The organism is Bacteroides sp. OM05-12, assembly GCF_003438995.1.
Taxonomy (GTDB): domain Bacteria; phylum Bacteroidota; class Bacteroidia; order Bacteroidales; family Bacteroidaceae; genus Bacteroides.
Map to the genome: position 1 here is coordinate 57,672 of NZ_QSUN01000009.1, position 57,671 is coordinate 115,342.

The 57,671-nt window shown below is 39.8% G+C and carries 45 protein-coding genes and 1 pseudogene (2 of these 46 cut by a window edge); 26 read left to right on the forward strand and 20 right to left on the reverse strand.

Annotated elements, in window-relative coordinates; translation table 11 throughout:
- The 7 genes from DXB63_RS09460 to menA all read left to right on the forward strand — a co-directional run.
- Positions 1-1,719 carry the 3' portion of an ATP-dependent DNA helicase RecQ gene (locus tag DXB63_RS09460; protein WP_122126166.1) on the forward strand. The gene continues 177 nt to the left of window position 1, outside the view, so 1,719 of the gene's 1,896 nt are visible here — the last part of the coding sequence; the start codon falls outside the window, past its left edge; the stop codon is at positions 1,717-1,719.
- A gap of 71 nt (positions 1,720-1,790) precedes the next feature.
- Entirely contained in the window at positions 1,791-2,747 is a 957-nt protein-coding gene (locus DXB63_RS09465) for a lipopolysaccharide assembly protein LapB (protein ID WP_122126167.1), read from the forward strand.
- Between the two features lie 355 nt (positions 2,748-3,102).
- Positions 3,103-3,954: a prephenate dehydratase gene (locus DXB63_RS09470; RefSeq protein WP_122126168.1), complete on the forward strand. Its 852-nt coding sequence runs from the start codon at positions 3,103-3,105 to the stop codon at positions 3,952-3,954.
- Between the two features lie 4 nt (positions 3,955-3,958).
- Positions 3,959-5,140, forward strand: coding sequence for a pyridoxal phosphate-dependent aminotransferase (locus DXB63_RS09475; protein ID WP_369869595.1), 1,182 nt, complete (start codon positions 3,959-3,961; stop codon positions 5,138-5,140).
- Between the two features lie 10 nt (positions 5,141-5,150).
- The gene (locus tag DXB63_RS09480) at positions 5,151-6,212 is read left to right on the forward strand and encodes a bifunctional 3-deoxy-7-phosphoheptulonate synthase/chorismate mutase type II (protein ID WP_122126170.1); all 1,062 of its coding nucleotides are present in this window, start codon (positions 5,151-5,153) and stop codon (positions 6,210-6,212) included.
- Positions 6,213-6,222: 10 nt separating this feature from the next.
- A complete protein-coding gene (locus DXB63_RS09485; protein WP_122126171.1) occupies positions 6,223-6,996 on the forward strand; it encodes a prephenate dehydrogenase/arogenate dehydrogenase family protein in 774 nt (257 codons plus the stop codon).
- A gap of 1 nt (position 6,997) precedes the next feature.
- Entirely contained in the window at positions 6,998-7,885 is an 888-nt protein-coding gene (gene menA, locus DXB63_RS09490; protein WP_122126172.1) for a 1,4-dihydroxy-2-naphthoate octaprenyltransferase, read from the forward strand.
- A 436-nt stretch (positions 7,886-8,321) separates the two neighbouring features.
- Here menA and DXB63_RS09495 read toward each other — a convergent pair whose 3' ends face one another.
- From DXB63_RS09495 to thrA, 4 genes are all read right to left on the reverse strand, one after another.
- The gene (locus DXB63_RS09495; RefSeq protein WP_122126173.1) at positions 8,322-10,841 is read right to left on the reverse strand and encodes a M6 family metalloprotease domain-containing protein; all 2,520 of its coding nucleotides are present in this window, start codon (positions 10,839-10,841) and stop codon (positions 8,322-8,324) included.
- A 297-nt stretch (positions 10,842-11,138) separates the two neighbouring features.
- Positions 11,139-12,440, reverse strand: a complete 1,302-nt coding sequence (gene thrC / locus DXB63_RS09500) for a threonine synthase (RefSeq protein WP_122126174.1) — start codon at positions 12,438-12,440, stop codon at positions 11,139-11,141.
- Positions 12,441-12,446: 6 nt separating this feature from the next.
- Positions 12,447-13,655, reverse strand: coding sequence for a cofactor-independent phosphoglycerate mutase (locus DXB63_RS09505; protein WP_122126175.1), 1,209 nt, complete (start codon positions 13,653-13,655; stop codon positions 12,447-12,449).
- 4 nt (positions 13,656-13,659) lie between these two features.
- The gene (thrA, locus tag DXB63_RS09510) at positions 13,660-16,092 is read right to left on the reverse strand and encodes a bifunctional aspartate kinase/homoserine dehydrogenase I (RefSeq protein WP_122126176.1); all 2,433 of its coding nucleotides are present in this window, start codon (positions 16,090-16,092) and stop codon (positions 13,660-13,662) included.
- 417 nt (positions 16,093-16,509) lie between these two features.
- Here thrA and DXB63_RS09515 point away from each other — a divergent pair, with 417 nt between their 5' ends.
- From DXB63_RS09515 to DXB63_RS09565, 11 genes are all read left to right on the forward strand, one after another.
- Positions 16,510-17,553, forward strand: coding sequence for an asparaginase (locus DXB63_RS09515; protein WP_122126177.1), 1,044 nt, complete (start codon positions 16,510-16,512; stop codon positions 17,551-17,553).
- Positions 17,554-17,713: 160 nt separating this feature from the next.
- A complete protein-coding gene (radA, locus tag DXB63_RS09520; protein ID WP_122126178.1) occupies positions 17,714-19,081 on the forward strand; it encodes a DNA repair protein RadA in 1,368 nt (455 codons plus the stop codon).
- A gap of 12 nt (positions 19,082-19,093) precedes the next feature.
- Positions 19,094-20,650 carry an NAD(P)/FAD-dependent oxidoreductase gene (locus DXB63_RS09525; protein ID WP_122126179.1) on the forward strand — a complete coding sequence of 519 codons (1,557 nt, stop codon included), beginning with the start codon at positions 19,094-19,096 and terminating at the stop codon, positions 20,648-20,650.
- Between the two features lie 7 nt (positions 20,651-20,657).
- Positions 20,658-21,236, forward strand: coding sequence for a response regulator transcription factor (locus tag DXB63_RS09530; RefSeq protein WP_122126180.1), 579 nt, complete (start codon positions 20,658-20,660; stop codon positions 21,234-21,236).
- Positions 21,237-21,319: 83 nt separating this feature from the next.
- Positions 21,320-23,713, forward strand: coding sequence for a TonB-dependent receptor (locus DXB63_RS09535; RefSeq protein ID WP_122126213.1), 2,394 nt, complete (start codon positions 21,320-21,322; stop codon positions 23,711-23,713).
- Between the two features lie 860 nt (positions 23,714-24,573).
- Positions 24,574-25,005 (forward strand): hypothetical protein, encoded by a 432-nt coding sequence (locus DXB63_RS09540; RefSeq protein ID WP_122126181.1) that lies wholly within the window; start codon positions 24,574-24,576, stop codon positions 25,003-25,005.
- A gap of 66 nt (positions 25,006-25,071) precedes the next feature.
- Positions 25,072-25,509, forward strand: coding sequence for a hypothetical protein (locus DXB63_RS09545; protein WP_122126182.1), 438 nt, complete (start codon positions 25,072-25,074; stop codon positions 25,507-25,509).
- Positions 25,510-25,755: 246 nt separating this feature from the next.
- Positions 25,756-26,283 (forward strand): hypothetical protein, encoded by a 528-nt coding sequence (locus tag DXB63_RS09550; protein WP_122348220.1) that lies wholly within the window; start codon positions 25,756-25,758, stop codon positions 26,281-26,283.
- Entirely contained in the window at positions 26,283-26,801 is a 519-nt protein-coding gene (locus tag DXB63_RS09555; RefSeq protein ID WP_122348221.1) for a hypothetical protein, read from the forward strand. The genes DXB63_RS09550 and DXB63_RS09555 overlap by 1 nt, the downstream gene beginning before the upstream one ends.
- A 2-nt stretch (positions 26,802-26,803) precedes the next feature.
- Positions 26,804-27,316, forward strand: coding sequence for a hypothetical protein (locus DXB63_RS09560; RefSeq protein ID WP_122126185.1), 513 nt, complete (start codon positions 26,804-26,806; stop codon positions 27,314-27,316).
- Between the two features lie 111 nt (positions 27,317-27,427).
- On the forward strand, positions 27,428-28,018 hold the full coding sequence (locus DXB63_RS09565; protein ID WP_122126186.1) for a hypothetical protein: 591 nt from the start codon (positions 27,428-27,430) through the stop codon (positions 28,016-28,018).
- A 275-nt stretch (positions 28,019-28,293) separates the two neighbouring features.
- Here DXB63_RS09565 and DXB63_RS09570 read toward each other — a convergent pair whose 3' ends face one another.
- The 8 genes from DXB63_RS09570 to DXB63_RS09605 all read right to left on the reverse strand — a co-directional run bounded on the left by DXB63_RS09570 (position 28,294) and on the right by DXB63_RS09605 (position 38,936).
- Entirely contained in the window at positions 28,294-29,271 is a 978-nt protein-coding gene (locus DXB63_RS09570) for a hypothetical protein (RefSeq protein ID WP_369869596.1), read from the reverse strand.
- A gap of 1 nt (position 29,272) precedes the next feature.
- Positions 29,273-31,102 (reverse strand): U32 family peptidase, encoded by a 1,830-nt coding sequence (locus DXB63_RS09575; protein WP_122126187.1) that lies wholly within the window; start codon positions 31,100-31,102, stop codon positions 29,273-29,275.
- On the reverse strand, positions 31,103-32,020 hold the full coding sequence (metA, locus tag DXB63_RS09580) for a homoserine O-succinyltransferase (protein ID WP_122126188.1): 918 nt from the start codon (positions 32,018-32,020) through the stop codon (positions 31,103-31,105). It abuts the gene before it with no gap.
- Positions 32,021-32,193: 173 nt separating this feature from the next.
- Positions 32,194-33,618, reverse strand: a complete 1,425-nt coding sequence (locus tag DXB63_RS09585; RefSeq protein WP_122126189.1) for a peptide-N-glycosidase F-related protein — start codon at positions 33,616-33,618, stop codon at positions 32,194-32,196.
- A gap of 385 nt (positions 33,619-34,003) precedes the next feature.
- Entirely contained in the window at positions 34,004-34,213 is a 210-nt protein-coding gene (locus DXB63_RS09590; RefSeq protein WP_178300815.1) for a hypothetical protein, read from the reverse strand.
- Between the two features lie 124 nt (positions 34,214-34,337).
- The gene (locus DXB63_RS09595) at positions 34,338-34,811 is read right to left on the reverse strand and encodes a cold-shock protein (RefSeq protein ID WP_122126190.1); all 474 of its coding nucleotides are present in this window, start codon (positions 34,809-34,811) and stop codon (positions 34,338-34,340) included.
- Between the two features lie 43 nt (positions 34,812-34,854).
- Positions 34,855-35,979 (reverse strand): DEAD/DEAH box helicase, encoded by a 1,125-nt coding sequence (locus tag DXB63_RS09600; RefSeq protein ID WP_122126191.1) that lies wholly within the window; start codon positions 35,977-35,979, stop codon positions 34,855-34,857.
- A 380-nt stretch (positions 35,980-36,359) separates the two neighbouring features.
- Entirely contained in the window at positions 36,360-38,936 is a 2,577-nt protein-coding gene (locus DXB63_RS09605) for a glycoside hydrolase family 2 protein (RefSeq protein WP_122126192.1), read from the reverse strand.
- Positions 38,937-39,162: 226 nt separating this feature from the next.
- On the opposite strand from DXB63_RS09605, the gene metF reads away from it, so the two are divergent.
- The 4 genes and pseudogenes from metF (at position 39,163) to DXB63_RS09625 (ending at position 42,971) form a co-directional block, all read left to right on the forward strand.
- On the forward strand, positions 39,163-40,116 hold the full coding sequence (metF, locus tag DXB63_RS09610; protein WP_122126193.1) for a methylenetetrahydrofolate reductase [NAD(P)H]: 954 nt from the start codon (positions 39,163-39,165) through the stop codon (positions 40,114-40,116).
- 1 nt (position 40,117) lies between these two features.
- Entirely contained in the window at positions 40,118-41,242 is a 1,125-nt protein-coding gene (gene holB, locus DXB63_RS09615) for a DNA polymerase III subunit delta' (protein ID WP_122126194.1), read from the forward strand.
- Between the two features lie 24 nt (positions 41,243-41,266).
- A pseudogene (locus DXB63_RS09620) lies at positions 41,267-42,514 on the forward strand (stage 0 sporulation family protein); the annotation flags it as partial.
- A 19-nt stretch (positions 42,515-42,533) separates the two neighbouring features.
- The gene (locus tag DXB63_RS09625) at positions 42,534-42,971 is read left to right on the forward strand and encodes a gliding motility lipoprotein GldH (RefSeq protein ID WP_369869598.1); all 438 of its coding nucleotides are present in this window, start codon (positions 42,534-42,536) and stop codon (positions 42,969-42,971) included.
- A 423-nt stretch (positions 42,972-43,394) separates the two neighbouring features.
- Here DXB63_RS09625 and rodA read toward each other — a convergent pair whose 3' ends face one another.
- The 7 genes from rodA to DXB63_RS09660 form a co-directional block, all read right to left on the reverse strand.
- A complete protein-coding gene (rodA, locus tag DXB63_RS09630) occupies positions 43,395-44,846 on the reverse strand; it encodes a rod shape-determining protein RodA (RefSeq protein ID WP_122126197.1) in 1,452 nt (483 codons plus the stop codon).
- Complete coding sequence (gene mrdA / locus DXB63_RS09635) at positions 44,827-46,674, reverse strand: penicillin-binding protein 2 (protein WP_122126198.1); 1,848 nt, start codon at positions 46,672-46,674, stop codon at positions 44,827-44,829. The genes rodA and mrdA overlap by 20 nt, the downstream gene beginning before the upstream one ends.
- A 3-nt stretch (positions 46,675-46,677) precedes the next feature.
- Positions 46,678-47,175 (reverse strand): rod shape-determining protein MreD, encoded by a 498-nt coding sequence (gene mreD, locus DXB63_RS09640; protein WP_122126199.1) that lies wholly within the window; start codon positions 47,173-47,175, stop codon positions 46,678-46,680.
- The gene (gene mreC / locus DXB63_RS09645) at positions 47,175-48,017 is read right to left on the reverse strand and encodes a rod shape-determining protein MreC (RefSeq protein WP_122126200.1); all 843 of its coding nucleotides are present in this window, start codon (positions 48,015-48,017) and stop codon (positions 47,175-47,177) included. Before mreC ends, mreD begins: the two co-directional genes overlap by 1 nt.
- Before the next feature lie 6 nt (positions 48,018-48,023).
- Positions 48,024-49,046: a rod shape-determining protein gene (locus DXB63_RS09650; RefSeq protein ID WP_122126201.1), complete on the reverse strand. Its 1,023-nt coding sequence runs from the start codon at positions 49,044-49,046 to the stop codon at positions 48,024-48,026.
- 94 nt (positions 49,047-49,140) lie between these two features.
- Complete coding sequence (purH, locus tag DXB63_RS09655) at positions 49,141-50,664, reverse strand: bifunctional phosphoribosylaminoimidazolecarboxamide formyltransferase/IMP cyclohydrolase (RefSeq protein WP_122126202.1); 1,524 nt, start codon at positions 50,662-50,664, stop codon at positions 49,141-49,143.
- Between the two features lie 321 nt (positions 50,665-50,985).
- Positions 50,986-52,002 carry a LacI family DNA-binding transcriptional regulator gene (locus DXB63_RS09660; RefSeq protein ID WP_122126216.1) on the reverse strand — a complete coding sequence of 339 codons (1,017 nt, stop codon included), beginning with the start codon at positions 52,000-52,002 and terminating at the stop codon, positions 50,986-50,988.
- Between the two features lie 151 nt (positions 52,003-52,153).
- Between DXB63_RS09660 and DXB63_RS09665 the strand changes: the two genes are divergently transcribed.
- Genes DXB63_RS09665 through DXB63_RS09680 form a run of 4 tightly spaced genes read left to right on the forward strand, consistent with a single transcriptional unit; the run spans position 52,154 to position 56,354 of the window.
- Positions 52,154-53,086, forward strand: coding sequence for an aldo/keto reductase (locus DXB63_RS09665; RefSeq protein WP_122126203.1), 933 nt, complete (start codon positions 52,154-52,156; stop codon positions 53,084-53,086).
- Positions 53,087-53,103: 17 nt separating this feature from the next.
- Complete coding sequence (locus tag DXB63_RS09670; protein ID WP_122126217.1) at positions 53,104-54,027, forward strand: amidohydrolase; 924 nt, start codon at positions 53,104-53,106, stop codon at positions 54,025-54,027.
- A gap of 23 nt (positions 54,028-54,050) precedes the next feature.
- Positions 54,051-55,310, forward strand: a complete 1,260-nt coding sequence (fucP, locus tag DXB63_RS09675) for an L-fucose:H+ symporter permease (protein WP_122126204.1) — start codon at positions 54,051-54,053, stop codon at positions 55,308-55,310.
- A gap of 24 nt (positions 55,311-55,334) precedes the next feature.
- Positions 55,335-56,354, forward strand: coding sequence for a zinc-binding alcohol dehydrogenase family protein (locus DXB63_RS09680; protein WP_122126205.1), 1,020 nt, complete (start codon positions 55,335-55,337; stop codon positions 56,352-56,354).
- A gap of 130 nt (positions 56,355-56,484) precedes the next feature.
- Here DXB63_RS09680 and DXB63_RS09685 read toward each other — a convergent pair whose 3' ends face one another.
- Positions 56,485-57,671: the 3' portion of an Omp28-related outer membrane protein gene (locus DXB63_RS09685; RefSeq protein WP_122126206.1), read on the reverse strand. It continues 709 nt past the right edge of the window; the window shows 1,187 of its 1,896 coding nt (coding positions 710-1,896); its start codon lies beyond the right edge, outside the window — the gene reads right to left on this strand; its stop codon occupies positions 56,485-56,487.

The window sequence follows — 57,671 nt, forward strand, 5'->3', positions numbered from 1 at the left end:
GTGATAACTCCGCTTATCGCCCTGATGAAAGACCAGGTACAAAACTTACGTAAACGAGGTATCAAAGCAGTAGCCGTCTACTCCGGCATGACAAGGCAGGAGATTATCGTAGCTTTGGAAAATTGTATTTTCGGAGACTATAAGTTCCTATATATATCACCGGAACGTTTGGATACGGAAATATTCCGTAGCAAACTACGTAGCATGAAAGTGAGCATGATTACGGTAGACGAATCACATTGCATCTCACAATGGGGGTATGATTTCCGTCCGGCATACCTGAAGATAGCAGAAATACGCGACCTGTTACCCGGTGTTCCGGTACTCGCACTTACCGCTACCGCCACTCCCGAAGTAGTAAAAGATATACAGGTACGTTTGCATTTCCATAAAGAGAATGTATTCCGCATGAGTTTCGAGCGTAAAAATCTCGCTTATATCGTAAGGAACACAGACAATAAGGTGAAAGAATTATTGGGCATCTTATCGAAAGTACCGGGATGTGCTATCATTTATGCCCGTAGCCGGAAACGTACCAAAGAAATAGCGGAACTACTCAACAAAGAAAATATCACTGCAGAATTCTACCACGCCGGACTAAACAATGAAGTCAAAGACCAACGGCAACAAAAATGGCAATCGGGCACCAGTCGGGTGATGGTAGCCACCAACGCTTTCGGTATGGGAATCGACAAACCGGATGTACGTCTTGTCATACATATAGATTTACCGGATTCTCTCGAAGCCTATTTTCAGGAAGCAGGACGTGCTGGGCGTGACGGCAACAAAGCCTATGCCGTCATACTCTACTCCAAATCCGATAAAGCAACTTTAAATAAACGTATTCCGGATACCTTTCCGGAGAAAGAGTATATAAATAAGGTATATGAACACCTGAATTATTATTATCAGATGGCGATGGGCGACGGTATGGGATGCATGTACGACTTCAACCTTGAAGAGTTTTGCCGTAAATTCAAGCATTTCCCCGTTCCGGCAGACAGTGCATTGAAAATACTTACCCAAGCCGGATATATTGAATATACAGACGAGCAAGACAATGCTTCCCGCATCATCTTTAAACTTCGTAAAGATGAACTATACAAACTTCACGAGATGGGCGAAGCCATAGAATCACTGATACAAGCAATACTCAGGGGATATACGGGAGTATTCACCGACTATACCTATATAAAAGAAGATTCTCTTTCCGTGCGTACAGGACTGAGTCGTCAGCAAGTATATGAATCACTCATTACCCTTTCACGGCGTAGAATTATCGATTATATCCCGCATAAGAAAACACCTTATATTATATATAAACGTGAACGGGTGGAGTTGCGCCATCTGCATATTCCACATTCCGTATACGAAGAACGAAAAGAACGGTACACAACCCGAATCAAAGCCATGCTGGAATACGCCACTTCTGATACGCATTGCCGTAGTCGTATGCTTCTTCGTTACTTTGGTGAACGGAACGAACACAACTGCCGTCAATGTGACGTTTGTCTAAGCAAGCATGATTCCGGTTTGAAACAAGGAGAATTTGAGGAAATAGAAACAAGCATTTATGAAGCCCTGAAAGAAAAGCCTTTCTCCGTGGAAGAACTCATACAAGCTATCGGATACAAAGAGAAAAAAGTACAAACCGTTCTTCAATACCTGCTTCGTGAAGAGGTTCTGACAATGCAAGAAGGAATAATAACAAGAGTTTAATGCTACTATAGTTCAAATAAAAGAATTATCTTTGCGGCAAAGACATTAAAAAATCTAATCATAACAAGAAAATGGCAAACTTTCTAAAATCCTTTTTTGGCGGTAAGACTGAAGATCCGCAGGCAGAAAAAGAGAAAAATGACAAGAAGAACTTCGAGATATTCAAATTTGACGGACTTCGTGCGCAACGAATGGGGCAATTAGAATATGCAATCAAATGCTTCAATGAAGCACTGGCTATTGAAGAAGAATTTGAAACGTTAAGTTATCTGGCAAATACGCAAATACAGCTCGGCAAATTGGAAGAAGCACGTACGGCACTGGAAAGAATGGTAATATTAGAACCTGAATTGCCATCCACTTATATCACGCTTGCCAATGTTTACTTCATGCTTGAGAACTATGACAGCATGAAAGCTAATGCAGAAAAAGCAATAGAGCTAGAGGAAGAAAATCCGGCTTCTTACCTTTTGCTAGCCAAAGCAGAACATGGTCAGAAAGATGAATTCAACGCCATTGCACACCTCACCAAAGCCATTCAGATAAAAGAAGATTATACGGAAGCCTATCTCATGAGAGCCGAAGTCTTACAGGGAATGCAACAATATGGCGAGGCAATGAATGATGTTGAGAAAATCCTTGAGCAAACGCCCGATGATGAAAATGCGCTTTTGCTGAGAGGCAAACTGAAAGAAGCCACCGGCGACCAAGAAGGGGCACGCCAGGACTATGCAGAAGTTACGGAAATAAATCCTTTTAACGAGCAAGCCTACTTAAATCTGGGACAGTTGCTTATTTCCGAAAAAGAATTCGACCAAGCTATCGAACGATTTGACGAAGCCATTGAAATCAATCCGAATTTTGCCCGCGCTTACCATGAACGCGGACGCGCCAAATTACTGAAAGGTGACAAAGACGGTTCGGTAGAAGATATGAAAAAGGCATTGGAACTCAACCCGGATGCAGAAAACGATATCAGCGGGCAATTCAATAATTTCAAGGACCTGTATGCCAACATTCCGTTATAAACGGGACGGATGTTCAATGTATACATATTCCAATTCGTTATTATGAATATCAAAATAATGAATATGCAGAATTATTACTCTTTATTTTGCAAATAAGTCTTTTACCTGAAAAAAAAGACTATTTATATTTGCATTTAAAATAAAAATATTACTTTTGCCCCTGAAAACAAAACAAAAAGAATAGAATGAAGTCTTTTTCTTATACATATTTCTTCTTTTTTTACTTTTACTTTAGCCAGAAAGTAGAGCGGGAATTTGTATGTATCAAGTAAAATCAAGATTGAAAACAAACAAGTAAATAAACAACAAAATCCCGCTTCCATGAGGCGGGATTTTTTATTATATACATGATCAAATGAGAAAGATTGCTATACAAGGAACATTGGGCTCGTACCACGATATTGCGGCACATAAGTATTTTGCCGGAGAAACAATCGAATTAAACTGTTGTTCTACTTTCGGAAAAGTATTTGAAAGTGTGAGAAAAGACAGTTCTACGCTGGGAATGTTGGCAATAGAAAACACAATCGCCGGAAGCCTCTTACAAAACCATGAGTTGCTACGTGAAAGCAACACCAAGATTATAGGAGAATACAAATTACGTATCTCCCATAGTATCGTCTGCTTGCCCGACGAAGATTGGGACGACATCACAGAAGTAAACTCACACCCCATAGCACTGATGCAATGCCGTGAATTCCTAGACAATCACCCAACCATGAAAGTTGTGGAAGCAGAAGATACGGCATTAAGCGCAGAGCTTATCAAACAGAATAACTTGAAAGGTCATGCGGCAATCTGTTCTAAAGCTGCGGCGGAACTATATGGAATGAAAATTCTTCAAGAAGGTATTGAGACCAACAAGCACAACTTCACCCGTTTCTTAATCATAGCAGATGCATGGAGAGCCGAAGAAGTCAGGAGAAAAGAAACGGCAATAGACAAATCAAGTATTGTTTTTTCTCTCCCACACACCGAAGGAAGCCTTTCACAAGTACTCTCCATCCTTTCTTTCTACAAAATGAATCTTACTAAAATACAATCCTTACCGATCATCGGACGTGAATGGGAGTATTTATTCTATGTCGACCTGACATTTGATGATTATCTGCGATACCGTCAGGCATTAGATGCAATCACCCCATTAACCAAGGAGTTAAAAATTTTAGGAGAATACAGTTCATTCGAAATGGATATAAATAAATAAAACAATGAAATCATATAGCATTAAACCGGCAGACAGACTGGAAAGCGTAAGTGAATATTATTTCTCGCGTAAACTGAAAGAAGTGGCACAGATGAATGCCGAAGGAAAGAATGTTATCAGTCTTGGTATCGGCAGTCCGGATATGCCCCCTTCTGAAGCAACCATCAAAGCACTGTGCGAGAACGCCATGCTTCCGGACGTTCATGGATACCAACCAACTACCGGGACACCGGAACTGAGAAAGGCTTTTGCCGAATGGTATAAGAAATGGTACGACGTAGAGTTGAACCCTGACACAGAAATACAACCGCTTATCGGGTCAAAGGAAGGAATCCTGCACGTGACGCTTGCATTTGTAAATGTAGGAGACGCAGTACTTGTTCCCAACCCGGGCTATCCTACTTACACTTCTTTAAGCAAATTACTGGGTGCAGAGATTATCAACTATAATCTAAAAGAAGAAAACGGTTGGATGCCGGATTTTGAGGAGTTGGAGAAAATGGATTTGAGCCGTGTCAAATTAATGTGGACAAACTATCCCAATATGCCGACGGGTGCCAATGCTTCCATGGAACTATACGAAAAACTGGTAGACTTTGCACGGAAACATAATATCGTCATTGTGAACGATAATCCTTATAGTTTCATCTTAAATGAAAAACCGATCAGTTTGCTGAGTGTACCGGATGCAAAAGAATGCTGCATAGAATTCAACTCCATGAGTAAGAGTCACAATATGCCGGGGTGGCGTGTTGCCATGCTAGCATCAAATGCACAATTCGTGCAGTGGATACTAAAAGTAAAAAGCAATATCGACTCAGGAACATTCCGGTCCATACAACTCGCAGCTGTACAAGCATTGCAAAATAATGCAGAGTGGCATGAAGAAATGAACATCAAACTTTACCGCCGTCGTCGTCATCTGGCAGAAGAAATCATGAAAGCTCTGGGATGTACCTTTGATGAGAAGCAGGTGGGAATGTTTTTATGGGGAAAGATTCCCGCTCTATATAATAATGTGGAAGAGTTGACAGAAAAGGTACTCCATGAAGCACGGGTTTTTATCACACCGGGATTCATCTTCGGCAGTAACGGGGCACGTTATATCCGTATCTCTCTCTGTTGCAAAGAAGACAAACTGAGCGAAGCTCTTGATAGAATTAAAATAATGAAAACAATTAAATGAGAATACAACGATGGAATTAGAATCAATCTTATTACCGGGCATTGAAGCCAAAAGACCGATTGTTATTGCAGGTCCATGCAGTGCAGAGACAGAAGAACAAGTCATGCAAACCGCACGCCAACTGGCGGACAAGGGAATCAAAATATTCCGTGCAGGAATTTGGAAGCCACGTACCAAACCGGGAGGCTTCGAAGGAATCGGCGTGGAAGGTTTGACATGGTTGAAAGAAGTAAAGAAAGAAACCGGAATGTATGTTTCCACAGAAGTGGCAACAGCCAAACACGTGTATGAAGCATTAAAACAAGGCATAGATATTTTATGGATCGGCGCACGTACCACTGCCAACCCGTTTGCCGTACAGGAAATTGCAGATGCCCTGAAAGGGGTAGATATTCCGGTACTGGTTAAAAACCCGGTAAATCCTGATTTGGAACTTTGGATAGGAGCATTGGAACGTATCAACAATGCCGGATTAAAGCGTCTCGGAGCTATCCACAGAGGATTCAGCTCCTACGATAAAAAGATATACCGCAATCTTCCCCAATGGCACATCCCCATCGAACTACGCAGACGGATTCCGGAATTGCCTATCTTCTGCGACCCAAGCCATATCGGAGGAAAACGCGAATTAATAGCTTCCCTATGTCAACAGGCTATGGATTTGAACTTCGACGGACTGATCGTTGAGTCACATTGTAATCCCGACTGCGCATGGAGTGATGCTTCACAGCAAGTAACTCCGGACATTCTGGACTACATCTTAAATTTACTCGTCATCCGTAAAGAGACACAAACCACAGAAAATTTGAACGAGCTGCGCCATCAAATCGATGAATGTGATAACTCTATCATTGAAATTCTTTCAAAAAGAATGCGTATCTGCCGTGAAATCGGTACTTTCAAGAAAGAACATGATATGACCATCCTACAAACAGGACGCTACAATGAGATACTGGATAAACGCGGAGCTCAAGGTGCACTTTGCGGAATGGATGCAGGTTTCATCAAGAATGTATTTGAAGCGATACACGAAGAAAGTGTAAGACAACAAATGGAAATTATCAATAAATAAGACTCAAACAATGAGAATCCTACTACTTGGAGCCGGGAAAATGGGCTCTTTCTTTACCGACATACTGAGTTTTCAGCATGAAACAGCCGTGTTTGATACCAATCCGCATCAGTTGCGTTTTGTGTACAACACTTATCGCTTCACCTCACTTGAAGAAATCAAGGACTTCGAGCCGGAACTGGTTATCAACGCAGCTACGGTAAAATACACATTGGATGCTTTTCGTACCGTCATTCCGGTACTACCCAAAGATTGCATTTTAAGTGACATCGCATCGGTCAAAACAGGACTGAAGAAATTCTATGAAGAAAGCGGATTCCGCTATGTATCAACCCATCCGATGTTTGGTCCTACTTTTGCCAGCCTAAGCAATCTAAGCAGTGAAAGTGCCATTATCATCAGCGAAAGCGACCATTTGGGAAAAGTTTTCTTCAAAGACTTGTATAACTCTTTGAAACTTAATATCTTTGAATATACTTTTGATGAGCACGACGAAACAGTTGCTTACTCGTTGTCCATACCTTTCGTTTCAACTTTTGTATTCGCAGCTGTAATGAAACATCAGGAAGCACCGGGCACGACTTTTAAGAAGCATATGGCAATCGCCCAAGGATTATTGAGCGAGGATGACTATCTGCTACAAGAAATACTGTTTAATCCTCGTACTCCGGCACAAGTAGAAGGCATCCGTTTAGAGCTCAAAAAGCTGTTGGAGATTATCACCGACAAAGATGCGGAGGCAATGAAAAAATACCTGACTAAAATCAGAGAAAAAATAAAATAACATGGCATTAGACAGAAACCTTATCTTAGCAACACGTCCTTGGTCTTTCCCGGCATCGGTAATGCCGGTTTTAATCGGCATTTCTTATGTTTTCTTTCTGCAAAGAGGAAACGAGTATGAGGTCAGCTGGTGGTTGGCACCGCTTATTTTACTATCTACGGTCGCATTTCACGCCGCCGGAAACATCATCAGTGATTATCACGACGCAAAAAACGGAGTGGATAAATTAGAATCATACGGAGATACGAATATGATGCTAAACGGTACTTATACGGCAAAAACGTTCCTGACCATGGGACTATGCTGGCTGGCTTTAGCTGTCATACTGGGAATAATCGTCCTCTTATATTCATCCTGGCAACTCTTGTTCTTCGGAATATTCGGTATAGCCTGTACATTACTCTATTACAAGATGAAATATCAGGGCTGGGGGGATGTCGTCATCTTATTCTCCTTCGGTATATGCATAGTCAATGGAACGGTATATGCACTGAACGGGACGTTCAATCTGCAAAGCTTTTTTATTTCTCTTCCTGTCGCATTGCTTACAACAGCAATACTACACGCAAACAATACCCGCGATATGCCTTTGGATAAACAATCCGGCATTAAAACACTATCCATGATTCTGGGATTAAAACGTGCAAAAGCATATTATTACTTATTGATAGGAGGTTCTTACTTGATAGAAATAATAATGATCTGTGCCGGTTATCTCCCTACTTGGAGCTTACTCATATTATTAAGTTTGCCGTTGGCTTTAAAGAACATCCGATTGTTGAAAGATGTCGATCAAGAGTCACTGGAAAAGATAGCCCATCTTGATGTAGGCACAGCACAACTGACAACGCTCTTTTCCATCCTTTCCATCATCGGATTTATCTTATAACATACAGACAGTAAAGTTTTACACCCTATCTTTCATCCTTCAGCCTGGCACATTCGACACTGATACAGAATGAATTAGGCTGAAGGATGGAATCTTTCAGCAAGTTACCCGAATCATTCAGGATTTTCTTTCCTCCTATGCCGGCTGAAACTTTTTCAGGGAGAAAGTTCAGGATAACAAGCTGGTATTCAAACTGAATATCCTAATCTGAAGGATGAAAGAAGGGGGAGGAAACAGATCTTATCAAGAGTTTTTTCTACGACAACCTTGATGTTTTTTTCAAACGACCTGATGTTTTTTAAAATCATCGGGTTGATTAAAAAAAACATCAGGACGATTGATTTTAAACATACGGTCGATTGAAGACAAACATACGGTCCTTTGTTCACAAACTCCTATCGTTCGTAAACAATCGACCGTATGATCTAATTTTATCTTATAGCATCACTTTATACGCCTTTCCGCCGACACAAATAATGTATAAGCCTTTATGATTAAAGGAGTATCTATTCTTTCCGGGCATCGCATCATCCTTTACTAAGACAGCTCCCTGCATATTCAGGATTGAGACCGGTACTTTCTTAACCAGATTCGAGATAACAATGATTCCGGAACCTTCGGTATAAACTGTCACTTTATCTCCCTGAGAGACTGCTTCAATTCCTAATAACTTCAAAATAGGAACCTCTATTTCATTGGATGCCTTTGAATATTCCTCCCCATTAAATGCCTTCACCGTATAATAATAATCAAAAGACTTCTCTACTCCTTTTACCAAACAAGAAAGTGTGTTTCCCACATCTTGACTTTCATAGCCATCAAGATAATGTTGTACCACCTCACCCCCGTAATATAAAGTCACATCATCTATGACCACATTTCCGGAGGAACGTCTATACTGAAGCTGTATCGCCCTGCAACCTTTAGGGAGAGCCTTTTCCGTTCCCTCTTTCCATTCCGCAATCATGCCACCTTCTACATCCAAAGTTATCTCATCAAATTCCTTCCATTCATCATTGACGTATAGGCTCAACACAATCCGGTCATCTTTAGAAGTACTCAGGCCTCTGTACCAAAAACTCAATCCGCGTATATCATCACCCATTAACGGCGATTTGAGATATTGCTTGTCTATCGTCAGATACAAAGACGGCTTAGCCTTGCCATAAAATCCCTCTGCCCCATATCCTTGCGAACTATTGGTTTCCCATCCAAACGGAATCTTGGAAACACTTCCGGTAAAATCAACAATAACGGAATCCGGCACTCCCCATTCCTTTGTAAACACATCAATCGTATATCCAACCGCATCGTCATTGCTTTCCCAATTAGCAACAAAAGAGTTTTCATGTACCTCAGTTGCCGGTAATGCTTTAACCGGATACACAGCAGGAATTCCTCCATTCATATTAAAATAGATGATGCCGTCTCTTTCCTCAATATCTGTAATCGGTTTATTCAGTTTCTTTCCACTCCATGTCCGCATATTAGGAGCTGTATCATCCGTAAATTGAGTAATTCCGGACGCTCCGGGAAAGGCATCTCCATCTCTGGTTGCTTCGGAAAGAATACCATCCGCCTCCTCAATATCCACGTACTGATGGGCAGGTTTATCATTTACTACATTTTGCTCCCAAATGGCACTATTATAATCTATATGCCAGATAAGCATACCATGTCCGGGGATATATTCGTCCCATTTATACTGCTGTCTGTTTTCCAAAAGGAAGTATTCATCTTCCGAATCTGTTTTTATAATATACCCTGCATTCTTAGAAATCGTATCAAGTACCAGTTCATCGGGTCCTCCAATCTCTATCGGATCAATCCATCCCAAGGCATATCTCTCATAAACAGAATAATAAGGAGGAGTTTTTTGATTATTGTTATAAGAGCCATTAGCCATTATCGACCATGAGCCGGGTGTAAAAGCACTCTTATTATAAACCGCATACAAATCCGGTAATCCTAATACATGGGAGAACTCATGGCAAAAAGTCCCGATTCCGGTCATCCCATTACCCGGATAAGATAATTCATTTGAACAGGCATAATGATTTAACAACACACCATCCAGATAAACTTTTTTCCCCGCTCCATCAAATACATCCCACGAATGCGGCCATACAGTTTCTTCTATACCACTACTGGCCTCTCCATATCCGGCATAGAAAAGATAAACATTATCTATCTCACCGTCACCATCCCGGTCAAACTCCCTGAAATCTATCTCCGAATCTAAAAACTGGCAAGCCTCTATCACCATTTCTTCAGGGTTATCGTCACGCCCCGTTTTACCTTTCTTACCATAATAACTCATCTCATGTGCCAAGGTAATAGGACCATAGACATCAAATTCAGGAATAAACTGTCCACTTGAACATTCTATAAAATAATCGCGTGCACTGCCTATCGCACCGTTTTCATTATATCCTTCCTTGTTCAGCATAGCAGAAAAAGCCTCGACCGGATTTGGCACAGTAAACTTGCGATCCTGAAATTGTACTAAAACAACCAATCCTTTCTGTTCGCCTATTGTAGGATAAGAAGCTTTCCGAGCCACACGTTTTGGAGCCATACTCCTCGTTGCACTCGATTCTTCTACTTGCAGCGCCTGCTGTATTTTCTGTTTATCAAGAGAAGCGAGAAAGTTTTTTTCCACCACCGTACGTTTCATGATATCATTAGCTCTATAAGAAGACGGTTTCAGACTTTTATCCACCGCCTCTGCCGCATAATAAAAATATCCTTTATCATCACGAAGTAACAAATAGCCATCTGTTGTCATATAGTAATGAAATGATTCGTCTCCATACAAACGAACAGTCAAGGTAGTGCCATCAGGCAAAGTAACAGTCAGAGGAGTTGGTTTGGCGGGAACTGCATACACTCTCAACGTAAAGCAGCTTAGACTTACCGCTATCAATAACATAAAAGAAAAAACAGACTTCTTCATAGGCTTATTTTAAGAAACCACTATACGAACAACAAAAATAAACATTCTTTCAAGAAAAGCAAGAGAAACTCCGTTCTATTTTATGATAAAAAAAACAGATAAGATCATCATTGTAAATAAAGAATACATAACGCGTATTCCATTATATACTAACGCATTAATACAAGCAGTAATCAGAAAACCGCCAAGATGTTTAAAATATTCAGATAAAATAAAATGAAGAACACACCTCCTGTAAAAAGTAGGCATATTCTTCATTCCATATAAGAAAACTCTCCTTTATAAAGAGTTGTCGGTCTACTCTTTCATCAAATACTCCTTGAAAGAAACAAAGTCTTTACTTATCGGCAAACTTTTCTTTTCGCCTTTCATAAACTCTTGCAGTTTTGCCGGAATTTCCACCTTATCCCCGATTATTCTTTCTACCGTATCAAGAAACTTAGCAGGATGTGCTGTTTCAAGGAATATGCCGGTTTCATCGTCTTTCAGTTCTTCAACAAGCGCACGATAGCCGCATGCACCGTGAGGATCAAGCAAATAACCTGTTTCATCATACGTGCACTTTACTGTTTCACGAATTTGTTCATCTGTATAAGTCGTACCGCTTATCTGCTTACAAATTTCCTCATGAGACTCTCCATAAAGATCAAGTACACGGGCAAAGTTACTCGGATCACCCACATCCATCGCATTGGCAATCGTTGCAATGGACGGACGAGGATTATATTTTCCCGTTTGAAGATACTGGTAGAAAATGTCATTTTTATTATTTGCTGCAATGAAACGACGAATCGGTAGTCCCATTTTCTTTCCGAATAATCCGGCAGTTATATTACCAAAGTTACCACTCGGCACACAAACAACAACATTATCAGCTTTCCCCATCCTCTTTAATTGGGAATAAGCATAAAAATAATAAAAAGCTTGTGGAAGAAAACGGGCTACATTAATTGAATTTGCAGAGGTAAGCTGCATATGGGTATTCAGTTCCTTATCCATAAAGGCAGCTTTCACCAATGACTGACAATCATCAAACGTTCCGTCCACCTCAAGAGCTGTTATGTTCTGTCCTAATGTAGTAAATTGTTTTTCCTGAATCTCGCTCACTTTACCCTTCGGATAAAGTACATAGACATGGATTCCCTCTACTCCTAGAAAGCCATTGGCTACAGCACTACCCGTATCTCCGGAAGTCGCCACAAGGACATTTACTTGTTTCTTACCTTCTTTACGAATAAAATAACCGAGAAGACGTGCCATAAAACGGCCACCTACATCTTTGAAAGCAAGCGTAGGTCCATGAAAAAGTTCAAGAGAATAAATATTTTCTTTGACCTTCACCAAAGGAACATCAAAATTAAGTGTATCATAAACAATCTGTTTCAATGTATCAGCCGGGACATCTTCTCCAAAGAAAGCATCCGCCACATGATAAGCAATCTCCTGAAAAGACATTCTATCTATATTATCGTAAAAATCCTGAGACAACGGTTTAATAGTCCACGGCATAAACAAGCCTTTATCCGATGCCAAACCTTTCACCACCGCTTCTTCTAAAGTAGCAGGAAGTGCCTTTTTGTTTGTGCTATAATATTGCATAATTCTTTATTTAAGAAATTCCTTAATAAATTCATCTTCTTTCATCACGCCATATCCTCCCTCCTGACAAGCAAACTCATCATAAGTTTGCACTCCATCCGGTTCAATGCCGGGATACCATATTAAGAAAGGTATCGGTTCGTTAGTATGCGTACGAAGTTCACACGGTGTAGGATGATCCGGTAGTACCGCTATGGCTACCGGCTCAGTCCAATCTTTAACAGCTTCATAAATAGGACCGACAGCACGAGAGTCCAGATTCTCAATCGTCAGTAACTTTAAGTCGACATCTCCCTCATGTCCGGCCTCATCACTGGCCTCTATATGCAGATAAACAAAATCATCCGTCTTCAGAGCCTCCAATGCAGCAGCCACTTTATTCTCATAATTCGTATCATAAAGTCCGGTAGCCCCTTCCACCTGTATACGGCGCAAACCGGCATAATAACCGATTCCATTTATTAAATCCACCGCAGAAATAACAGCTCCTTTCTTTATAGAGGGAAAAGTAACTGAAAGCGGTTCCATCTTCGGACGATACCCCGGTGACCACGGCCAAATACTGTTAGCCGGGTCTTTACCTTCTGCCATACGCTTCAGGTTCAATGGATGATTCCTCAATAACTCCTGAGATTTCAGGATTAAATCATTGATTAATCGAGCTGTTTCTTCCGCTTCCTGAGTTTGTGCTTTCACCATCAATGGGCGGAAGGGCTTCAAAGGTACATCATGAGGTGGTGTACAATCAATATTTTTATTTCCTCCTTTAATAACGAGGAGATGGCGGTATGCCACTCCCGTATAAAAACGAACGCGTTCGTCGCCTAAGTTTTCTTGTAGATATTTTATCAGAATATCCGCATCTTCCGTAGAAATATGGCCGGAAGAATGATTTTTCAGAATATCGCCATCTATGCAAACTAAGTTACAACGCATAGCCATCTCACCCTCTTTCAAGTCAACACCAATACTTGCTGCTTCCAACGGTCCTCTGCCTTCATATACTTTCGGTAGATTGTAGCCCATGACAGACATGTTTGCCACTTCACTACCCGGATGAAAGCCATCTGCCACAGTTTTCAACATACCTGTGCGTCCCATCTTTGCCAACATATTCATGTATGGCGTCTTTGCATACTGCAAAAGTGTTTTATTTCCAAGTGACTTTACAGGCCAATCGGCCATACCATCACCTAATATAATAATGTGTTTCATGTTACTAAATGTTTGCAATACTCATTATATCTGCAAAAACACCTGCCGCCGTCACACTTGCACCCGCACCATATCCCTGAATCATCATCGGATATTCTTTATAACGGTCAGTTGTTAATAAAATAATATTGTTGCTTCCTTCCAGACCATAGAACGGATGACGTGAATCTACTTCCATCAAACCAACCGAACCTTTCCCATTCTCCAGTTTTGCAACGAAACGCCAATGCTTTCCTTCATTCTCAAGAACTTTTCTACGAGCCTCAAAATCGGCATCGAGTGTAGGTACTTTCTTCCAGAAATCATCCAAAGTACCTTCAAAGAAATCATCCGGCACAAATAAGTTCTTTTCTACATCCTCCTGTTCCAATTTATATCCGGCTTCACGCGCCAAGATTACCAATTTGCGGATAACGTCTTTACCGCTTAAATCAATACGCGGATCCGGTTCGGAATATCGTTCTTCCTGCGCCATCTTAATCGTCTTACTAAATGGAATATCAGCACTGATCTTATTAAAAATATAATTCAACGTACCGGAAAGAACCGCCTCTATTTTTACAATCTTATCTCCACTGTTACGAAGATCGTTGATTGTATTAATAATCGGAAGTCCTGCACCTACGTTTGTTTCAAACAAGTATTTGATACCACGAACGCGTGCTATATGCTTTAATTCCTGATAGTTATCGTAGCTGGAAGATGCTGCGATTTTATTAGCTGCCACCACAGAAACATTGTGAGACAACAAATCCTTGTACAGATCGGCAATAGCCGCACTTGCCGTACAATCGACAAAAACGGAGTTAAAGATATTCATCTTCAATATCTCTTCTTTCAGGATAGCAGGATTACTCTTAATACCTTTCGTTTTCAAGTCCTGCAAATAGTTGTCCAACATAATCCCATCGCGGGAAAAAATCGCATTATCGGCATCGGCAATACCTACAACATTTAATTTCAAACCATTTTCGCGCATCAATTTATTCTGCTGCATATTTATCTGCTCTATCAGACTCCCCCCCACAGTACCTATACCGCAAATGAATAAGTTTAGAACCTGATACTCAGAAAGGAAGAATGAATCATGAATGACATTCAACGACTTACGCAACGACCTAAACTCTACCACAAAAGAAATATTAGTTTCAGATGCACCTTGAGCACAAGCTATTACATTTATTCCGTTCTTACCAAGCGTACCAAACAGTTTTCCGGCAATACCCGGCGTATGTTTCATATTTTCCCCAACTATCGCTACTGTTGCCAACCCTGTTTCCGCCGTAATACGGGATATTTCCCCCATCTCAATCTCCTTGGCAAACTCGTCGTTCAATACTTCACAAGCTAAGTCGGCATCCGCATTACGCACACCGATAGAAGTTGAATTTTCAGATGAAGCCTGCGAAACAAGGAAAACACTAATACCATTCTTTGCCAAAGCCTTAAAGATACGATAGTTAACACCGATAACACCTACCATACCCAAACCCTGCACTGTTATCAAGCTAGTATCGTTAATGGAAGAAATACCTTTAATCGCTTTCCCGTTATGAGATTTACTACTAGTTATATATGTACCCTCAGCATCCGGATTAAAAGTATTTTTTATCTTTATAGGTATGTTTTTATGGAAAACCGGATAAATAGTAGGCGGATACACTACTTTCGCACCAAAGTTACAAAGCTCCATAGCCTCCACATAACTTAATTCACTGATGGTGTAAGCCGAAGAAATAACCTTTGGATCGGCTGTCATAAAACCATCTACATCCGTCCATATTTCTAATATGGAAGCATCCAATGCCGCAGCAATAATAGCAGCAGTATGATCTGATCCTCCACGCCCTAAATTAGTAACATCCCCTGTTGTCTTATCACTTGAAATAAAACCCGGAACGAGAGAAATCTTAGGTAGTTCGGCAAAAGTCTCCTTTATTAGCCGATTAGTCAACTCCGTATCTACAATGTTTTTAGAATGTTTCAGCTCAGTCTTAATAAATTCCCGTGAATCAAACCATACCGCCCCATCAATCACATTACTGACAATCAGAGAAGAAAGGCGTTCACCATAGCTGACAATCGTATTTGATGTTTTTACAGACAAATCTTTTATCAAGTAAATACCATTAAATATGTTTTGCAGTTCATCAAGCAACGCACCGATTTCCGAAAGAAGTTTTGTTTGCTTTTCCCCTGAAGGTATTAATTCTTTTACCACACTGATATGACGGGTAGCTATTGCAATAAAAGATTCCTTAAACGAGGCATCCCCTATGGCAGCTACATTACCGGTCTTTATCAATTGATCGGTGATACCGCCCAAAGCGGACACTACTACAATTACCGGTTCATCAACCGACTCAACTATTCTTTTTACACTTAATATGCTGTTCACGGAACCTACGGATGTTCCGCCGAATTTCATTACTTTCATGTGAATGATAAATTAAGAACTCACTTCCTATTGAGAAACAAGTTATTGAAATTATAAATAAAATTGGTTGTTAAAATGCTTGCTCCTGCAAGCGTGAATCGCGTAGATACACAAATACTATCCTTAACCCCGAAGGGTCATGGTACACATGGATGTGGTGTAAAGATAGCATCTAATCATAATATTCTATCGTTCTCTTTTTTATTCGTGTCGCAAATGTAGCAATTATTTAGAACAATCTATCACTTTTTCCAAAAAAAATGTGATAATTGTATAGCTAAAGTAGTAAAACCGCAATATTTATTACGATCGACAGACAAGAACGCTTTAATATCCCCGCACACTTTTCTATCATTTTGTTAGGAAATACCAAATATTACCCTATCTTTGCAGCAGAAAAAGTGATAAAAACCGAATATGACAAAAGAAAATGCTTCCGTATTGTTAATCTACACCGGTGGAACCATCGGGATGATTGAAAATGTAGAAACAGGAGCTTTGGAGAATTTTGACTTTGAACAATTACAAAGGCACATCCCCGAACTTCAAAAGTTCTCTTTTGCCATTGATTCTTATCAATTCAATCCCCCGATAGACTCCTCGGATATGGAACCCGAAGCATGGGCGCGACTGGTAGACATCATATATGAAGCTTACGATCAATATGACGGTTTCGTTATTTTGCATGGAACCGACACCATGTCATACACAGCATCCGCATTAAGTTTCATGCTCGAAGGCTTGGGGAAACCGGTTATCCTAACAGGTTCTCAATTACCAATCGGGGTACTTCGTACAGATGGAAAAGAAAATCTACTGACAAGTATTGAAATTGCCGCTGATCAATATCTCGGCAGACCGTCTGTTCCGGAAGTCTGTATATTCTTTGAGAATCATTTGATGCGGGGAAACCGTACCACCAAGATTAACGCAGAAAACTTTAATGCTTTCCGTTCATTCAATTATCCGATACTGGCGGAAGCAGGAATACATATAAAATATGAACGGCAACTGATATACCTTCCGGAAAAAAACACGGTTCTAAAGCCCCATTTCCAATTGGATGCAAATGTAACCGTATTGAAGTTATTTCCCGGAATACAAGAGAGTGTCGTTGCTGCAACTTTAAACATTCCTAATTTAAAAGGGGTGATATTGGAAACATACGGTACGGGAAACGCTCCGCGTAAACCGTGGCTGATTCACTTATTAAAAGAGGCCGTAAGCCGGGGCATTACAATTGTCAATGTTACTCAGTGCAGTGCAGGGACAGTAGAAATGGACCGATACGAAACAGGTTTGCAGCTTCTTGAAGCAGGTGTGATATGCGGATATGACAGTACAACAGAATCTGCCATAACCAAATTAATGTTCTTGCAAGGACAAGGACTGTCCACCGAAGAAATACACAAGGCAATGAATTATTCATTAGCCGGAGAGATTAGTCAACCTAAATTTTAACGTTATATACCAACCTTGTTTATCTTGTAATACCTAATTACTATTGAAACACAAACGTAAAAAGCGAAGCCCACCCCAAAGGCTTCGCTTTTATTTTAATGCCCTTACATATATTATAAAATATACGTATCTTTGTAACCTAACTTTACAGAAGGTAGAAATGGCAAAAGATAAAACAGTATATGTATGTACTAACTGTGGTCAGGATTCCCCCAAATGGGTGGGAAAATGTCCGAGTTGCGGTGCATGGAACACCTATGTAGAAGAAGTTGTACGGAAGGAAGTGACCAACAAACGACCGGTATCGGGTATTGAAACTCCTAAAGCCAAACCAACAGCATTAAATGAAATCATAACGGGAGACGACCCACGCATCAATCTCGGTGATGAAGAACTGAACCGGGTTTTAGGTGGAGGACTCGTGCCGGGTTCATTAGTCTTAATTGGAGGTGAACCGGGAATCGGAAAGTCTACGCTCGTACTTCAAACCGTCCTACGATTGCCGGATTTACGGATATTGTACGTATCGGGCGAAGAAAGTGCACGACAGTTGAAACTGCGTGCAGACCGTATCCAACATAACTCATCCGACTGTCTGATTGTCTGCGAAACATCTTTGGAACAGATCTATGTCCACATAAAGAATACCCATCCGGATTTAGTTATTATTGATTCCATCCAAACCATTTCTACCGAAACCATCGAATCATCTCCCGGAAGCATTGCGCAAGTTAGAGAGTGTTCCGCTTCCATTCTTAAATTCGCCAAAGAGACAAATACTCCGGTTTTAATGATCGGGCATATAAATAAGGAAGGAAGCATTGCCGGCCCGAAAGTGTTGGAACACATCGTAGACACCGTGTTACAGTTCGAGGGCGACCAGCACTATATGTATCGCATCTTGCGCAGCATCAAAAACCGCTTCGGAAGTACTGCCGAACTGGGAATATACGAAATGAGACAAGATGGATTGCGACAAGTGAGTAATCCGTCCGAACTGTTGTTATCTCAGGACCATGTAGGAATGAGCGGCGTATCCATTGCTTCAGCCATTGAAGGCATACGTCCGTTCCTGATTGAGACACAGGCCCTCGTCAGTACTGCTGCTTACGGTACACCTCAACGTTCCGCTACCGGATTCGATATAAGAAGAATGAATATGTTACTCGCCGTACTGGAGAAGCGGGTCGGGTTCAAACTTGCACAAAAAGATGTATTCCTGAACATTGCCGGAGGCTTGAGAGTGAATGACCCAGCAATCGACCTGAGTGTAATCAGTGCAATTCTTTCTTCAAACATGGATACGGAAATAGACAGGCAAGTATGCCTTGCGGGAGAAGTAGGTCTATCCGGAGAAATTCGTCCGGTTAATCGTATAGAACAGCGAATAAGCGAAGCCGAGAAATTAGGATTCAACCAGATTATCCTACCAAAGCATAATTTGCAAGGATTGAATACAAAGAAAATAAAAATAGAATTAGTTCCAGTAAGGAAAGTAGAAGAAGCATTCCGATGTTTATTCGGATAAAAAAGAGATTTTATGATTCAAGAATATCAACTGAGGGTATTGCCTGAACTGGCTGCGAATGAGCAACAACTCAAAGCCTACGTCGCACGTGAGAAAGGCGTTAACATCAAAAGCATTAATGCCATACGCATACTGAAACGCAGCATAGACGCCCGGCAACGTACCATCTTTGTGAATCTGAAAATACGCACTTATATCAACGAAGTTCCCCAAGATGACGAATATACCCGCACTATTTACAATAAGGTAGACGGCAAGAAACAAGCGATTGTAGTAGGTGCCGGACCGGGAGGACTGTTTGCCGCACTGAAATTGATTGAGCTTGGCATCAAGCCCATCGTGGTAGAAAGAGGCAAGAACGTTCGTGAACGAAAAAAAGACATTGCTTTGATTTCACGCGAGCATATTGTCAACTCCGAATCCAATTACAGTTTTGGCGAAGGTGGCGCCGGAGCTTATTCCGACGGTAAGCTTTATACCCGGAGCAAGAAACGAGGAAATACCGAAAAGATTCTGAATGTCTTTTGTCAGCACGGTGCAAGCACCTCCATTCTTATAGATGCACATCCGCATATCGGTACGGACAAGTTGCCGCGTGTTATCGAAAATATGCGTAATACAATTCTTGAGTGTGGAGGAGAAGTTTATTTTGAGACACGAATGGATGCCCTTATCATTAAGGACAATGAAATAAAAGGCATTGAAACCAATACAGGGCAGACATTCTTAGGACCAGTTATTCTCGCTACCGGACACTCGGCACGGGATGTTTACCGTTGGCTAAAGACCAATAATGTTGCCATCGAAGCAAAAGGCATCGCCGTAGGAGTCCGCTTAGAGCATCCTCAACAGTTAATAGATCGGATACAATATCATAACCGGGATGGCAGAGGCTCTTTCTTGCCGGCTGCCGAATATAGTTTCGTAACTCAAGTGGACGGACGTGGAGTTTACAGTTTCTGTATGTGTCCGGGAGGGTTTGTCGTTCCGGCGGCAAGCGGACCGGAACAGGTCGTCGTAAACGGGATGTCACCATCCAACCGAGGTTCGCGCTGGTCTAATTCCGGCATGGTAGTAGAAATCCACCCGGAAGATTTTCCCGAATATGCTCAATTCGGCGAACTCTCTTTACTGCATTTCCAGGAAGATTTGGAACGGCAATGCTGGCTGCAAGGAGGAATGAAGCAGACTGCTCCTGCACAACGCATGGTCGACTTTACCCGTAAGAAACTTGGAAACGATCTTCCCGAAAGTTCTTACAGTCCGGGACTGATTGCCTCTCCGCTTCATTTTTGGTTGCCTTCTTTTATCAGTGACCGGTTAAGCAAAGGTTTTCAACAATTCGGTAAGATGTCTCACGGATTCCTTACTAACGAGGCTGTATTAATAGGAGTGGAAACGCGCACCTCTTCCCCGGTAAGAATCATACGTGACAGTGAAACACTGCAACATATCACCGTTCGTGGATTATTCCCCTGCGGAGAAGGAGCCGGATACGCCGGAGGCATTGTTTCTGCCGGAATAGACGGTGAACGTTGTGCCGAGAGTCTCGCAGAATATTTAAAATAAAAAAGAAATGGAAAAACAAGAGATTGCAATAATAGACCCTAACATATTGTGCTGTATAGGACTGCAAAGCATACTGGAAGAGCTTATCCCGACGGCTGTCATCCGTATATTCCGTTCGTTCGAGGAGTTAATAGACGACACTCCGGATATGTACGCCCATTATTTCGTTGCGGCACAAATATACTTTGAGCATACTGCTTTCTTCTTGCCTAAAATGCCCAAAGCCATAATCCTGTCAGGAGGAGATAATCAGCCTCAGCTATCGGGAATGCCGATGTTGAATATTTACCAAACGGAAGAAGCGCTGGTAAAGGACATCTTAAAGATGCACCAATACGGACATAGTAACCGACACGCTCCTATGCACCCGACACAAGGACACGACCTATCCGCCCGTGAAATAGAAGTGCTGATACTTATCACTAAAGGGCTTATCAACAAAGAGATTGCCGATAAATTGAACATCAGTCTGACCACCGTCATCTCCCATCGCAAGAATATCACGGAGAAACTTGGAATCAAATCCGTATCGGCACTGACTATCTATGCGGTAATGAACGGGTATATATCACCGGACAGTATATAATATCCTCATAAATTAGGATTGTAAGAACAGATAAATAGCGTTTACTTTGCAACCGAAATTAAATAAGAAACGCTTTTATTATGATGAAGAAGACTTATACATTCTTGGCTGCAATCCTATTTGCCATCCCTTTTAATGCAACGAATATCATTCCTAAGGATACTACAAAGGTTATCGATATCGAAGAGGTCGTTGTTATCGCATCGCCCAAAGAGAATACCAAGTTACGTCAGCTTCCGGTTGCCGCATCATTGATTTCACAAAAAGAGATGCAGGAATATCAGATTAATTCCCTGAAAGGAGTCAGCAACCTCGTACCCAATTTCTTCATTCCCGATTACGGTTCACGACTCACATCCGCTGTCTATATCCGTGGCATCGGAGCCAGAATCAATACTCCGTCGGTAGGTCTGTACGTAGACAATATACCTTATATAGATAAATCGGCTTTCGATTTCAACTTCTTTGATATCGAACGAATTGACGTGCTTCGCGGTCCGCAGGGAACTCTTTACGGGAGAAATACCATGGGCGGACTGGTAAAAGTACATACCCGCTCACCTTTCAGTTATCAGGGTACAGACATTAAATTAAGTGCCGCTACTTATAATAATTATAGTGCTTCACTCACCCATTACCATCGAATCAGCAATCAGTTAGCTTTCTCGGCAGGAGGCTTCTATGAGTACAAAGGAGGTTTTTTTAAGAACTATGCGCCAAGTGTCAATAAAAAAGCAGACGAACTAAGTGCAGGAGGCGGACGAATCCGTGCTATCTGGCTGCCCAATGAGAATCTGAAATTGGATTTCACCGTCAACTACGAATATGGCGATCAAGGCGGTTATGCTTACGGTCAGTATGACAAGGCCACACAACAGATTGCTCCCATTGCCTATAATGATGAAAGCACTTACCGCCGTGGATTACTGAATGCCGGGGTCAACATTGAATACCAAGCGAACAGTTTTATACTAAGTGCAGTGACCGGATACCAGAACCTAAACGACCGTATGTTTTTGGATCAGGACTTTACAGAAGCGGATATTTTCAATCTTACCCAAAAGCAGAAGCTCAATACTATTTCCGAAGAAATCATACTTAAATCCAAGCCCGGCAAGAACTGGCAATGGACTACCGGAGCTTTCGGATTCTATCAATGGCTGAATACCGACGGCCCTGTCACCTTTAAAGAAGAAGGAGTAAAAAATCAGATTGAATATAATATTAATAAGATTTTTCAAAATATAAAATCACCTATCATGAGTATGCAAATCAATAATCCTGAACTATATATTCCGGGAAACTTTGATACTCCTGTTTTAAGTGGGGCTATCTATCATCAATCAACCTATAATAATCTGTTTATTGAGGGACTTTCCGTAACAGCAGGATTACGTCTTGATTATGAAAAAACAAGTATGAAATATAGTTCATACAATGAACCAATGGACTTTGATTTCAGTCTATCTTTTGCACCCGGACGACCAGGTATGGAGTATAAGAATCTCCTTGCTAAGTCCAGACTATCAGGAGAAGAGAAAAATGATTATTTACAACTGCTTCCTAAGTTTGCATTGCAATATGATTTCAATAAGCAAAACAATATATACGCCTCTGTATCCAAAGGCTATCGTTCAGGAGGATATAATATTCAGATGTTTTCCGATTTAATACAAGGAGAGTTAAAAAATGCAATGATTGATGCTCTGAAAGAAAAAATGATTGATGCTGAAATGCCTGAAGAACGAGTAGACAATATATTAACCCAAAATATTACCGGTTACGGCGAAAGTGCAGATATCAAAGAGAGCACAATCTATAAACCGGAATATAGTTGGAACTACGAAATCGGAGCACACCTCACCTTGTTTAACAACAAGCTCCAAGCCGATCTTGCCGCTTTCTATATGGACACGCACGACCAGCAAATAGCCCAGTTCTCCGAAAATGGTTTCGGGCGGATGACGGTTAATGCAGGAAAAAGCAGAAGCATAGGTGCAGAAGCAGCACTGCGTACTCAAATAACAGATGCTTTCTCGGTACACGGAGCTTACGGACTTACACACGCCACTTTCCGCGACTATCAATCACGAGAGAAAAATGCAGACGGAGAATTGGTCACAGTAAGTTACAACGGTAATTTCGTACCCTTCGTTCCCCGCCATACCCTGACGGTAGGCGGAGAATATACTTTCCGGTTCAAAAAGACTGCTGCTTTTGACTATCTGTCACTGAATCTTTATTATAGCGGTGCCGGAAAAATCTACTGGACAGAGCAAAACGATATCGAACAAAAGTTCTACGGAACACTCAATGCCCGCGTATCCACTATGCTGAAAGGCATACAGATAGATGTATGGGCAAGTAATTTCCTGGACAAGCAATATACTGCTTTCTATTTTGAATCGATGGGCAGGTCGTTCATGCAGAAAGGCCGTCCCCGACAATTCGGTATCGACTTGAGATATAAATTCTAACTGATTAGAGCATACGGTCGATTGTTTATAAACGATAGGAGTTTGTGAACAAAGGACCGTATCTTTGTTTTCAATCGACCGTATGCTCATATTCAAACGTCCCGATGTTTTTTTCAATCAACCCGATGTTTTTTAAAAACATCGAGGTGTTTACAGGTAAAAAGCAGTATAAAATACGAATTACTCTCAAATATCCTTCAATCCTTCAGTTTATTGATTTTATATTGATTATCAGCTTTTTACCCAGAACCTTTCTCAGGAAAAAGATTCAGCCGATAAACTGTGGCTGAAATCTCGCTGAATGATTCCATCATTCAGGATAACTCATTATATGTCAATGAGAAATAAGTCCACTGAAGGATGAAACTTATAGAAGAAAACTGCTCTGAAGATCTACTTTCACACCTATCCCTCACTTCGGATTCATACCTTTGGGTCGAACAAACGATATAGACCGGAGAAAACATACCGGAATCCGATTCCGACAGAAATAAAATGGAAAACTCTCATAAAACGAGGCAAAAGAGATAAAATGATAAAAAAATGTATAACTTTGGAGATATTGTCATTAATAGATGCTACTGCTTACTCAAGAATTATGCAATATGAAATTGGGGTATTTTGTAAGCTGGAAGAAAAGGAATGATTTATAAAGCTATCAGATAATGAAAAAGAAGGTCTCATTACTATTCGTATTTATTATATTTACGCTTTCTCAATTCGACTCTTTTGCTTTTCGATAGCAAAAGAGAATAGATAAAGTCCTGCAAAATATAGAGTCTATTATAAAAACAAGTAATTAACTGTCCAACTGTTGGGATGCAGTTCAACCTTTATCGAACGCTATAAATAACAAGGATATGAAATATTTAATAATAATAATTATGTTACTTTCTAATATTGATTTATTAGGACAAGTACGAAGTTTTAATAATATTCCAAAAGAAGTTTTGGAACAGTTGGATAAAATGGGGAGTGATAGTTCTCCATTTTTAAACACCTATGAAAGTGAATACTTCAATATAATTTTTAAAGACAGCTTAAATGATTTTGATTTCACAAATAAAAAGATTGGATTTATTAAAGCTAGTATCAAACAAAATAAAAAAATATATTTTCAAGAAGAGAAAGAAAGATTTCAGAATAACTCTACAATCATCAGTAGTTATTTATATATTTTTGATATCAACCCCAAAAAGGAATCAGGAGGGTATGATGCAGCAATCATCTATTGGAGTAAATTTGCAATTCCAATAGACAAAATTGTTAAAATATTAAGAGAAGACAATTAAGACGTGTCACTTTTTAGCATTACTCAAGCCCATATCTTTATCAAGTTCCATAAAAGCTAAAATAATATGATTAGATTATTAATAATAGTGTCCTTAGAAATATTCATGTCAAGTTGTTCAATTATTCATAAATGCAATTCAAATGACAGGATGAAACAAATATATCAGTTGAAAGTGGATAATGATTTACTTCTGAATAGATCAGAAGGAGAATATCTCAATGTCATTTTTGAGACGATTCGAGAAGATTTCAATTTTATAGATAAAAAAATAGGGTTTTATACTGGAAGTTCCGGCAATAAAAAAAGTAATAAAGAACAGTATCTTGACATGCATAAAAGGCATTTAGCTGATAAAAATTATCCTTGTGATGATGGTACATTATATATTTTCGATGATGCCCCCAAAAAAGATGCGGGTGGATATGACGCTGTGATTGTATATTGGAGTAAATTTACAATTCCAATAGAAAAAGTCATTGAAAGATTGAAAAAACTGAATTGAATCATAATATATAGAGATTACTACTTATAATTATATTTTCGTTTCATCTAACCATATATTAAAAAAAGAGAACTATGAAACAAACATTAATAACCTTACTCTTACTATTCAGCTTCACCGCTTATTCACAAGAATGTATCCACATAAGCTATGCCAGTCATAAGTAATAGAATCAACCGTAGACTGATATACGTAGGTACACGCAAATCATAAATGATATTGGTTTAATAAAATGAAATTCTAAATATGAGGATATTAATTGTTCTAATAATATTGACAACTATTTCATGCATTAGTGATCGTTCTTCTTCTCCGAAACCCGTAGAAGATAGTCCTATAATCTACGAAATAAAGAATGACAACTTAAAAAAGGAGCTAAAACTTTTTTATAAAACAGAATGTGCTAACTTTGTGTCTGAAGATAGTATCGTACTTATTTTAATTACGAGAAAACCCCCTTTGGTATATTATACTATTCGCTATGAAGAAAAAGCATGGGTATTACAAGAAAACAAGAATCTATTCTTTGCAAAAATGGATGATAAAATAATTGCAGCATTACATGGTGAATATGAAGGTTACTACGAAATGACGAAAAGCGATCTTTTTATGCTCGAGAAATATGCATGGGGAGTTTATAAACAAATCTTTCCGTCACAATATTGGGATTATTTAAATAACGCTGAAAAAATATGCAACATTTATTATAATCAACCGAAATGGATTTTAACGTTTAAAGATGGTATCTGTATTGAGAAAAAACGATATATATAATGAAACACAGTTTATTAATAATTAGTTTACTATTTATATTATCATGTACAGAGGATATGATTTTCCAGCCACGAGAACCTGTGCCTGACAGTCCAATCTTATACGAAATAAGAAATAAAGACTTAAAAGAAGAATTACTTCTTTTTTCAAAGACAGAAGCTCCTTATTTTTTCAGTGCAGACAGTATAATTATAGTTTCAATCAAAAGACAACCTCCATTCACCTATTACAGAATCTTTTATGAAGAAAATGCCGATGTTGTTATGATGAATAAAAATGTTTTTTTCGCAAAGATAGACAATACTGTTATTGCTATACAATACGAAAACAGCATGAATGCCCTTTGTATCCAAGAAAAATATGCATGGGGAATATACAAACAGATATTTCCCGAACAATATGCTACTTATATAGAGGGATATGAAAACATACCCAATATGTATAGAGATAGACCGGTATGGCTATTAACATTTAAAGATGGCATATGTATTAAAAAGAAAAAATATTTTACCGAATAATTATGAAAAAGATTCTTATAATACTTACAACTCTTGTTATTTCAATATCTTGTACAAAGAAACAAACCGGTGATAATGATGTTATTATTGCCTATACAATTGAAGATGATAGTTTACGGCATGCTATCAATAAGTTTATCCCACAAATTAAAGATTCTGCGCTTATACCGGTTTTAGAAATCACTCCTAAAGATATCTATGTATATTACAAAATATATGGTGAAAACAATGCCTTTGCACTAATGAAGATTCCTGACCTTTTCTTTGCAAAAGCAGATGGACGTATTATTGCTGTAACATATGGAGAAAAACCTGAAAATTACTATGACAATCCTGATTTTAGTATTAAAGAAGAATATGGTTGGAGCGTTTTAAAAGATATATTTCCCGAACAATACACACTTTATAAACAAGGTAAAACAATTGAAACCCCTCAATACATACGACCTGTCCTGTCTTTAGATTATAGATATGGTATATGCAGAGGAAGTAAATATATTAAAGAAGTAAGATAAAAATACTATATAGATAGAAGAAACCGAGCCCAAATCAATCACGGGCAAACCATCCAAGTATATATAACTCAGAATACTCTCAAGATTCAACTCCTCTAAAATAACACAGTTATGAATATATATATTTTTATTACACTTCTATTTATCACCGAATATTCTATATCCCAATTAAGTCAGGATAGTAATCAATTTGAGCGAAAATATATAACCGGTTATGATTGGAACAATGTGACTTTAACTCTTTATTCCAATAACACATACCAATTAACAAGTCTTTGGAATGTTGATATGAATGAAGATGAAATCTCTAAAAATAGCCTTATCATCTGGTCAAGTGGCAAATACAATGATTCAAATGAAACAATCATTTGTACCAATTTTATTGATTTGAGAAAACTAATTCTGAGTAAAAATAGTTCTTCTGATATATTTAAAATAGTAGACAGTACAGATTTCCATGTTTTATCTAATGAGAATAATTTTCATAAAGGATGGGAGTATAAAAATGATTCTATAATGTTTATTGGAAGTCTATTAGATGAAGATACTTTATTCTATATTCATTCAGAAAGCTTATCTAAAAAGAATGAGCATGATTTTAAATACATATTATATAGGTGGGAAAATGGGGAAAAAAGGATTGTTTATCAAGTCTCCCCAAATAAAGATGATTACAAGTACAAACTTCCATGGAGAAAATAATCTTAAATTAGTTGTCTACATACCATATATTAATGTGATCCCTCCAAACAACTACTATTTTCTTTTAGACAGAATAGTTGTTTCACATATTATGAGTTAGCTACTTCACCCGGGTGAGACAGCTAACTCACATACTGTGAAACAGCTATTGCACCTGTTGTGAGACAACTACTTTATAACTACAAAAAGATTAATATCATGGGGAAAGGAGATTAGTTTTACTTATTCAATACAACAATTTCCCCTTAGGAATCACTGATTTACATCAAACAAAATTATTTATTAATGGCTCCACAGTGCGGACATTCCCCTTTATTACGGAGTTTCGCCCCACAATTACCGCAACGATAAGTGTAAAGGCCAATACTTCTCCTTGCCCTGACAACAAAGAGAAAGACAAGAAGCAGGAGGAAAAGATACCCGATATAAAAAGATGTGGTATAGATAAAAAACAAATAGCAGAAAATGCAAACAGCGGAGAGTCCCAGTAAATAGAAGAAAGCGTTGGCAATGGATACCTGATGAAAAAGATCATCGAGCAGAGCAAGGGACACAACGATGATGAGCCATATACTCGTAATAAACATACCCAACAATGGCGGTAGCTTAAAAGGATTAAGCGTAGGATTGAAGTAATAATGCTCCCAGGTATCCGGTATGAAACTTTGCATAGTACCGTAAAGGGTTGCGGCAAAAGCCAACAAAACACATAAAAGCATCGGGTAAATACTATCTATATCATTGAAATAGACAAGCCTTATCTGTTTCTTGCGTATCGCACGACAGAGAATATAAACTGCAAACAGCAAGAACACGACAATAAAATAGACGGCATGACGGTTGCTGAACAGATGAATGAACTGCGATACAGGATCTACCGGGACGATGTTCTCCAACAATGTACTTTCCCGTATCCATCCCTGTACCTCCTGATTATGGGCGACTTTTACCCAAAGGGAGTCAATACTGTCACCGGGCTGTGTCATAAATTCCGCCACTACAATCCGCTCACCTTTATACACATTGCGAAATACATCTTTCACCGGCAATTGCTCCAAAGGCAAAGAATCCGCCTCAACCTTGAAATTGGCATTTAAAGTATAATGATGCTCGGTCAGATAAGTCAAAGAATCTCTTGTCCGTTGCGGTATGTCCCAATCAGACATATCCGGACCGGGATAGTGGCAGGAAGTTACCATGCACAGTAAAAACAGTGCCGACAGCCCTATGATTCTCATTGCTTTACCCATCACATCAAGCCTCTTTTATAACCAGCATCTCACATTTACGGCAATCGAACTTCAAGCGGAAACGCTTACCATCACCCGCAACCAGATAATAGGGTTCCCGATAAGGCGAACGAACCTTTTGATGGGTAGGACACCATCCCATCTTATATCTCAAACAATGCTTGCAAAACATCACAACCGTCTCTCCTTCCGGTTGTTGCTGTTCGAAAGCCGGTTGAACCGCTTGCACGCCATGTTCTTTATAGAATGAAGCAGCCTCGACATTCATCACATTCCCCAAATAAGTTAATTCCTGCTTCGGGAACAGATGATGGGTCGGTTTTATTTTAATGACCGGACGGCGATAATTTATCCTCCGTGCTTCAAGCAGCTTGTCCACAGCCAGACGGCGGAAGTCCGCAAGTACAGAAGCCGGAATAAACCAATTTTCACTAAAATCCAGCTGAATGGCGCGAGGCTCAAAAGGCGTATTTCCCAGTTTGCCCAATTGGTTTTTCAGATTCTCCTCCTGTGGAGTACGCGCCGGTTCTTTATCTCGTTGCAACATTAAAGTGACTGCATTATCGTCCTCGTCACGCAATTCCAAAGTAAAACCAAAGTTATTCTCTGCAAGAAGTATATCCACAGCAATCTTTCGCTCGGCAGATGGGCGTGAAAGTTGTCTTTCAAACTCCTGATCATAATTACGGTAAAGCACCGTGCGAGGTTTCACTTTAGGCATCTCCTGCGGAAAAAGTTTATTACCGTCTACCCGGTTCACCCGGAAGCCGCACAGCTTCCCCTGTTCGTCCAAAAAGCAGACACCATCGCCATTATTAAACGACTTCACCCCTGCTACCGTAAGGTAATTGCCCCGCAGTTCTTTCACTGTCCCCATCTCCTCTCCCAGTGACTTCGGAGTATCCATAGAAGAAATATCTCCTTCACGACCATGCAAAAAATAGTTTGTAAAGCCACGGCTGAAACTCTTTTCCGGTTGAGGCATGAAATCATACTTACAACTTCCGGAAGAGGAACGGACATATTCCGCCCTGCGTTTAAAAACCGCATCCAGTTTCTTGCGGTAATAAGCCGTAACGTTCTTCACATAAGATACGTCTTTCAGCCTTCCCTCTATCTTCAATGAAGTGGCTCCCGCATCAAGAAGCTGTTCCAGATTATCGCTCTGGTTCAAGTCTTTCAACGAAAGCAAATGTTTATTACGCACAATCGTATTACCTTCAGCATCTTCCAAATTGAAAGCAAGCCGACAGAATTGCGCACACTCTCCCCGGTTGGCACTTCGTCCGTAACATGCCTGACTGACATAACATTGTCCGCTATAACTCACACAAAGTGCTCCATGCACAAATACCTCCAACGGCACATCACACGCCTCATGTATTCGTTGTATCTCCGCCAATGAAAGTTCGCGGGCAAGCACCACCTGCGTGAAACCTGCCTCTGCAAGAAAACGCACCTTCTCCGGAGTACGATTATCCATCTGCGTACTGGCGTGCAATGGGATAGGCGGCAAATTCAAGCGGAGTAATCCCATATCCTGAACAATCAATGCATCCACGCCTGCATGATAGAGTTCCCAAATCATTCGCTCTGTTTCGGCAAGCTCGTCATCACGAAGAATCGTGTTGACCGTCACATAAATACGGGCATTATATATATGTGCAAATTTCACCAGTTCCGCAATATCTTCCGGTGAATTACCGGCAGCAGCACGGGCACCGAACTTCGGCGCACCGATATAGACAGCATCCGCCCCATGACGTATTGCTTCAATGCCACACTCAAGATTCTTGGCCGGAGCCAGCAATTCTATCTTCCTAACCGTTTTCATCTATCTGATATCTTCAATATTATACGGTGTCTCCTGATATACATAATAGTTCAGCCAATTAGAAAATAACAGATTGGCATGTCCTCTCCAACGTACCAAAGGAGCATTGTCCGGGTTGTCTTCCCGATAATAATTCTTTGGCATCGGAATATCCAACCCCTTCGACAAATCACGTTTATATTCCGTATCAAGCGTATAAGGAGAGTATTCGGAATGTCCGGTCACAAAAAACTCACGCCCGCCACGCCCCATTACCATATAAACCCCCGACTCCTCACTCTCGGAGAGCAATTCCAGTTCAGGAACTTTCAGTATATCTTCACGCCTAACTTCCGTATGGCGGCTATGCGGAACAAAGAACACATCATCAAACCCTCTAAAAATACGATGATAAGGCGCATTTAAAGTATGCCGGAAGACTCCGAACATCTTTTCTTTTAATGAATACTTAGGCACACCGTAATGATGGTATAATCCGGCTTGGGCTGCCCAGCAAATATAGAAAGTAGAAGTAACATGCGTTTGCGCCCAATCAAAGATATCCTTAATTTCATCCCAATAGCCCACTTCTTCAAAGTCCATCAGTTCCACCGGAGCACCGGTTATAATCATCCCGTCATACTTCTCATGGCGCATCTTCTCGAAGTCTTCATAGAACGCTTTCATGTGCTCTATCGGGGTATTCTTTGGTGTATGGCTCTTTATTTTCATGAACGAGATTTCCAACTGCAACGGGGTGTTGGATAGCAAACGTATTAAGTCAGTTTCCGTCGTAATCTTTAACGGCATCAGGTTTAATATAACTATTCTCAGCGGACGAATATCCTGTTGGGTAGCACGTGAATTATCAATTACGAAGATGTTTTCCTCTTTTAAAAGCTCTATCGCAGGCAGTTTATCAGGTAAATTAAGTGGCATATCTCTATCTGTCTATTAATCTGTTAGTCTGCAAAGTTAAGCATTTTATTTCCCATTCTGCACTGGATCGGGTAATTTTAATACACTTTTTAAACAATCCGCCGGAAACAAACACTCCCGCAAAAGCCGGTTTCCGGTTCTGCGGGAGTGTTTATACTTTTAATCTTTCCGGTTTACTTTTTTATCAACTTATGCGTTTCAATCATTCCATTAGACAATTCGACATTAACCAAATACATACCGCCGGGATATGAAGATATATTTATAGGTCGATACTCTGAAGTGTGATACAATAATTTACCTTGTACATCACATATTTCCACATCGAGAATCGTTTCATTACTTTCAAGAGTAATCTGCTCCCCATCAAAAAACAAAGTCACATCTTGCTTGGGCGCCAATTCTTCTTCCACATCTGTCGGCAATTGCCCCTCCGTCAAGCCCTGAAAGAAAGCAGAAACTGGAATATCCCCCTGCTTATCGGCAAAGACCGCATCCGGAACAGATATTGTCAGTTTGTAATCACCGGCTTTCATTGCACCTAAGTTTATAATCCGATTGTCAATAACATCACCGGGACACCAATTACTAAAGGATTGCCAAGCCTCATCAGACTGCTTTGTCCGACCATAAATTCCGTTACCTTGTGTATTATATTTCCGGAAAGGTTCACAACTAGTACGCCCCGGCTTATAAGTCAGAACCAATTCTCTATCCTTAAACTTTCCGGCTTCATCCTTCCCCGTAATATAGACGTAATGCCAACGACGGTTATATTCTTCACCACCGGCATTAGCACCATGATTGGAAGTAATCAAAACAATCTGTCCGTCCGTTACATCTTTCGGTACATAAAAACTATAAGTTTTCACCGTCTTGCCTAATGTATCAGTAGCTATGCTATTATAATTATTCAGATTGTTTGCCATATATTCCGGCTTCTTGATAACAATCGGAACCAATACATTTTTATCGGTCAATCCTTTTGCCGGAGTATTAGTTGAAAACTCCAACGTTCCAAAGAACACATCACTACGTCCTGCACATCCCTTTATCTGCTCATTTGCGGCATAAGGAACTCCAAACAACTCAAACTCTAACCATAAATCGTACGTATCACGCAAGTCTTTATCTCTAAAAATAGAACTTAAATAATCCACCCGGTAAGAATAGGGGACGGTATCCGGCTGCTTATTCTTATCCATAAAAGGAGTAATAAAACGTCCCAGCTCAATGCGAGTAATGTTGTTGTAGGGATCATAACCGTTCTTATAGACAAATGCCAGATTAATATTACCGATACGGTCATAGTTATCACAACAAGCTTTTACCCAAACATTCATCACAATCGAATCACCAAACTGGTCTAATTGTTCCGGAGTCATTTTCACTGCATAAAGATAAGTATAGTTTCGAAGTATGCCATCTTCCTTAAACTTATCTTTATCCGGGTTATCCTTCACCCGATAACCATCATAGAAAACAACTTCATCAAAAAGTCTCATAGTTGTATGTTCCTGCGAATACACATAGTTCGCAAAAAAGGACAGGAAAACAAGTCCTCCTAAAAACACTTTTAGAGTAGAGTGTACTTTCATATACTGTATGTTTTAATGTGTGATTTACAAAGCTATAAAATAATTCCGATAATTATATAGCTATAATAAATTAATTTCAAACAAAAACATAGCAATATATATCTATCATATTCAAAAACATCACAACTTTGGCCCATCTAAGATATGAAGACGGCAACTAACAAAACAATATGGGAAGAAACTTATTAACGACTCATACTTGCAGTTGTAGTACAAGGTCACTAATGATATAAACGTAATATAAAGTAGAAATCTATGTTTAAAGGTAGGATAACATCCGGTATTGACAAAGATTAGCCCACATTTATCCCGTTCAAATCCGAGGCTCCGAATTTTATTAAAGATAATTTATAGCTAACTATGAAGTCTTTTATCTTTCCGATTACTATATTTTCGAATTGTGCAACTTCTTATAAACTTCAATACGAACTTCCCGTTCAGCCGGAGAAAGATGAGCCGGAAGTTCAATTGTAGTCCGCGGAGTAATTGCTACAAGAACCACCTCACCCACTTTCTTCTTATAGTCATTCAACATATTCTCTGCCTGTTGATTAGGCGAGATAACGCCTGTTTTCATAATATTACTTTTTGCCATACTTTGAATTATACTTTTTAGTTCGTATTTATCAAAAAAAACAACTCCAACTTACCAAACAACTCAACCCTAACTAATCCATTTGATCATAAAACGGTTCAGCATTATAAGCGCAAGCGCAAAATCAATCCGGAGAATTATTTTCTTGCAATTTACTTTCAAGACTGATATTTACAGCATTCATCCCTCTTACTCCTCGTTCAAGTTCAAATGTAACAATATCATTCTCCGATATATCAGTGAGCACATTATTGACATGGAAAAAGAACTTTTCATTTCCGGAAAGATCTTTTATAAAGCCATACCCTTTAGATGAATTAAAGAAGTCCACCTTTCCTCTTAAAATAGCCGGAGCCTCTTTTTCTCTTTTCGGAGTTGATATAACAATATCTTCCTGCTTTATTTCTTGCTTTTCAATATTATCTGTCGGTGGAGTAGAAGTAATCATGCCATTCTCGTCGACATAGGCAATCATATCATCAAAAGTACTCACCTTACCGGATAGTTTCTTCTCTTCTTTCTTTTTTTGTTTTTCAGCTCGTCGAGCTAGCCTTTTCTTTTCGTTCTCACGTTTGTCAACTGTTACGGATTTTGCCATATAATTTATTCTATTTATATTATTACTTTGAAATTATTAAGAGTTAAACAGGAAGCTCAGCTCTACATAGTTTTTTCCCTGTCAGCTTTTGAATATCATTTACCAGTTTACGTTCTTCCTGCGAACAGAAAGTCAGTGCCGTTCCTGCATTACCGGCTCTTCCTGTACGTCCTATACGATGCACATAAGTCTCGGGGACATCGGGAAGATCATAATTGATAACCAATGGCAATTCATTAATATCAATACCTCTGGAAGCAATATCAGTGGCAACCATTACTCGCGTCTTTCCTGATTTAAAATTGCACAGAGCCGTTTGCCTGGCGGACTGGCTCTTATTTCCATGAATAGCCTGACTCCCAATACCGGCTTTAACTAAAGTTCGGACAATTCTATCTGCATTATGCTTGGTACGCGAAAAAATAAGTACCGACTGTTCTACATTCTCTTGCAATATCGAAATTAACAAATGGCTTTTCTCCTTTTTCTCTACAAAATAAACGACCTGTTTTATTGCATCCACAGTTGGAGAATCCGGAGTTATACTGATTTTCACCGGTTTCTTTAGTAAAGAGTTGGTCAACGCAACGATACTGTCCGGCATTGTCGCTGAGAAAAATAAAGTCTGCTTATTCTTAGGGAGTTTAGGTAATATACGCTTTATATCATGAATAAATCCCATATCAAGCATACGGTCAGCTTCATCAAGTACAAAATATTGAATCTTATCCAAACTGAGGTGCTTTTGATTCATTAAATCTAGCAAACGTCCCGGAGTGGCAATCAGAATATCAATGCCTTTCCGTAGCATATCAACTTGCGGACGCTGATTTACACCTCCGAATATTACTCCATGACAAACTTTTGTATATTTGGTATAATCACTGATACATTCATTTATTTGCAATGCAAGTTCTCGTGTCGGAGTTAATATTAACGCTTTAATTCCCTGACGACTATTTCGCCCGGATTCGACCAATAGATGTTGAATAATAGGTATTGCAAATGAGGCGGTCTTACCGGTACCGGTTTGTGCACAACCTAATATATCTTTTTCTGCCAATGCAACGGGTATCGCTTTTTCCTGAATAGGTGTCGGACTTATATATCCTTTTTCTTCAATAGCCTTTAAAATAGGTTCGGCTATATTTAATTCTTTAAATGTCATAAATGTTATTTTGCTGTATCGATACAGCGTTTTTATTATTTGCTTTTATTCAAGCTAATTCTTATTATTGATTTATCGAAAAGAGTGTACATGACAATTTCTTTTCCATGATAAATACTAAATCGGTATGAGGAGGATGATTAAAAGAGAGATCTACTTAATAAATATATAGAAAGAAGACTATACAATAATGATTCATAACTCAAACTCGGATACAAAGGTAAGATAATAAATTTAAGAATCACCCTTTATTCCTCCATTTATTTAAAAGAAGTAATCATTGTCATTTATTTGCATATCACATAACGTCAATAAACTCACCCATATAAATAGAAAAACAGGCTAGTTATATCTTACAGATATTAGGACAAAATCAAGATTCAATAAGTATCCACAAAAGATATAACGTTTAACTTATCTCTAACATCCTGCATACTAAGTTGAGTTTGTACAGACACTGTAACACTCTCATTAGGAAACAAATCAATATAATTGTCCGAAATAAAATTGTCCGTATCTCCTATGATTGATAAGAATACAGCACGAGCAAAAGCATCGCTCTTTAATGTAATTTCGTACCCATCCTTTACAGGAATAATCGTTGTTGCAATATGAACTTTCGGATAATTCATCTCTTTTTGTTTTGCCAAAAAGCAACTGTTTGTATAAGCCTGTCCTTGATTGTCTTGCCAAGTAAAACGAAGTACAACATCTTCACGCTCCAAATTACCAAGTAGTTCTCTTATATCTCCTATCCATATTACTTTACTTGTATTAGCCGCTACATCTGCTCTTACGCAACGAGAAGTAACAACACCTTTCCTTAAATCTATAACATCTACAGTTAAACGCCCTATTGCTTTCTTCAATCGATCGGAAACCGCAAAGACTTTCAGTTTACCTTCCTCCTCAATCGGTGAAATCAATATATCTGAGAAAGATTTTACCGTAAAATAATGTTGAGCTTTCCAACGACCGTAATAATCCCGGCTTGACCATGATGCTACAGGCCAACAATCATTATGCTGCCACACCAGCGATCCCATACAATAAGGCATATCCCGACGATGTGCTTCCATTGCCATCTTCATAGCATCCGCCTGCAATAACTGACTCATATAGACAAAAGACGGAAAATCTTTGGGCTTGTGATATTCAGCTAATAAGAAATCATTTATACGCGTATTGGCATTTATCCCGCCACGTTGATGTGCCATCATAACCTCAGAAGTCAAAGCCCAATCAGACTCTATAGTATACCGCTTGATGGATTCAAACTCCGGGAAAGACTGAAAGCCATACTCGCTGAAAAAGCGACTCCGTGCATGATTAAACTCTGACAGAGATTTTAATCCTTGCCATACATCCCAATAATGATAATCCCCGACCGCTACATTTCTAGTTCCTTTCTCATCCGAATATGGAGAGGACTGACGATAATATGCTTCCGGATGGTGCTCTTTTACAATTTCCGGTAACACAACAGAATATTGTTTTTTGTACTGTTCCCAAATAACATCAGCAGCTTTTGGATTTTGTTTATCAAAATCACGTTTCCATCCCCAATTACACCAAGCATCTATACATTCATTATTTCCACACCATAAAGCAATGCAAGCATGATTTCGCAGACGGCGCACATTATCAATCGCCTCCTGTTTGATATTCTCCAAGAAATCACCATCAGCCGGGTACATAGAACAAGCAAACATAAAGTCCTGCCAAACTAAAATTCCGTTCTTATCACATAAATCATAAAAAATATCATTCTCATAAATACCTCCTCCCCACACACGAAGCATATTCATATTGGCACGAACAGCATCTTGAATGGTACGTTCATAAAGAGAATCAGTCACCCGAGGCAAGAAATTATCACAAGGAATATAATTTGAACCTTTTGCAAACAACGGCTGTCCATTCAGCTCGAAATAAAAGTTTTCACCATACTTATCCTTTTCCGTAGCAAGTTTTAGAGAGCGGAGGCCCACTTTCTGTTCATAAGCATCAACTTCCCTATTCTTTATTTTCACGTTCATTGCAAAATCATATAAGAAAGCCTCTCCCAAGCCATTTGTCCACCAGAGTTTAGGTTTAATAATACTAAACGGCAAAGATATCTTATTCGTTCCTTTTACTAACCGAATCGTTTTTTTTATCTCTGTCCGATTATCCGTTCGATTCAATATGAGAGTCTCTGCATCCATCTCTTTGTCAGCACAAATCTCCACAATGGCATCTATTCTTGCCTCCCGAGCCGTCACTGATTTCTGGGCATAATAAACATTAGTGATACGAACATCATCCCAAGCCTCTAAGAAAACCGGACGCCAGATTCCGGAAGTCACTAATCTAGGTCCCCAGTCCCAGCCATAATGATAGCCGGCCTTACGGGCATAAACACTAATCTGCCTATCTAATAATCCGCCATTTTCCGATTGGTCGTTTGAAGCCGGATAATGAAAAGGAGCTTTCTCCCATTTAGGAAGATCAACCTTTACAGGAGAATGAAAATAAACTTCCAACTCATTCTCCTTCTCGCCTAATAATTTTTTCACATCTACACTCCACCTCCGAAACATATTATCAGTAGAAAGAATCTTTACCCCATTCAGAATCACATCTGCATAAGTATCCAATCCGTCAAAACAAATCATAATATTGGATTTATCAAGTAGCTGTTTATCCACATCAAAAGTAGTGCGGTAAATCCAGTCCTCTTTATCTACCCATTGTACTCCTCTTTCATTCAAACGATAAAAAGGATCATCAATAAGTTCACTATTTATCAAATCCGTATGAATAGTTCCCGGTACCTCTGCCGTATACCAGTTTATCCCGCGAGCCTGACGATAAATCCATCCTTCATGAAGCTCCTGACGTAAAGGAGATGCCTGCACAATCACAAAAATTAATTGAACAATATAAAAAACAGTTATCAAGTTAATCCTTTTCATTGTTTTTCAAAATATTAGATTCTAACCATAGACATACAGCAAAGTTAAACGAATCTCTTTAAACGCCCAAATAAGACGTTCTAATTTCTCCGTTCTTCCAAACATAATTATTAGGAATAGTTTATTTCTAACAAAATCATTTCTTTTCTCTATTCTATCCCTTTTTTTTCTTATTTTTGCCAAGATATGCACATTATGCAGAACAAATCCGCATAAAAACAACAAGATGAAGGTTATAGATTTAATAAGAAGTAACGAAAAGACCGCTTTCTCTTTTGAAATCCTGCCACCTCTAAAAGGGACAGGCATTGAGAAACTATACAATACAATAGATACGCTACGAGAATTTGACCCTAAATATATCAATATCACTACCCATCGAAGTGAATACGTATATAAAGATTTAGAAAACGGATTATTCGAAAAACGCAAAATGCGCAGGCGTCCGGGGACAGTGGCGGTTGCTGCTGCCATTCAAAACAAATATAACATTACTGTTGTTCCCCATATCCTCTGTAGCGGGTTCACTCGTGAAGAGACTGAATATGTATTGCTGGATTTACAGTTTTTAGGCATTACCGACTTATTAGTATTGAGAGGTGACAAAGCGAAACATGAAGCAGCTTTCACCCCTGAAGGAAACGGCTATCACCATGCCATAGAACTTCAACAACAAATTAATGACTTCAACAAAGGGCTCTTTGTCGATGGTTCTCCCATCAAAGTAACCGGTACTCCATTTTCATACGGAGTTGCCTGCTATCCGGAGAAACACGAAGAAGCCCCCAATATAGAATCGGATATTCATTGGTTGAAGAAAAAAGTAGAAGCTGGGGCAGAATATGCTGTAACACAGTTATTTTATGATAACCGTAAATATTTTGACTTTGTCAAGCGTGTTCGTGAAGAAGGAATCAATGTACCCATCATTCCGGGAATAAAACCATTTGCTAAAATATCGCAACTGAGTATGGTTCCCAAAACTTTTAAAGTAGACCTTCCCGAACCATTAGCGCAAGAAGCGGCAAAATGCAAAACAGATGAGGAGGCAAAGCAAGTAGGTATAGAGTGGTGCATACAACAGTGTAAGGAACTAATGGCACATGGAGTACCAAGTATCCATTTCTATACTGTATCTGCCATAGAAAGTATCAAGCAAATAGCAAAGGAGATATATTAATATGTTTTTTAAAGATATAATAGGACAAGAAGAAGCCAAACAAAAATTCATCCTTGAAGTCAAAGAGGGAAGAATTCCACATGCACAACTACTCTGCGGACCTGAAGGAGTAGGGAAGTTGCCATTGGCTATTGCCTATGCCCGTTATATCTGTTGTACGGATAAAGGTGAAAACGATGCTTGCGGCAAATGTCCGTCTTGTATCAAATTCAACAAATTAGTGCATCCCGATCTTCATTTTGTTTATCCTGTAGTAAAAAAGAAATCAGGAAAAGACGTAGTTTCAGATGATTACATATCAGAGTGGAGAAGTTTTATATTAGCAAATCCTTATTTCGGGTTAAGCCATTGGCTTAACGAAATGGGAGCAGAGAACGCACAAGCACTGATTTATGCCAAAGAAAGTGATGAAATAGTACGTAAATTAAGTCTGAAATCCAGTGAAGGCGGATACAAAGTCATGATTATATGGTTACCGGAAAAGATGCATGTTGTATGTGCTAACAAGCTATTAAAGCTATTGGAAGAACCGCCTGAAAAGACTGTGTTTCTACTTATTTCCGAAGCTCCGGAACTTATTCTGCAAACGATTCTAAGCCGCACGCAACGACTCAACATCCGAAAACTGGATGAAAGCAGTATTACTGAAGCCCTACAATCTAAGTTCGGCCTACAACAACAGGATGCGGAAAACGTAGCGCGATTGTCTAACGGCAGTTTCGTAAAGGCAATGGAAACCATTCATTTAAGTGAAGACAATAAACTTTTCTTTGAGTTATTCGTCAACTTGATGCGTCTTTCCTACCAACGCAAACTACGTGAAATGAAGTTGTGGAGCGAGCAAGTAGCAGCTATGGGACGTGAACGTCAGAAGAACTTTCTGGAATATTGCCAACGTATGATACGGGAAAACTTTATCTATAATTTCCGGCAACGGGACTTAATTTATATGAGTAATGAAGAAATGAACTTCTCATCGCGTTTCGCACCATTCGTCAACGAGCGTAATGTAATGGGTATCATGAATGAACTGAGTGAGGCACAAGCCCATGTGGAACAAAATGTGAACCCCAAAATGATATTCTTCGATTTCTCGCTCAAAATGATTGTATTATTAAAACAATAACCGATAAAAATTATATAATGATATATGACAGATTTTAAACTAAAAAACGGGAGTGGCAATCTTTGTTGCAAAGGTTGCTCCCGACAAAATAATAAACTAAATACTTATGACTATATGGCGGATATTCCCGGTAATGGCGAAGAATCCGATATGGTAGAAGTGCAATTTAAGAATACCCGTAAAGGATATTTCCGTAACAGCAACAAATTAAAATTAGAAAAAGGAGATATCGTAGCGGTAGAAGCCAATCCGGGACACGACATAGGAACAGTCACTCTGACCGGACGACTTGTACCTCTGCAAATGAGAAAGGTTAACTTTAAAGCGGATACTGAAATCAAGCGTGTCTATCGTAAAGCAAAAGCCGTAGACATGGAAAAATATGATGAGGCCAAGGCTAAAGAACATGCAACCATGATACATGCGCGCCAAATAGCATTGAGCCTCAACCTCAACATGAAGATCGGTGATGTGGAATATCAGGGAGACGGCAATAAAGCTATCTTTTATTATATTGCCGACGAACGTGTCGATTTTCGCCAACTCATTAAAGTATTGGCAGAAGCCTTCAAAGTACGTATCGAAATGAAACAGATAGGTGCCCGTCAGGAAGCCGGACGTATCGGAGGTATTGGTCCATGCGGAAGAGAGCTTTGCTGTGCTACATGGATGACAAGCTTTGTTTCTGTCTCAACCAACGCCGCTCGCTTTCAGGATATATCTCTCAACCCTCAAAAACTTGCAGGACAATGTGCCAAACTAAAATGTTGCCTCAATTACGAAGTGGATGATTACGTAGAATCACAGAAGCGTTTGCCCTCACGGGAAATCGAACTGGAGACGAAAGACGGTACCTACTATTTCTTTAAAGCAGATATTCTAAAAGGAGTAATCACCTATTCTACCGACAAGAATTTTGTAGCGAACGCAGTTACCATTACGGGAAAAAGAGCCTTTGAGATTATCAATATGAACCGTAAAGGACAAAAGCCGGATACTCTCCTTCCATCCGAGCATAAACCGGAACCAAAACCGTCTGCCGATCTTTTGGAACAGGAAAGCCTTACCCGTTTTGATAAACGCAAAGGCGGCAACAATAACGGCGGAAATAATCCCAACCGTAAAAAGAAGAAGAAAAAGCCACAAGGTGCGGGACAGCAGGGCATTGAAAGCAATAATCGCAAGCCGGAACAACAAGGTAACGGGAACGACAATAATAATCGTCCTCAAAAGCCGCAAAGAAACAGCCAGTCTTCAAATGCTCCGAAAGAATAATCATCTATTCATTCTCATGCTGGCAGTTATCATACTGTCAGCATGTGATAATAAAAAAATATATCACTCTTTCTCATCAATACCGCTCGACGGATGGGGAAAAAGTGACACTCTTACTTTTACCGTACCTGTAAATGATACGGTAATGCCGATACATATATCTATTGAGACACGTAATTCGGAATATTACCCTTATACAAACCTTTTTTTATTTGTCAATATTAGTAAAAAAGGTTCCGACTTTTCTACTACCGATACCATAGAATATACACTTGCCAATAAAGAAGGGCGATGGACAGGTACAGGAATCGGAGCTATCTATCAAAATTCATTTTCCTACAAAGAAATACCACCGTTACTACACTTGGACACACTTATCTTCCGCATTAATCACGGCATGACGGATGCTTTACTTCAAGGTATCAACGATATAGGAATACGACTAGAAAGATAGATTACGACTCACCTGATATTCTAAATTTCTCTTTCTCTGTATCCCCTTTCAGAGCAATTATCTCCTATATGCTTCATCCTTCAGTCCGCCGATTTTGCATTGAAATAGAATGAGTTATCCTGAATGATGGAATCATTCAGCAAGACTTCAGGCACAGTTTATCGGCTGAATCTTTTTCCGGAGAAAGGTTCAGGACAACAAACTGATAATCAATCATAAATTAGTAGACTGAAAGATTGAAGGTTGTTTGAGGGTTATTTGTTTTTTATACTGTATTTCACCTATAAACACCTTGATGTTTTTAAAAAACATCGGGTTGATTGAAAAAAACATCGGGACGTTTGAAAACAAACATACGGTCGATTGTTTACGAACGTACGGTCCTCTGCTCACAAACTCCTATCGTTTGAAAACAAACGACCGTTACTCTCCTCTCGCCGCATCTATCCGCAGGAAAATAAATAATAATAAAGTAAAACCCCATAGCGAAGAGCCTCCATAACTAAAGAAGGGTAACGGAATACCGATCACAGGAGACAACCCCAACACCATTCCGATATTAATAAATAGGTGAAACAAGAAAATACTCACTATGGAATAACCATAAACTCGACCGAATGTGCCATGCTGTCGTTCTGCAAGAACAATTAAGCGTAAAATCAGCGTTAAGAACAGTAATAAGACAATGGATGATCCTATAAATCCTTTCTCCTCTCCTACCGTACAAAAAATAAAATCCGTATCTTGTTCCGGCACATATTTAAGTTTAGTCTGCGTCCCATTTAAAAAGCCTTTTCCTGTGAGTCCGCCGGAACCGATAGCTATCTTAGACTGGTTCACATTATAACCGGCTCCTGCCAAATCTTCCTCCATACCCAACACTACTTTAATACGCACCTGTTGGTGAGGCTCCAAGACCTTATTAAACACATAATCTCCGGAATAAAGAAAACCAATTGAGCCAATGGTAAAAAGAGCTATCAAACCAAAATTCTTATTACGTTTTACTATACTTAGATAAAAAAGGTATCCGATAAGGACAATACATAGTCCCCATAATATATAAACTAAATTGAAAACAACGATGAAACGTGACACTATCAATCCTAAGACTACCACCAACAAACTAATGCCAATGATATTACGTGCAGCAACATCCCTTTTACAATACACCCATACCATGCTCCCGGCAAACAATAGTATCATAGATAAAACGGCAAATTCACCGATGACAGTTGGCGTATTACCTATAAACTCATTACTAAAACGTATGGATACGATAAAATAAATCACCGCACAAACGCCGGAGAACAAAATAGCGCCCGGCATACCTTCTCTATACAACATGAGAAAGAATGCCAAATAAACTAAAGCAGATCCGGTTTCCCGTTGCATGATTATCAAACCCATCGGCAAGAGTATAAATAAAGCAAGCATGAGCATATTCTTCATCTTTCCTATATTAAAAGAATAGGCACTCATATATTTGGCAAGCACTAATGCGGTAGCAAACTTCGCAAATTCGGCCGGTTGTAAACTGACAGGTCCCATTACCAACCAAGAGCGTGAACCTTTGGTGTCCGGTGCAATGAAGATTGTGACAATCAACAACAGAATCATACCTATATATATAAGGTAGGAAAACATATCGTACATCTTTTCCTCTAACATCAACAGGACAAAGCCTAAGCCGAAAGAACATAATATCCAAACCAGCTGTTTACCGGAACGACTGCCAAAAGAAAAGAAGTCCATATCTCCATAGGTATAACTGGCTCCGCAGACGCTAAACCAACCACAGATGACGAGTATCAAATAAAGAATAATCGTCGTCCAGTCCACTGTCCTCCATACACTAACGTTCCTGGTTGCCATACATTATCGTCCTATTACTAAACTCTTCTGCTTTAATCTTACTGGATTCCGAAAGTTCGCCATTCAAATATTGTTCCATCATCAACGCACCGATCGGTACACCATATACAGCACCGAATCCACCATTTTCCACATATACGGCAATAGCAATCTTTGGTTTATCCATTGGTGCAAATCCCATAAATACCGAGTGGTCATGCCCACGGTTCTGTGCCGTACCTGTCTTTCCACATACTTCAATTCCCGGAATATTAGCAGCACGACACGTTCCTCCTAATACGGCATTACGCATTCCTTCCACAATTATATCGTAATATGCCTTATCCACATCCGTATATCTCCTTGCAGAGTACAAACTATCTAAAGATTCCCCTTCTACTTCCTTCACAATATGCGGGGTAACGAAATATCCCCGATTAGCGATTGTCGCACCTAAATTGGCAATTTGTAATGGAGTTAATAACACTTCTCCCTGTCCGATGGCAATACTGATAACAGTCAACCCATTCCAAGAACCTCTATATGCCTTATCATAAAACTGCGCATTAGGTATCAACCCTCTTTTCTCACCGGGCAAATCCACTCCCAGCTTATAACCGAATCCCATAGATACCATGTGGTCCTTCCATACAGTCATAGCATTCTGAACCTTACCATATTTTTTCATACCCATCATACGGTATAATCCCCAACAGAAATAAGAATTACAAGAAGTTGCTATCGCCGGGATCAAAGGTAACGGTGCAGGGTGAGCATGACAACCGACACGCAGTCCCGCATGTACAAATCCATGCGAACAAGGGAAAAGAGTATTCGCCTGAATCACCCCTTCCTGCAAGAAAGTCAATCCCTGCGCTGTCTTAAAAGTAGAACCGGGAGGATAAGCCCCCATAATCGCACGGTTAAGTAATGGTTTCTGAGGATTACGTTCTAATTCCAGGTGATTCTTACCACGCTGTCGCCCAATCATCACACGAGGATCAAACGTCGGGGACGAAACCATACAAAGAATTTCTCCTGTCTCCGGCTCAATGGCAACAATACTGCCGATTTTATTTTGCATTAAACGTTCACCTAGCATTTGAAGCTTGATATCCAAGCCTAAAGTCAAATCTTTACCCGGCGTAGGAGTCTGGTCTAGTTCGCCATCCATATATCGTCCTTGAATACGTCCATGAGCATCACGAAGCAGTATTTCGACTCCCTTTTCCCCACGCAATTGCTTTTCGTACGAACGTTCTATTCCTTGCTTCCCCACAAAGTCTCCACGTATATAATAATCATCCGATTCTATATCACGCATGGATACTTCACCAATATCGCCCAACACATGTGCCGCAGAATTATATGTGTATTGCCGAATGGTACGACGTTGAATATAGAAACCCGGGAATTTGAATAATTTCTCTTGAAAAACGCCACATTCTTCCGCCGATAATTGCGTCATAAAAACCTGATGCGTATAACGGGAATAACCCGGATTGATATGACGATCCCGAATATCTCTCATCCGGCGTTCAAAGTATCCACGGGTAATATTAAGTGCATTACACAAATCAAGCGTATCGAGATTCTCTATCTCTTTAGGAACCATTGTTATATCATAAGCAGGCTGGTTATATACCAGAAGCTCTCCTTGCCGATCGTACATTACACCTCTGGAAGGATACTGTATTTTTTTCAAGAAAGCATTACTATCGGCATTCTTCTTATAGTCATCCGTCAGGATTTGAAGCACAAAAAGACGAATTAGAAAGATCAACACGATAGAGACGGCTATCCCTCCAATCACATATTTCCGTTTCTCAAGATTATAATCCTTTGCCACAACTTATTTCCTTATTCCTTCAATACCCAAAATACACAATGTCGTAAGTAAACTGCTTGTAATAATCTTCAGTAATAACACGGGCAGATCAAAGAATGAGAATGCTTCAAGCGTTAATAACGCTGTGTGATGAAGTAAAACTCCTGCCACTACATATTTAATAAACGAACTGATTCCTATGCTTTTAAATGACGGTTCCACATCATCAAAGGTATCACGCGGAGAAAACAAACGAAAGATGAACGGCCTTGCAAAAGCCAATAAAACAGTAGCGGCAGCATTCATTCCCGGCGTATTGGAAAATATGTCTACGGATAATCCCAAGAAGAATCCCCATAACATCAACTCATTACGTGAAACTCCTGTGTCCAACTTCAGTATAAAATAAATATATAGAAAAGGAGTAGCATATCCGGCTATATGGATATAGTTCAAGACCAATACTTGAAGCAGTACCAATCCAATAAACCACGCAAACCTTTTTATATATACGTATACCATTATTTTTTAGATTTCTGTTCCAGTTTGTTTTGTTCGGCAAATGTATTATGTGAAATCACTCTCACCTCTCCAAGCTTCCCGAAATCCGTAGCAAGTTTTACCTTTAATAAATAAGAAAGACCATCATGCGAATCAGACATATCATCTACCGTGCCGACCATTATACCGGAAGGAAACACCGATGAATATCCATTCGTAACCACCGTATCTCCTAAAGCAAACTTAGCATGGCGAGGCAGATCTTTTACATAAGCATACTGCGAGTCTCCTCCTTCCCATTTCAAATAACCAAAGTAATTGCTTCCTTTTATCTTGCAATTAATGCTTGATTTACTGTTCAACACAGAAATAGCCACCGAATAATGAGCGGAAGTCATATAAATAATACCTACCACCCCGTTACCATCAATGACTCCCATCTCCGAACGAACACCATCATCCGCTCCCTTGTCTAATGTAATATAATTGTTCAGCCTGTTCAAGCTATTATTAATCACATTTGCTTTGATTACCTTATAATGAGACAAGACAGAATCACCGATATGTGTTATCGTTGCAGAGTCCATCTGCAAATCATGTAATTTCTGCTGCAAAGCTACCACCTGCTGTTCCAAATTTATATTCTTATCCAATAAGTCCGAGTTCACCGACTTCAGATGAAAATACGAAGTTACTCCGCTTGATATTTCATAAACCTTACCTACAGTCTTATTGCCGGAGGTAAAGAATACGCTACTCTGATAGTGATTGAAACGGAACAATAAGACAAAACTGATTACCTCTAACAAAAGAAAGAGGAACCAGTAATTATACTTAATAAGAAAATTCAGCAGATTCTTCATTACTACTTATCGCATCAGGAACGAGAACCGGTCTACGTTCTTCAACGCCACACCTGTACCTTTAGCAACAGAATGTAGAGGATCGTCCGCAATATGAAAAGGAATATTAATCTTATCCGTCAAACGTTTATCCAAACCGCGTAACAAGGCACCACCTCCTGCCAAATAGATTCCATTATGCACAATATCCGCATACAACTCCGGCGGAGTATGTTCCAAAGCACTCAGGATAGCAGTCTCTATCTTTGCAATCGACTTCTCCAAACAATGAGCTACCTCCTGATAGCAAACCGGTACTTCCATAGGCAAAGCGGTAATACGGTTAGGTCCATGTACAATATAATCTTCCGGAGCTTCTTCACCTAAATCGGTTAAAGCGGCACCCACGTTGATTTTAATACGTTCTGCCATACGTTCGCTGACTTTCACATTATGCTGACGGCTCATATACTCCTGAATGTCCGCAGTCAAGTCATCACCGGCAATACGGATAGAGTTATTTGAAACGATACCTCCTAAAGAGATAACGGCAATTTCGGTAGAACCACCACCTATATCTACAATCATATTACCTTCCGGTGCTTCCACATCTATACCGATACCAATAGCGGCAGCCATCGGTTCAAATATCAGATAGACATCACGCCCTCCGGCATGTTCCGCAGAGTCACGTACGGCACGAAGTTCCACTTCCGTACTTCCCGAAGGAACACCGATCACCATACGAAGAGACGGTGAGAACAGGCGACTACCTGTATTAACCATCTTAATAAGTCCGCGCATCATCTGTTCGCAAGCATAGAAATCCGCAATCACTCCATCACGCAACGGACGGATAGTACGGATATTATCATGCGTTTTCTCATGCATCATTTTTGCTTTATCACCAACGGCAATCATTTTATCGCTTCTCCTGTCCAAAGCTACAACAGAAGGCTCATCTACAACGATTTTACCGCCACTGATAATAATGGTATTGGCCGTGCCAAGGTCCATTGCTATTTCTTGTGTAAAAGAGAATAATCCCATAATTAATTAAGAATTAATAATCGAGATAGGAAAACAAGACTAAAAGATGAAACTTACTATAATTTCACTCCCGGTTTCCTAACTTAATTATATTTTAATGTTTAAAATGTCTTATACCGGTTACGACCATTGCCATACCATGTTGGTTGCAATATTCAAACGAAAGGTCATCTTTTACAGAGCCACCCGGTTGGATAACAGCCGTCACACCTTCTTTATCTGCAATCTCCACACAATCAGGGAATGGGAAGAAAGCATCACTTGCCATTACAGCACCATTAAGGTCAAAACCAAATGATTTCGCTTTCTCAATAGCCTGCTTCAATGCATCTACGCGTGAAGTCTGACCAACTCCACTGGCTAGCAGTTGCTTACCCTTTGCCAAAACAATGGCATTAGACTTGCTATTCTTTACTATTCTATTAGCAAACAACATATCTTCCACTTCCTGTTCCGTCGGAGCTTTGTCCGTAACAGTTTTTAGATCTGCAGCAGTTTCTATATCCGTGTCTTTCTCTTGTACCAATACACCATTCAGCAAAGAACGGAATTGTTTCTTCGGGAATTTAGCATCTTTGCGTACCAGGATGATACGGTTTTTCTTCTGACCGAGTATCTCCAATGCATCCACATCATAATCCGGTGCAATAATAACTTCAAAGAATATCTTGTTTACCTCCTCTGCAGTTTCCTTGTCTATAACGGCATTGGTTATCAAGACTCCGCCGAATGCAGAAACAGGATCACCCGCCAAGGCATCTTTCCATGCTTCCAAAACTGTAGGGCGTGAAGCCAGACCGCAAGCATTGTTATGTTTCAATACAGCAAAAGTCACATCTTCGAATTCATCAATCAAATCAACAGCTGCATTAATATCCAAAAGGTTATTATAGGAAATTTCCTTTCCGTGAATCTGATCGAAAACGGCATCCAAATCACCATAGAAAGCCCCCTTTTGATGAGGATTTTCACCATAGCGAAGTGTTTTTTCATTATCTCCCGCATAGCGGAAAGCAGAACCTTCTCCTTTATCAAAATAATTAAAGATAGCCGAATCATAGTGAGATGAAACAGCAAATGCCTCTTTAGCCATCCAACGACGTTCTTCAAGCGTAGAAGCCGCTCCGTTTTCCATCAGCATATCAAGCAATGGTTTATATTGCGCTTGGGAAGCCACAATAACCACATCATTGAAATTCTTGGCAGCGGCACGAATCAATGAGATGCCACCTATATCTATCTTCTCAATGATATCCGCTTCACTTGCACCGGAAGCAACTGTTGCTTCAAACGGATAAAGGTCCACGATTACTAAATCTATTTCCGGTATTTCGTATTTTTCTATTTGTTGAATGTCCTGCTCCAATCCTCTCCTACAAAGGATTCCTCCAAATACCTTCGGATGCAATGTTTTCACTCTACCTCCAAGGATAGAAGGATAAGTAGTCAGGTCTTCCACCGCTTTGCAGGGGATTCCCAATGATTCTATAAACTGACGTGTTCCTCCGGTAGAAAGGAATTCTACACCTTCTTCATGCAGTTTGGTTATAATTTCATCCAAACCTTCTTTATGGTAAACCGACACTAATGCGGTTTTAATCTTCTTCGTTTCAGACATTTACTTTGCAGATTAAGAATTTTGATGCGCAAAGTTACGAATTTCTACTTTATTGCACCTAATAAATACCCTATGATTTAAAATTATTTTAAGTACAAAACAAAAAATAATTATCTTCCTGTCGCTCAAACGTATATCGATGCAATTAAGATTTAAAGTATCATCAAGTATTTCTTCACGGAAGTTGCATAAATCCGTCCTGTGAATTGAATCGTTTCACCATGCTCATCCTGTCGTTTCACCATGGCAAGCCTGTCGTTCAGGCATGGTTAAACGATAGGATGTGCCGGGCTAAACGAATGAACGGAAAGGACCGGTCTGTTAAATCTTAACGGAAGAATCTCTCACTACCAAGTGAGTGGGAACAACAATACACTTCGGTTTGCTTTCTTCCTTTAGATGACGTAAAAGCAGATCGCAGGCAGAGGTACCCATTTTATAGGTTTGGTGAGTCATTGCCGTAAGAGCCGGCTCTACATAATTGGAATGCAACTCGTCTGTATAGCCTATCAAAGCTACATCTTGGGGTATATGCAGCTTGCGTTTCTTTATTTCTTTCATCGCAGCAAACGCCAATGTATCATTCATGGCAAGGATCGCATCCGGCGGGACAGGCAGAGCCAACAACCTGCAAGTGGCTTCACTACCTTCTTCATACGTCATTTTCTCACATATCACCAACTCCCGTTCTATCGGGACATGGTATTGCCTCAATGCTTCCAGATAGCCATGTTTACGTTGTTTCACAATCTCCAGATGGTTTGCGCCTCCTATAAATCCGATTCGCTTGGCTCCATTCGACAAAAGATGCTCGGTCGCAATACGACCGGATTCTACGTTATCAGCCACAACACAGGAGTAAATATCCTGAAGACAAACCCGGTCAAAAAACACAACCGGCACACGTTGTTTGGATAAGGCTTCAAAATGCGTATAATCCGTCGTCTCCTGAGAGATACACGCTATAATTCCCTCCACACGGATATTCACCAAATCTTCCACACACTGCTTTTCCAGCTCATACTGTTCATATGAAGAAGTAATAATGACCGAATAGTGATTACTGCGAGCCACATCACTAATACCGCTTATAATAGAAGAGTAAAAATGCGTTACTATATCGGGGACTATAATGCCGATAATGCGCGGACTGTTCTTCAGCAAGCTCACAGCAAACGGATTGGGACGATAATTCCGCTCTTTAGCCAGTTGTTTCACCCTCTCCCTCATTTCATACCCTACCTCCGGACTATCTTTCAATGCCCGTGAGACGGTGGAGACAGAGACTCCCAACTCTTCTGCCAAATCCCGTAAAGAAACATGCCTTTTATCCTTCATTCCTGCCAAATCATTACTTTCACAAATGTAATTCATCCGGATCATTTACGCAAAGGTTTGCGTGCTTTTTTCAGTAGTACAGAGGACTTTCTTACTCTTTATCATCCTATTTTTGAAACCGGAAGTACAATAAATAATAACTGTTAAGACTATGAATTACAATGAAATCGGGAAAACCGGCATGCGTGTATCCAACCTTAGTTTCGGAGCCTCTTCTTTAGGAGGAGTATTCCATGACATCCGTGAAGCAGAAGGTATTAAAGCCGTGTTCACAGCAGTAGAAAACGGAATGAACTTTATCGACGTTTCTCCTTACTACGGACATTATAAAGCTGAGACCGTACTGGGCAAAGCATTAAAAGATATTCCACGTGATAAATATTATCTTTCCACCAAAGTAGGACGTTACGGTAAAGACGGTGTTAACACATGGGATTATTCGGCAAAACGGGCAACGGAAAGTGTTTATGAAAGCCTGGAAAGACTGAACATAGATTATATTGATTTAATCAATGTGCACGATGTTGAATTTGCCGACCTAAATCAAGTTGTCGGTGAAACTTTGCCGGCTTTGGCAAAACTTAAAAAGAAAGGCATCGTGAAGCATGTGGGCATTACGGATTTGCAATTGGAAAACCTGCATTGGGTGGTAGAACATACAGAGCCGGGCACAGTTGAAAGTATTTTAAACTTCTGCCACTATTGCCTGAACGACGAGAAGTTAGCAGACTATCTGGATTTCTTCGAGTCAAAGAATATCGGTATTATCAACGCCTCTCCTCTTTCTATGGGTTTACTTTCACAGCGTGGCGTTCCGGCATGGCATCCCGCACCCAAACCTTTAGTTGAAGCATGTAGGAAAGCAGTTCAGCACTGCCAGTCTAAAAACTATCCGATAGAAAAACTTGCCATTCAATATTCCGTAAGCAATCCTCGTATCGCCACGACTCTGTTCAGTTCTGCCAATCCGGATAATGTATTGAAAAATATTGCATACGCAGAAGAACCGATCGACTGGAATTTGGTAAAAGAAGTTCAAGACATTATCGGTGACCAGAAACGCGTAGGATGGGCTAACTCATAACGATGGGAGGAGAAAGAATGAACTTTAAAATTATCGATGCCCACTCCCATCTGTGGTTACGCCAAGATACGGAAGTAAACGGATTACCCATCCGTACCCTAAAGAATGGACGTTCCTTATTCATGGGAGAAGAGCGGCAAATGATTCCTCCATTCATGATCGACGGGAAAAACAGTGCGGAAGTCTTTCTCTCGAATATGGATTATGCCCAAGTATCCGCAGCTGTAGTCACACAGGAATATATTGACGGTATCCAAAATGATTATCTGACAGAAGTCAAGAATCAGTACCCTAACCGTTTTTTTGTATGCGGTATGTGCGAGTTCCGTAAACCGGGCTATCTGCAACAAGCAAAGGAACTGATTGCCGCAGGGTTCGAAGCCATCAAAATTCCCGCTCACCGATTATTTCTAAAAGAAGGAAGAGTGATGCTGAACAGCCCCGAAATGATGGAAATGTTTCATTACATGGAAGAACATGACACCATTCTTTCCATTGATTTAGCCGACGGCGACACACAAGTGCAAGAAATGAAAGAAATTATTCAGGAATGTCCCCGACTAAAAATCGCTATCGGCCATTTCGGAATGGTAACAACCCGCAATTGGCAGGAGCAAATAAAATTAGCCCGCAATAAGCATGTGATGATTGAATCGGGAGGAATTACCTGGTTATTCAATGATGAATTTTACCCGTTCAACGGAGCTGTAAATGCCATTAAAGAAGCAGCAGACCTTGTGGGAATAGAGAAGTTGATGTGGGGTTCGGATTATCCTCGTACCATCACCGCCATCACTTATAAAATGTCTTACGACTTTATATTGAAAACAAAAGAACTGACACCGGAAGAAAAAGAATTGTTTTTAGGCAGAAATGCCGAAAGGTTCTATGGTTTTACAAACCTGATAACCCTTCCTTATATAAAGAATATGTCCGAATAACTAATTACGTCATTATCATTACCATGAAAAAAAATAACTATTTTATTCCCTTAGCACTCATTTTCTGCCTTTTCTTCTTATGGGCAATCAGCAGTAATCTGTTACCCACCATGATTAGACAGCTCATGAAAACCTGCGAGTTAAATGCATTCGAAGCCTCTTTTACCGAGAGTGCCTATTGGCTCGCCTACTTTATCTGCCCGATTCCCATTGCCATGTTTATGAAAAAATATAGCTATAAGTCAGGAATCGTCTTCGGATTATTATTGGCAGCCTGTGGAGGGTTGTTATTCTTTCCCGCAGCCATATTAAAAGAATACTGGGCTTATCTGTGCATCTTCTTCATCATTGCCACCGGTATGTGTTTCTTGGAAACAGCTGCCAATCCTTATGTAACAGCACTTGGTAATCCGGACACTGCACCACGCAGGCTGAATCTGGCTCAATCATTCAACGGTTTAGGGGCATTCATCGCCGCCATGTTTCTTAGCAAACTGATACTCAGCGGGAATCATTACACCCGTGAATCATTGCCTGCCGAGTTCCCCGGTGGATGGGACGGCTATATACAAATGGAAACAGATGCCATGAAACTTCCTTATCTGATGCTCGCACTATTATTAATCATAATCGCAGTCATCTTCATCTTTTCCAAATTGCCAAAGATAAAAGAAGGCGACAGCATAGAAGGAGAAGAGAAGAAAGGCGAGAAACTAATTGATTTTAAAGTATTAAAACGTTCACACTTGCGCTGGGGAGTTATCGCACAGTTCTTCTATAATGGTGGACAGACTGCGATTAACAGCTTGTTTCTGGTTTATTGTTGTACTTATGCCGGACTACCGGAAAATACCGCAACGACTTTCTTCGGTCTCTATATGCTCGCTTTCCTGTTAGGACGTTGGATAGGGACATTACTCATGATAAAATTCCGCCCGCAAGATATGTTGCTGATATATTCAATCGTCAACGTACTATTATGTATTATAGTAGCTTGTTTCGGCGGTTGGGTAGGATTATATGCCATGCTGGCTATCTCTTTCTTCATGTCTATCATGTACCCGACACAATTTTCATTGGCACTAAAAGACCTGGGGAGTAACACCAAAAGCGGCTCCGCCTTTCTGGTAATGGCTATCGTAGGGAATGCCTGCTTGCCTCAGCTCACAGCATATGTGATGCATTTAAATGAACATATCTACTATATAGCTTACCTCATCCCCATGATTTGCTTCTTGTTTTGCGCATATTATGGTTGGAAAGGATATAAAGTCATTGATTAAAACAACTTAAATTATAGATAATAAATGAAAGCAATTCAGATTACAGCTCCTTCTGAGATGAAGGTAGTCGATATTGAGAAACCGGTTTTGAATCCGGGAGAGGTTCTCGTTAAGATTAAATACGTAGGTTTTTGCGGTTCGGACTTAAACACGTTTTTAGGACGCAACCCCATGGTAAAACTACCCGTTATACCGGGACATGAGGTGGGAGCCGTTATCGAAGCCACAGGAGAAGGAGTTCCGGCATCCTTAAAACCGGGAATGAACGTGACCGTTAATCCATATACTAATTGCGGCAAGTGTGCTTCATGCCGTAATGGTAGGGTGAATGCTTGCGAGCATAATGAGACATTGGGCGTGCAACGCAATGGAGCCATGTGCGAATATGTTGTGCTGCCGTGGACTAAAGTTATCCCTGCTGCAAACATTTCGCCAAGAGATTGTGCTCTGATAGAACCGATGAGTGTAGGTTTCCATGCAGTTTCACGTGCTCAAGTTACCGACATTGACACAGTGATGGTCATCGGTTGCGGAATGATTGGAATCGGAGCCATCATTCGTGCCGCACTTCGCGGAGCAACAGTCATTGCCGTAGACCTTGATGATGAAAAATTAGAGTTAGCAAAACGGGTAGGTGCACACCACACCATCAATTCAAAAGCAGAAAACGTACATGAACGTTTATTGGAAATAACAGAAGGATTGGGTCCGGATGTAGTCATCGAAGCAGTAGGAAGTCCGGCTACTTACATAATGGCAATAGATGAAGTAGGCTTTACCGGAAGGGTCGTCTGTATAGGTTATGCGAAAACAGAAATAGCATTTCAAACTAAGTATTTCGTACAAAAAGAATTGGATATTCGTGGTTCACGCAATGCCTTACCTGCCGATTTTAGAGCAGTCATCCGCTATATGGAGCAAGAAACTTGTCCTAAAGATGAATTAATCAGTAAAATAGCTAAACCTGAAACTGCATTAAAGGCCATGCAGGAATGGGCAGCAGCCCCGGGAAAAGTATTCCGCATCTTAGTAGAATTCGACTAAGAATACTTCCTTTCATACAATATAAAATCGACGGTGATCGAAAAAGTCACCGTCGATTTTAGCATAAATACCAACTTGATTAAAATTAAAAGCCGTAATAAAATACAACTATTTACTTTTAAATAGAATATTATTGGGAAATATATACTTTACGTACAATTATATCACTTCCTCTTATTATCTGAACAAAATAAATTCCGTATTGCAAATTATCAGAACCTACTTCTATTCCATCCGAAGTAAATACGTGCAGATTATCATATGCCCCTTCTACACAGATACGACCATCTATTGCATAAACCTTCAATTCAGAAATTTCAGAATTCGTCATATCTAAAGGATTATACTCCCCGACTTTCACTCTATCAGCATTTATTATTTCTCCGGTATTAGTATCCAACAATAAAGCTACAATCAACAAATTCTCTTTATTATTGACTTTAGCACTCTTAAAAGAAGTCTTATCTATAGTATACGAAAATTTATATCCTACTCCTTTTTCGACAATATATGGCACACTATTCAAATTACCCACAAAAGATTTATAAATACCCCGTGCTACATTTTCATATACCATCTGATCGGCAGGTACCACATATGGAAGATTCTCAAAGCCACCCATTTCCATGCCGTCGAACTGACCTCCGCTTTCTTTTGTATAAGCGTTCAACTGTTCATATTGTTGTCCTGTCCCGGTAACACTGTCTTCAACAAGTACTAAAGCTATTCGGTAAGCTACATTTTCTTCCGAAAATCCAAATGTCGTGGTCGTTCTAATATCAATAGCGTCTTTATTATTAGATGTAAAACTTGCTGTAACTTCTATTCCAATATCCGAAGGTATGCATTCTTTTTTAAATGCCTTTTCAAGATTCTCAAGCGCAGGATCTACTACTAAGTTACTTTTACGATTCACTACACTATTGGGTAAACCGGCAGAGAAAAACTTAGAATGCAGTTGAGCATAAGAACTGGCAGCCATCACATCTCCTTTATGAGACACTATTCCAATAAAATTTTCAGGATATCGTTTTTTCATTTCCTGCATACCGACAATGCCCCGCACACAATATTTACACCAGGTACCGGAGCCCTCCTCTATCACAACTTTGCGTGGGAAAAGATATTCTTTGCAATGGATTAATGATTCCCACGTGTTATTATAAGTATTTGTATTCGCTACTCCATTTACTTTAGAAAGATTGACTTCAATTTTATAATCCTTGACTTCATTTAAAGAAGATAGTTCAATACGGAAAGTATCTCTATAGTTACTTGCCAACATTTTGTCGTTAAAGATTTGGCTCTTCGTTTCCC

Bases quoted from the DNA above. Each gene is read 5' to 3' on its own strand.
- DXB63_RS09465 (WP_122126167.1), top strand. From the start codon at position 1,791: ATGGCAAACTTTCTAAAATCCTTTTTTGGCGGTAAGACTGAAGATCCG.
- DXB63_RS09470 (WP_122126168.1), top strand. From the start codon at position 3,103: ATGAGAAAGATTGCTATACAAGGAACATTGGGCTCGTACCACGATATT.
- DXB63_RS09475 (WP_369869595.1), top strand. From the start codon at position 3,959: ATGAAATCATATAGCATTAAACCGGCAGACAGACTGGAAAGCGTAAGT.
- DXB63_RS09480 (WP_122126170.1), top strand. From the start codon at position 5,151: ATGGAATTAGAATCAATCTTATTACCGGGCATTGAAGCCAAAAGACCG.
- DXB63_RS09485 (WP_122126171.1), top strand. From the start codon at position 6,223: ATGAGAATCCTACTACTTGGAGCCGGGAAAATGGGCTCTTTCTTTACC.
- menA (WP_122126172.1), top strand. From the start codon at position 6,998: ATGGCATTAGACAGAAACCTTATCTTAGCAACACGTCCTTGGTCTTTC.
- DXB63_RS09495 (WP_122126173.1), bottom strand. From the start codon at position 10,841: ATGAAGAAGTCTGTTTTTTCTTTTATGTTATTGATAGCGGTAAGTCTA.
- thrC (WP_122126174.1), bottom strand. From the start codon at position 12,440: ATGCAATATTATAGCACAAACAAAAAGGCACTTCCTGCTACTTTAGAA.
- DXB63_RS09505 (WP_122126175.1), bottom strand. From the start codon at position 13,655: ATGAAACACATTATTATATTAGGTGATGGTATGGCCGATTGGCCTGTA.
- thrA (WP_122126176.1), bottom strand. From the start codon at position 16,092: ATGAAAGTAATGAAATTCGGCGGAACATCCGTAGGTTCCGTGAACAGC.
- DXB63_RS09515 (WP_122126177.1), top strand. From the start codon at position 16,510: ATGACAAAAGAAAATGCTTCCGTATTGTTAATCTACACCGGTGGAACC.
- radA (WP_122126178.1), top strand. From the start codon at position 17,714: ATGGCAAAAGATAAAACAGTATATGTATGTACTAACTGTGGTCAGGAT.
- DXB63_RS09525 (WP_122126179.1), top strand. From the start codon at position 19,094: ATGATTCAAGAATATCAACTGAGGGTATTGCCTGAACTGGCTGCGAAT.
- DXB63_RS09530 (WP_122126180.1), top strand. From the start codon at position 20,658: ATGGAAAAACAAGAGATTGCAATAATAGACCCTAACATATTGTGCTGT.
- DXB63_RS09535 (WP_122126213.1), top strand. From the start codon at position 21,320: ATGAAGAAGACTTATACATTCTTGGCTGCAATCCTATTTGCCATCCCT.
- DXB63_RS09540 (WP_122126181.1), top strand. From the start codon at position 24,574: ATGAAATATTTAATAATAATAATTATGTTACTTTCTAATATTGATTTA.
- DXB63_RS09545 (WP_122126182.1), top strand. From the start codon at position 25,072: ATGATTAGATTATTAATAATAGTGTCCTTAGAAATATTCATGTCAAGT.
- DXB63_RS09550 (WP_122348220.1), top strand. From the start codon at position 25,756: ATGAGGATATTAATTGTTCTAATAATATTGACAACTATTTCATGCATT.
- DXB63_RS09555 (WP_122348221.1), top strand. From the start codon at position 26,283: ATGAAACACAGTTTATTAATAATTAGTTTACTATTTATATTATCATGT.
- DXB63_RS09560 (WP_122126185.1), top strand. From the start codon at position 26,804: ATGAAAAAGATTCTTATAATACTTACAACTCTTGTTATTTCAATATCT.
- DXB63_RS09565 (WP_122126186.1), top strand. From the start codon at position 27,428: ATGAATATATATATTTTTATTACACTTCTATTTATCACCGAATATTCT.
- DXB63_RS09575 (WP_122126187.1), bottom strand. From the start codon at position 31,102: ATGAAAACGGTTAGGAAGATAGAATTGCTGGCTCCGGCCAAGAATCTT.
- metA (WP_122126188.1), bottom strand. From the start codon at position 32,020: ATGCCACTTAATTTACCTGATAAACTGCCTGCGATAGAGCTTTTAAAA.
- DXB63_RS09585 (WP_122126189.1), bottom strand. From the start codon at position 33,618: ATGAAAGTACACTCTACTCTAAAAGTGTTTTTAGGAGGACTTGTTTTC.
- DXB63_RS09590 (WP_178300815.1), bottom strand. From the start codon at position 34,213: ATGGCAAAAAGTAATATTATGAAAACAGGCGTTATCTCGCCTAATCAA.
- DXB63_RS09595 (WP_122126190.1), bottom strand. From the start codon at position 34,811: ATGGCAAAATCCGTAACAGTTGACAAACGTGAGAACGAAAAGAAAAGG.
- DXB63_RS09600 (WP_122126191.1), bottom strand. From the start codon at position 35,979: ATGACATTTAAAGAATTAAATATAGCCGAACCTATTTTAAAGGCTATT.
- DXB63_RS09605 (WP_122126192.1), bottom strand. From the start codon at position 38,936: ATGAAAAGGATTAACTTGATAACTGTTTTTTATATTGTTCAATTAATT.
- metF (WP_122126193.1), top strand. From the start codon at position 39,163: ATGAAGGTTATAGATTTAATAAGAAGTAACGAAAAGACCGCTTTCTCT.
- holB (WP_122126194.1), top strand. From the start codon at position 40,118: ATGTTTTTTAAAGATATAATAGGACAAGAAGAAGCCAAACAAAAATTC.
- DXB63_RS09625 (WP_369869598.1), top strand. From the start codon at position 42,534: ATGCTGGCAGTTATCATACTGTCAGCATGTGATAATAAAAAAATATAT.
- rodA (WP_122126197.1), bottom strand. From the start codon at position 44,846: ATGGCAACCAGGAACGTTAGTGTATGGAGGACAGTGGACTGGACGACG.
- mreD (WP_122126199.1), bottom strand. From the start codon at position 47,175: ATGGTATACGTATATATAAAAAGGTTTGCGTGGTTTATTGGATTGGTA.
- mreC (WP_122126200.1), bottom strand. From the start codon at position 48,017: ATGAAGAATCTGCTGAATTTTCTTATTAAGTATAATTACTGGTTCCTC.
- DXB63_RS09650 (WP_122126201.1), bottom strand. From the start codon at position 49,046: ATGGGATTATTCTCTTTTACACAAGAAATAGCAATGGACCTTGGCACG.
- purH (WP_122126202.1), bottom strand. From the start codon at position 50,664: ATGTCTGAAACGAAGAAGATTAAAACCGCATTAGTGTCGGTTTACCAT.
- DXB63_RS09660 (WP_122126216.1), bottom strand. From the start codon at position 52,002: ATGAAGGATAAAAGGCATGTTTCTTTACGGGATTTGGCAGAAGAGTTG.
- DXB63_RS09665 (WP_122126203.1), top strand. From the start codon at position 52,154: ATGAATTACAATGAAATCGGGAAAACCGGCATGCGTGTATCCAACCTT.
- DXB63_RS09670 (WP_122126217.1), top strand. From the start codon at position 53,104: ATGAACTTTAAAATTATCGATGCCCACTCCCATCTGTGGTTACGCCAA.
- fucP (WP_122126204.1), top strand. From the start codon at position 54,051: ATGAAAAAAAATAACTATTTTATTCCCTTAGCACTCATTTTCTGCCTT.
- DXB63_RS09680 (WP_122126205.1), top strand. From the start codon at position 55,335: ATGAAAGCAATTCAGATTACAGCTCCTTCTGAGATGAAGGTAGTCGAT.